Source organism: Luteibacter sp. ME-Dv--P-043b (genome assembly GCF_030209605.1).
Taxonomy (GTDB): Bacteria; Pseudomonadota; Gammaproteobacteria; order Xanthomonadales; family Rhodanobacteraceae; genus Luteibacter.
In genome coordinates, this window is the sequence record NZ_JARVRT010000040.1 from 1 (window position 1) to 56,140 (window position 56,140).

General features: G+C 67.0%; 52 protein-coding genes and 1 riboswitch (1 of these 53 cut by a window edge). Of the genes, 33 read left to right on the top strand and 19 right to left on the bottom strand.

All coding sequences use genetic code 11. The annotated features are described in order from the left end of the window. Nucleotides 1-155: 155 nt before the first annotated feature. The 3 genes from QRN34_RS17280 to murD are packed head-to-tail and all read left to right on the top strand — an operon-like array spanning nt 156 to nt 5,453. Nucleotides 156-2,768 (top strand): bifunctional aspartate kinase/diaminopimelate decarboxylase, encoded by a 2,613-nt coding sequence (locus QRN34_RS17280; protein WP_285406419.1) that lies wholly within the window; start codon nt 156-158, stop codon nt 2,766-2,768. Beyond that, a complete protein-coding gene (murL, locus tag QRN34_RS17285; protein ID WP_285406421.1) occupies nt 2,765-4,114 on the top strand; it encodes a UDP-N-acetyl-alpha-D-muramoyl-L-alanyl-L-glutamate epimerase in 1,350 nt (449 codons plus the stop codon). The genes QRN34_RS17280 and murL overlap by 4 nt, the downstream gene beginning before the upstream one ends. Beyond that, nucleotides 4,101-5,453 (top strand): UDP-N-acetylmuramoyl-L-alanine--D-glutamate ligase, encoded by a 1,353-nt coding sequence (gene murD / locus QRN34_RS17290; RefSeq protein ID WP_285406423.1) that lies wholly within the window; start codon nt 4,101-4,103, stop codon nt 5,451-5,453. The genes murL and murD overlap by 14 nt, the downstream gene beginning before the upstream one ends. A 4-nt stretch (nt 5,454-5,457) precedes the next feature. On the opposite strand, the gene QRN34_RS17295 is transcribed toward murD, so the two are convergent. Together QRN34_RS17295 and QRN34_RS17300 are read right to left on the bottom strand one after the other, a co-directional pair. Beyond that, a complete protein-coding gene (locus QRN34_RS17295) occupies nt 5,458-5,721 on the bottom strand; it encodes a flagellar biosynthesis protein (RefSeq protein ID WP_285406425.1) in 264 nt (87 codons plus the stop codon). Continuing rightward, entirely contained in the window at nt 5,718-6,929 is a 1,212-nt protein-coding gene (locus tag QRN34_RS17300; RefSeq protein WP_285406427.1) for a flagellar hook-length control protein FliK, read from the bottom strand. The genes QRN34_RS17295 and QRN34_RS17300 overlap by 4 nt, the downstream gene beginning before the upstream one ends. Nucleotides 6,930-7,075: 146 nt before the next feature. Between QRN34_RS17300 and tgt the strand changes: the two genes are divergently transcribed. The 4 genes from tgt to secF all read left to right on the top strand — a co-directional run bounded on the left by tgt (nt 7,076) and on the right by secF (nt 11,609). Then, the gene (tgt, locus tag QRN34_RS17305) at nt 7,076-8,206 is read left to right on the top strand and encodes a tRNA guanosine(34) transglycosylase Tgt (RefSeq protein ID WP_285406430.1); all 1,131 of its coding nucleotides are present in this window, start codon (nt 7,076-7,078) and stop codon (nt 8,204-8,206) included. A gap of 143 nt (nt 8,207-8,349) precedes the next feature. After that, on the top strand, nt 8,350-8,694 hold the full coding sequence (yajC, locus tag QRN34_RS17310; protein WP_285406433.1) for a preprotein translocase subunit YajC: 345 nt from the start codon (nt 8,350-8,352) through the stop codon (nt 8,692-8,694). A 59-nt stretch (nt 8,695-8,753) separates the two neighbouring features. After that, on the top strand, nt 8,754-10,634 hold the full coding sequence (secD, locus tag QRN34_RS17315; RefSeq protein WP_285406436.1) for a protein translocase subunit SecD: 1,881 nt from the start codon (nt 8,754-8,756) through the stop codon (nt 10,632-10,634). A gap of 12 nt (nt 10,635-10,646) precedes the next feature. After that, nucleotides 10,647-11,609, top strand: a complete 963-nt coding sequence (gene secF, locus QRN34_RS17320) for a protein translocase subunit SecF (RefSeq protein WP_285406439.1) — start codon at nt 10,647-10,649, stop codon at nt 11,607-11,609. 76 nt (nt 11,610-11,685) lie between these two features. On the opposite strand, the gene QRN34_RS17325 is transcribed toward secF, so the two are convergent. Next, entirely contained in the window at nt 11,686-11,925 is a 240-nt protein-coding gene (locus QRN34_RS17325) for a hypothetical protein (RefSeq protein WP_036137310.1), read from the bottom strand. 204 nt (nt 11,926-12,129) lie between these two features. Here QRN34_RS17325 and QRN34_RS17330 point away from each other — a divergent pair, with 204 nt between their 5' ends. The 5 genes from QRN34_RS17330 to QRN34_RS17350 all read left to right on the top strand — a co-directional run bounded on the left by QRN34_RS17330 (nt 12,130) and on the right by QRN34_RS17350 (nt 16,131). Beyond that, nucleotides 12,130-12,408 (top strand): hypothetical protein, encoded by a 279-nt coding sequence (locus QRN34_RS17330; protein WP_036137309.1) that lies wholly within the window; start codon nt 12,130-12,132, stop codon nt 12,406-12,408. Between the two features lie 114 nt (nt 12,409-12,522). After that, nucleotides 12,523-13,836: a PAS domain-containing sensor histidine kinase gene (locus QRN34_RS17335; RefSeq protein WP_285406443.1), complete on the top strand. Its 1,314-nt coding sequence runs from the start codon at nt 12,523-12,525 to the stop codon at nt 13,834-13,836. A gap of 80 nt (nt 13,837-13,916) precedes the next feature. Then, nucleotides 13,917-14,771 (top strand): flagellar motor stator protein MotA, encoded by an 855-nt coding sequence (motA, locus tag QRN34_RS17340; protein ID WP_285406444.1) that lies wholly within the window; start codon nt 13,917-13,919, stop codon nt 14,769-14,771. A gap of 6 nt (nt 14,772-14,777) precedes the next feature. Continuing rightward, entirely contained in the window at nt 14,778-15,815 is a 1,038-nt protein-coding gene (gene motB, locus QRN34_RS17345; protein ID WP_285406446.1) for a flagellar motor protein MotB, read from the top strand. Nucleotides 15,816-15,903: 88 nt separating this feature from the next. Then, nucleotides 15,904-16,131, top strand: a complete 228-nt coding sequence (locus tag QRN34_RS17350) for a hypothetical protein (protein WP_036137300.1) — start codon at nt 15,904-15,906, stop codon at nt 16,129-16,131. Between the two features lie 13 nt (nt 16,132-16,144). Here the strand turns inward: QRN34_RS17350 and murU are convergent, their stop codons facing one another. Then, nucleotides 16,145-16,819 carry an N-acetylmuramate alpha-1-phosphate uridylyltransferase MurU gene (gene murU, locus QRN34_RS17355; RefSeq protein ID WP_285406449.1) on the bottom strand — a complete coding sequence of 225 codons (675 nt, stop codon included), beginning with the start codon at nt 16,817-16,819 and terminating at the stop codon, nt 16,145-16,147. Then, nucleotides 16,816-17,829 carry a phosphotransferase gene (locus QRN34_RS17360; RefSeq protein ID WP_285406453.1) on the bottom strand — a complete coding sequence of 338 codons (1,014 nt, stop codon included), beginning with the start codon at nt 17,827-17,829 and terminating at the stop codon, nt 16,816-16,818. The genes murU and QRN34_RS17360 overlap by 4 nt, the downstream gene beginning before the upstream one ends. A 140-nt stretch (nt 17,830-17,969) precedes the next feature. Here QRN34_RS17360 and QRN34_RS17365 point away from each other — a divergent pair, with 140 nt between their 5' ends. Next, nucleotides 17,970-19,247 carry a nucleotide sugar dehydrogenase gene (locus QRN34_RS17365; RefSeq protein WP_285406457.1) on the top strand — a complete coding sequence of 426 codons (1,278 nt, stop codon included), beginning with the start codon at nt 17,970-17,972 and terminating at the stop codon, nt 19,245-19,247. A 71-nt stretch (nt 19,248-19,318) separates the two neighbouring features. On the opposite strand, the gene QRN34_RS17370 is transcribed toward QRN34_RS17365, so the two are convergent. Continuing rightward, on the bottom strand, nt 19,319-20,737 hold the full coding sequence (locus QRN34_RS17370) for a nicotinate phosphoribosyltransferase (protein ID WP_285406459.1): 1,419 nt from the start codon (nt 20,735-20,737) through the stop codon (nt 19,319-19,321). A 194-nt stretch (nt 20,738-20,931) separates the two neighbouring features. Between QRN34_RS17370 and QRN34_RS17375 the strand changes: the two genes are divergently transcribed. Beyond that, nucleotides 20,932-21,156: a hypothetical protein gene (locus QRN34_RS17375; protein WP_285406461.1), complete on the top strand. Its 225-nt coding sequence runs from the start codon at nt 20,932-20,934 to the stop codon at nt 21,154-21,156. Nucleotides 21,157-21,235: 79 nt separating this feature from the next. On the opposite strand, the gene QRN34_RS17380 is transcribed toward QRN34_RS17375, so the two are convergent. Next, nucleotides 21,236-22,570, bottom strand: coding sequence for an ammonium transporter (locus QRN34_RS17380; protein ID WP_285406463.1), 1,335 nt, complete (start codon nt 22,568-22,570; stop codon nt 21,236-21,238). Beyond that, nucleotides 22,560-22,898: a P-II family nitrogen regulator gene (locus QRN34_RS17385; protein ID WP_036137283.1), complete on the bottom strand. Its 339-nt coding sequence runs from the start codon at nt 22,896-22,898 to the stop codon at nt 22,560-22,562. Before QRN34_RS17385 ends, QRN34_RS17380 begins: the two co-directional genes overlap by 11 nt. 320 nt (nt 22,899-23,218) lie before the next feature. Here QRN34_RS17385 and QRN34_RS17390 point away from each other — a divergent pair, with 320 nt between their 5' ends. The 8 genes from QRN34_RS17390 (at nt 23,219) to QRN34_RS17425 (ending at nt 30,021) form a co-directional block, all read left to right on the top strand. After that, a complete protein-coding gene (locus tag QRN34_RS17390; protein WP_285406465.1) occupies nt 23,219-23,671 on the top strand; it encodes an SUF system Fe-S cluster assembly regulator in 453 nt (150 codons plus the stop codon). 14 nt (nt 23,672-23,685) lie between these two features. Next, nucleotides 23,686-25,146, top strand: coding sequence for a Fe-S cluster assembly protein SufB (gene sufB, locus QRN34_RS17395; protein WP_036137278.1), 1,461 nt, complete (start codon nt 23,686-23,688; stop codon nt 25,144-25,146). Between the two features lie 2 nt (nt 25,147-25,148). Then, nucleotides 25,149-25,559 (top strand): ACT domain-containing protein, encoded by a 411-nt coding sequence (locus QRN34_RS17400; RefSeq protein ID WP_036137276.1) that lies wholly within the window; start codon nt 25,149-25,151, stop codon nt 25,557-25,559. A gap of 20 nt (nt 25,560-25,579) precedes the next feature. Beyond that, on the top strand, nt 25,580-26,365 hold the full coding sequence (gene sufC, locus QRN34_RS17405) for a Fe-S cluster assembly ATPase SufC (protein ID WP_285406503.1): 786 nt from the start codon (nt 25,580-25,582) through the stop codon (nt 26,363-26,365). Then, the gene (sufD, locus tag QRN34_RS17410) at nt 26,362-27,687 is read left to right on the top strand and encodes a Fe-S cluster assembly protein SufD (RefSeq protein WP_285406466.1); all 1,326 of its coding nucleotides are present in this window, start codon (nt 26,362-26,364) and stop codon (nt 27,685-27,687) included. Before sufC ends, sufD begins: the two co-directional genes overlap by 4 nt. Nucleotides 27,688-27,705: 18 nt before the next feature. Beyond that, nucleotides 27,706-28,953: a cysteine desulfurase gene (locus tag QRN34_RS17415; RefSeq protein WP_285406467.1), complete on the top strand. Its 1,248-nt coding sequence runs from the start codon at nt 27,706-27,708 to the stop codon at nt 28,951-28,953. A gap of 223 nt (nt 28,954-29,176) precedes the next feature. Beyond that, a complete protein-coding gene (locus tag QRN34_RS17420) occupies nt 29,177-29,710 on the top strand; it encodes a GNAT family N-acetyltransferase (RefSeq protein ID WP_285406469.1) in 534 nt (177 codons plus the stop codon). Next, nucleotides 29,707-30,021, top strand: coding sequence for a non-heme iron oxygenase ferredoxin subunit (locus QRN34_RS17425; protein ID WP_285406470.1), 315 nt, complete (start codon nt 29,707-29,709; stop codon nt 30,019-30,021). Before QRN34_RS17420 ends, QRN34_RS17425 begins: the two co-directional genes overlap by 4 nt. A 16-nt stretch (nt 30,022-30,037) precedes the next feature. On the opposite strand, the gene QRN34_RS17430 is transcribed toward QRN34_RS17425, so the two are convergent. Beyond that, on the bottom strand, nt 30,038-30,799 hold the full coding sequence (locus QRN34_RS17430) for a MipA/OmpV family protein (RefSeq protein ID WP_285406471.1): 762 nt from the start codon (nt 30,797-30,799) through the stop codon (nt 30,038-30,040). A gap of 136 nt (nt 30,800-30,935) precedes the next feature. Between QRN34_RS17430 and QRN34_RS17435 the strand changes: the two genes are divergently transcribed. Genes QRN34_RS17435 through QRN34_RS17450 form a run of 4 tightly spaced genes read left to right on the top strand, consistent with a single transcriptional unit; the run spans nt 30,936 to nt 35,017 of the window. Next, a complete protein-coding gene (locus tag QRN34_RS17435) occupies nt 30,936-31,649 on the top strand; it encodes an MtnX-like HAD-IB family phosphatase (protein WP_285406504.1) in 714 nt (237 codons plus the stop codon). Then, nucleotides 31,646-33,052 carry an aminotransferase class III-fold pyridoxal phosphate-dependent enzyme gene (locus QRN34_RS17440; RefSeq protein ID WP_285406472.1) on the top strand — a complete coding sequence of 469 codons (1,407 nt, stop codon included), beginning with the start codon at nt 31,646-31,648 and terminating at the stop codon, nt 33,050-33,052. The genes QRN34_RS17435 and QRN34_RS17440 overlap by 4 nt, the downstream gene beginning before the upstream one ends. Nucleotides 33,053-33,066: 14 nt before the next feature. Beyond that, nucleotides 33,067-34,131, top strand: a complete 1,065-nt coding sequence (locus QRN34_RS17445) for a GNAT family N-acetyltransferase (RefSeq protein ID WP_285406473.1) — start codon at nt 33,067-33,069, stop codon at nt 34,129-34,131. Further along, nucleotides 34,109-35,017 carry an arginase family protein gene (locus QRN34_RS17450; RefSeq protein ID WP_285406474.1) on the top strand — a complete coding sequence of 303 codons (909 nt, stop codon included), beginning with the start codon at nt 34,109-34,111 and terminating at the stop codon, nt 35,015-35,017. Before QRN34_RS17445 ends, QRN34_RS17450 begins: the two co-directional genes overlap by 23 nt. Here the strand turns inward: QRN34_RS17450 and QRN34_RS17455 are convergent. After that, on the bottom strand, nt 34,977-35,984 hold the full coding sequence (locus QRN34_RS17455; RefSeq protein ID WP_285406475.1) for a putative sulfate exporter family transporter: 1,008 nt from the start codon (nt 35,982-35,984) through the stop codon (nt 34,977-34,979). The two genes, QRN34_RS17450 and QRN34_RS17455, sit on opposite strands and share 41 nt — an antisense overlap. A gap of 89 nt (nt 35,985-36,073) precedes the next feature. On the opposite strand from QRN34_RS17455, the gene QRN34_RS17460 reads away from it, so the two are divergent. Further along, a complete protein-coding gene (locus QRN34_RS17460) occupies nt 36,074-36,982 on the top strand; it encodes a LysR substrate-binding domain-containing protein (RefSeq protein WP_285406505.1) in 909 nt (302 codons plus the stop codon). Nucleotides 36,983-36,992: 10 nt separating this feature from the next. On the opposite strand, the gene QRN34_RS17465 is transcribed toward QRN34_RS17460, so the two are convergent. The 5 genes from QRN34_RS17465 to QRN34_RS17485 all read right to left on the bottom strand — a co-directional run bounded on the left by QRN34_RS17465 (nt 36,993) and on the right by QRN34_RS17485 (nt 44,052). Beyond that, nucleotides 36,993-37,982, bottom strand: coding sequence for a diguanylate cyclase (locus QRN34_RS17465; protein ID WP_285406477.1), 990 nt, complete (start codon nt 37,980-37,982; stop codon nt 36,993-36,995). Next, nucleotides 37,979-38,548 carry a chemotaxis protein CheB gene (locus tag QRN34_RS17470; RefSeq protein WP_285406478.1) on the bottom strand — a complete coding sequence of 190 codons (570 nt, stop codon included), beginning with the start codon at nt 38,546-38,548 and terminating at the stop codon, nt 37,979-37,981. Before QRN34_RS17470 ends, QRN34_RS17465 begins: the two co-directional genes overlap by 4 nt. Next, nucleotides 38,545-39,384, bottom strand: a complete 840-nt coding sequence (locus tag QRN34_RS17475) for a CheR family methyltransferase (RefSeq protein WP_285406479.1) — start codon at nt 39,382-39,384, stop codon at nt 38,545-38,547. Before QRN34_RS17475 ends, QRN34_RS17470 begins: the two co-directional genes overlap by 4 nt. Before the next feature lies 1 nt (nt 39,385). Then, a complete protein-coding gene (locus QRN34_RS17480; protein WP_285406480.1) occupies nt 39,386-43,039 on the bottom strand; it encodes a response regulator in 3,654 nt (1,217 codons plus the stop codon). Nucleotides 43,040-43,143: 104 nt separating this feature from the next. Next, nucleotides 43,144-44,052, bottom strand: a complete 909-nt coding sequence (locus QRN34_RS17485; protein ID WP_285406482.1) for a CPBP family intramembrane glutamic endopeptidase — start codon at nt 44,050-44,052, stop codon at nt 43,144-43,146. A gap of 87 nt (nt 44,053-44,139) precedes the next feature. Here QRN34_RS17485 and QRN34_RS17490 point away from each other — a divergent pair, with 87 nt between their 5' ends. After that, nucleotides 44,140-45,798 (top strand): FAD-dependent oxidoreductase, encoded by a 1,659-nt coding sequence (locus QRN34_RS17490; protein WP_285406483.1) that lies wholly within the window; start codon nt 44,140-44,142, stop codon nt 45,796-45,798. 3 nt (nt 45,799-45,801) lie between these two features. Here QRN34_RS17490 and QRN34_RS17495 read toward each other — a convergent pair whose 3' ends face one another. After that, complete coding sequence (locus tag QRN34_RS17495; protein WP_285406485.1) at nt 45,802-47,403, bottom strand: peptide chain release factor 3; 1,602 nt, start codon at nt 47,401-47,403, stop codon at nt 45,802-45,804. Nucleotides 47,404-47,758: 355 nt separating this feature from the next. Beyond that, a riboswitch (SAM riboswitch) is annotated at nt 47,759-47,873 on the top strand. Nucleotides 47,874-47,964: 91 nt separating this feature from the next. Here QRN34_RS17495 and QRN34_RS17500 point away from each other — a divergent pair. The 3 genes from QRN34_RS17500 to QRN34_RS17510 are packed head-to-tail and all read left to right on the top strand — an operon-like array spanning nt 47,965 to nt 51,272. Beyond that, nucleotides 47,965-49,008, top strand: coding sequence for a homoserine O-succinyltransferase (locus tag QRN34_RS17500; RefSeq protein ID WP_285406486.1), 1,044 nt, complete (start codon nt 47,965-47,967; stop codon nt 49,006-49,008). Between the two features lie 3 nt (nt 49,009-49,011). Further along, nucleotides 49,012-50,208, top strand: a complete 1,197-nt coding sequence (metB, locus tag QRN34_RS17505; protein WP_285406488.1) for a cystathionine gamma-synthase — start codon at nt 49,012-49,014, stop codon at nt 50,206-50,208. Next, on the top strand, nt 50,205-51,272 hold the full coding sequence (locus QRN34_RS17510; RefSeq protein WP_285406490.1) for a homoserine dehydrogenase: 1,068 nt from the start codon (nt 50,205-50,207) through the stop codon (nt 51,270-51,272). The genes metB and QRN34_RS17510 overlap by 4 nt, the downstream gene beginning before the upstream one ends. A gap of 342 nt (nt 51,273-51,614) precedes the next feature. Here the strand turns inward: QRN34_RS17510 and QRN34_RS17515 are convergent, their stop codons facing one another. After that, nucleotides 51,615-53,285 (bottom strand): APC family permease, encoded by a 1,671-nt coding sequence (locus QRN34_RS17515; protein WP_285406492.1) that lies wholly within the window; start codon nt 53,283-53,285, stop codon nt 51,615-51,617. A gap of 158 nt (nt 53,286-53,443) precedes the next feature. Here QRN34_RS17515 and QRN34_RS17520 point away from each other — a divergent pair, with 158 nt between their 5' ends. After that, nucleotides 53,444-53,824 carry a hypothetical protein gene (locus tag QRN34_RS17520; RefSeq protein ID WP_036137230.1) on the top strand — a complete coding sequence of 127 codons (381 nt, stop codon included), beginning with the start codon at nt 53,444-53,446 and terminating at the stop codon, nt 53,822-53,824. Nucleotides 53,825-53,898: 74 nt separating this feature from the next. Here QRN34_RS17520 and QRN34_RS17525 read toward each other — a convergent pair whose 3' ends face one another. Continuing rightward, nucleotides 53,899-55,281 carry an L-serine ammonia-lyase gene (locus tag QRN34_RS17525; RefSeq protein WP_285406493.1) on the bottom strand — a complete coding sequence of 461 codons (1,383 nt, stop codon included), beginning with the start codon at nt 55,279-55,281 and terminating at the stop codon, nt 53,899-53,901. Nucleotides 55,282-55,353: 72 nt separating this feature from the next. Here QRN34_RS17525 and QRN34_RS17530 point away from each other — a divergent pair, with 72 nt between their 5' ends. Next, entirely contained in the window at nt 55,354-55,578 is a 225-nt protein-coding gene (locus tag QRN34_RS17530; protein WP_036137227.1) for a glutaredoxin family protein, read from the top strand. Nucleotides 55,579-55,581: 3 nt separating this feature from the next. On the opposite strand, the gene QRN34_RS17535 is transcribed toward QRN34_RS17530, so the two are convergent. Further along, nucleotides 55,582-56,140, bottom strand: the 3' portion of a protein-coding gene (locus QRN34_RS17535; protein ID WP_285406506.1) for a GTP-binding protein. 755 nt of this gene lie beyond the right edge of the window; only the last 559 of its 1,314 coding nucleotides appear in the window; its start codon lies beyond the right edge, outside the window; it ends in the stop codon at nt 55,582-55,584.

Here is a 56,140-nt window from a genome sequence, read left to right on the forward strand (position 1 = left end):
GGGTCGCCGCAGGCGTGGCCCCGAGGGTGGCACCCGCCGGCTCTTGCTCCAACGCCCCCCCCCAGCAGATTGCGTTTTTCCCGTTGCAGCGCAACACTTCAAAGGATATGCCGCCCCCTCGGCAGCCCGCTTTTCCCACCAGCCCAAAGAGTCCCGTGAGCGAAAACGCAAACGCGCCGTTGCCTGTCAACGCGCCCTGGATCGTCATGAAGTTCGGCGGCACGTCGGTTGCCACGGCCGCACGCTGGCGCAATATCCTCGAGCTGGCCGCCAGCCGTCGCGCCGAAGGCGCCCGCGTGCTGATCGTGGTCTCGGCCCTGTCCGGTATCACCGACGGCCTGAAACAGCTTTGCACGCATCCGGACCCGAAACGCCGCTCGGACGCGGCCTCCGCACTGGCCGATCGCCATCACGCCCTGCTGGCCGACATGTCGCTGGCCATGCCGGAAACGTTGGGTGCTCGCCTGGCCGACCTGGCCGCGCTGGCCGACGGCGGTGCTGGCGAACTGGGCGAACTGGCCTGGCAGGCGCGAGTGCAGGCGCATGGCGAACTGATGTCGAGCGCGCTGGGTGCGGCCTTCCTCAGCGCCAACGGCCTGCCGACCACCTGGGTGGACGCGCGTGAATGCCTGCATTCGGTGGCCCTGCCCAACCAGAACGAGCGCACACGCGTGCTCTCGGCGATGGTCGAGCCGCACCACGACGCGGCGTTGTCCGAACGGCTGGCGGCGCGCGGCGAGGTGTTCATCACCCAGGGCTTCATCGCCTGCGACGAGCACGGCCGCACCGTGTTGCTCGGCCGCGGGGGCTCGGATACCTCGGCGGCTTACTTCGGCGCGTTGCTGGCGGCGGCCCGCGTGGAAATCTGGACGGACGTGGCCGGCATGTTCACGGCCAATCCCCGGCAGGTCGCCGGTGCGCGCCTGTTGCAGCGCCTGGACTACGAAGAAGCCCAGGAAATCGCTTCCACCGGGGCCAAGGTGTTGCATCCGCGTTGCCTCTCGCCGCTGCGTGAGCCGCGAGTGCCGTTGCTCATCAAGGACACCAACCGGCCGGAACTGGAAGGCACCTTCATCGGTCCCGAGATCCGCGAGCACGCGCCCAGCATCAAGGCGATCAGTGCCCGCAAGGGCATCACGCTGGTGTCGATGGAATCGGTGGGCATGTGGCAGCAGGTCGGCTTCCTGGCCGACGTGTTCGATGCGTTCCGGCGGCATGGCCTGTCGGTGGACCTGATCGGCTCGGCGGAAACGAACGTCACGGTGTCGCTGGACCCGACCGAGAATCTGCTCGATTCCGATGCCATCGCCGCCCTGGCCGCGGATCTGGCACGCGTGTGCCGGGTCAAGGTGATCGCGCCGTGCGCGGCGATCACCCTGGTCGGCCGGGGCATGCGCTCCATGCTGCACAAGCTGTCCGGTGTGCTGGCGGAGTTCGGCCAGCTGCGCGTGCACCTCATCTCGCAGTCGTCCAACAACCTCAACCTGACCTTCGTGGTCGACGAGGACGTGGTGGACGCCATGCTGCCGCGGCTGCACGAACTGCTGATCGGTGCCGGTGCCCTGCGCACGGACGACAGCATGGTGTTCGGTCCGTCGTGGCAGGCCCTCTACGGTGCCGGCGACCAGGCCCTGCCCGCTGCCGCGTGGTGGCAGGCCGAGCGCCTGAAACTCGTGGAGCTGGCCACGCAGCGCACGCCGCGCTACGTCTACCACCTGCCCACGGTGCGTGCGCAGGCGCGTCGGGTGAAGTCGCTGCAGGCCGTGGATCGCGCGCATTACGCGGTCAAGGCCAATACCCATCCCGGTATCCTGGCGGTGCTGGCCGAAGAAGGCTTCGCCTTCGAATGCGTGTCGCCGGGTGAACTGGCCGCCGTCTCCGCAGCGGTACCGGAAAGCACGCCGCTGCTGTTCACGCCCAATTTCGCCTCGCGCCGCGATTTCGAAACTGCCTTGCGCACGCGCGCCACGATCACCATCGACGCGCTGTATCCCATCGAGCACTGGAGCGACCTGTTCGCCGGGCGCGAGATCGTGCTGCGCGTGGACCTGGGTCGCGGGCTGGGCCACCACGACAAGGTGAAGACGGGCGGTACCGGCAGCAAGTTCGGCGTGCCGATCGAGCAGGTGGATCGTTTCCTGCGCCTGGCCGACGCGGCTGGCGCGCGGGTGATCGGCCTGCATGCGCACCTGGGCTCGGGCATCCTCGACGCCGCCCACTGGGGCGAGGTGTACTCGCAACTCGCCGCACTGGCCGAACGTATCGGCACCATCACGGTGCTGAACATCGGCGGTGGCCTGGGCGTGCCCTCGCACCCGGGCGAAACGGCGCTGGACATGGCCGCGCTGGATCGTGTGCTGACCTCCGTGCGCCAGGCCTATCCGCAGTTCCAGTTGTGGATGGAGCCCGGTCGCTACCTCGTCGCCGACGCAGGCGTGCTGCTGGCGCGGGTGACGCAGGAGAAGAAAAAGGGTGCGAACGTTCGCTACCTGGGCCTGGACACGGGCATGAACAGCCTGATCCGCCCCGCGCTGTACGATGCGTGGCACGAGATCGTCAACCTCACGCGCCATGGCGAGCCGGCCACCACCATGTACCAGGTGGTCGGCCCCATCTGCGAATCCGGCGACATCCTCGGCTCGGACCGGCGGCTGCCGGCATCGATGGAAGACGACGTGATCCTGGTGGCGCAGGGCGGTGCCTATGGCGCCGTCATGTCGTCGCGTTACAACCTGCGCGACGAAGCCGACGAGGTACTGCTGCCGTGACCGCCACGCTCAACGATCCACGCGGCAGCGCCAGCTTCCGTTTCGTCCGTCATACCTTCGTCGATGGCGTCGCGGAGCTGGTCTACGCCTTCGACGACGGCGTGGAGCTTACCGAGCGGGTAACCTTCCCCGGTGCGCCGACCGTGCCGGTGGAACGGGAAGCCGCCTTCGCCGCGGCCCTGCGCCTGCTGCACATCGTGGCCGGGGTCAGCTATTACAAAGCGGGCATTCCGCCGTCCATCGTCGTCGAGGGCCAGCCCCTCGACGAAGCCACGGCCAGCCTGGCCGATGCGCTGTACCTGCACGGCCTGGCCGAGTTCGCGTACCGCAACCGGCTCGACCTGCGCGGCCGCATCGCCTTCCCGTTCGAGCGTTCGGTGCACCGTGCCGCGCCGGCGGTCGGCTTGCCGGCGCGATCGCTGCTGCCCATCGGCGGCGGCAAGGATTCGGTGGTGGCCGTCGAGGCGGTGAAGTCGATCGGCGGCGACGCCACGGCGGCGTGGGTGGGCAATTCCCCGCTCATCGCCGAATGCGCGGCACGCACGGGTCTGTCCACGCTCAACGTGTCGCGCGAACTGGCGCCCGGCTTGTTCGAGCTCAATCGCCTGGGTGCGTGGAACGGGCATATCCCGGTCACCGCGATCAATTCGGCCATCCTCACGCTGGCCGCGCTGCTGTACGGCTACGACTCCATCGTGTTCGCCAACGAGCGCTCCGCCTCGGTGGCCACGCTGGAATACGACGGGCAGGAAGTGAACCACCAGTGGAGCAAGGGCTACGGCTTCGAGAAGACCTTCCACGATTACCTGCATTCGCACGTGGCCGCGGATCTGGACTACTGCTCGCTGCTGCGGCCGTGGTCGGAACTGGCCGTGACCAGCGCATTCGCGCGGCTGGGCACGGGCTATTTCGATGTGTTCTCCAGCTGCAACCGTAACTTCCGCATCCTCGGTCCGAAGCCGGCGGATCGCTGGTGCGGGCAATGTCCGAAGTGTCACTTCGTGTTCCTGGCACTGGCACCCTTCCTTGCCAAGCCTCGGCTGGTGTCGATCTTCGGCCGCAACCTGCTCGACGACGACGTGCTGGCCGGCGCGTTCGATGCCCTGCTGGAATACAAGGACCACAAGCCGTTCGAGTGCGTCGGTGAAGGCGCCGAGGCCCGCGCCGCGCTGGCCTCGCTGGCCGAGCGTCCGGAGTGGCGCGAGGATGCGCTGGTCTCGCGCTTCCGTCGTGAGATCCTGCCGCAGCTGGACCCAAGCGAACTGGCGTTGGAACCGTGGCTGCAGCCTGGTGCATCGCACCTGGTGCCGGAACGCCTTCACGGAGCGCTGGATGCATTGGGCTGATCTTGCGGGACGGCGTGTCGCCGTGTGGGGCTTCGGTCGTGAGGGCCGCGCGGCACTGAATGCGCTGGCGCGGCACCTGCCGGGCCAGCCGGTCGACCTCTACTGTGCAGCCGACGAAGCGGAAACGGCGCGAGCCGCGTATCCGGCGTTGCGCGTGCACGAGGCCGCGCCGGATGCGGATGCTCTCGCCGCGTACGAGGTCGTCATCAAGTCGCCGGGCATTTCGGCCTATAAGCCGGAGATGCTCGCCGCGCAGTCGCGTGGCACGCGCTTCACCTCCGGCACCGCCCTGTGGTTCGCCGCCAACGTCTCGGCGAACACCATCGCCGTCACGGGCACCAAGGGCAAGAGCACCACCTCGGCGCTGGTCGCGCATCTCGCCCGTGCGCTAGGCGTGCGCACGGCGCTGGCCGGAAACATCGGCCTACCGATGCTCGAACTGGACGGCCAGACGGCCGACCTGTGGGTGATCGAGCTGTCCAGCTTCCAGACGGGCGAGGCCTTCGGCGTGGGCCTTGGGGTGGTTACCAGCCTCTACGAGGAACACCTCGACTGGCACGGCTCACGCGAGCGCTACGTCGACGACAAGCTGAAACTGCTGGCGTCGTCGGGACGGGTGCTGGTCAATGCCCTGCAGCCTGCCTTGCTGGCGCGTGCCGCGCCGCATCCGGGCCTGCACACCTTCGGCGACGTGGCGCACTGGCACGTGGCCGATGGCTGGATACGGCGTGGCGACGAAAACGTAATCGCTGCCTCGCAGGTGTCCGCGCCCGGCCTGCACAATGCGCTCAATGCCTGTGCCGCGCTGGCCGCCCTCGAGATCATGGGTTTCGATACGCGAGCGGCGGCGCCCGCGCTGTCTTCTTTCGTTCCCTTGCCGCATCGCCTGCAACCGTTGGGTGTGCGCGACGGCCTGCGCTGGATCAACGATTCCATCAGCACCACGCCGCTGGCCAGCCTCGCGGCACTGGAAAGCGTGGGCGACGCGCGTGTCGCGCTGATCGTGGGTGGGCACGACCGTGGGCTGGACTGGACACCCTTCATCGAAGCGATGCGGCAGCATGCCCCGGCGGCGATCGTCTGCCAGGGCAGCAACGGGCCCCGCATCGCCGAGGCGCTGGAGGCGGCGGGCGTGGCGCAGGTGCATCGTGAGGCCGATCTTTCCGCCGCTGTCGCGGCTGCACGCAGGGTGCTCGACGGCGATGGGGTGGTGTTGCTTTCGCCCGGTGCACCCAGCTTCGACCAGTTCCGCGACTACGCGGAACGGGGCAAGCGGTTTGCCGCATGGGCTGGCTTCGACACGGAAGACGCCACTCTCAAGGGGTTGGGCGTGCTTTGACCGGTCAGTCCGTGGTCGCCGCCAGCAAGGTGCCGACCACCGCGGCAAGGGCGGCATAGAGCTCCGGCGGCACGTCGTCGCGCAGGCGCACCGCCGCCAGCAACGTGGCGACCTGCGGGTCGAGGTGCGGGGCGAGGCCCATGGCCTGTGCACGTTCCAGCATTGCTTTAACCCCCTCGGCATCCACGCGCTCGTTCTTGCCGCTGCTGGTCGGGGTGGCGAGCCGCAGCGTGACGCTGCGTCGCGGTGAAGGCAGGGCCTGGCTCATGCGCGCGCTTCGAGAAGGACAGCGCTATAAGCGCTGGTGGGCACGGGCAGGCCGTGTATGCAGGAGAAATGGTCGAGCTGGAGGCCGCTCTTTTCCATCGTGCGACGCAGGGGAACGAATTCGTTTTCGAGGCGTGCGGCCGTCGGCCCGTGGTCTGCCCATAGGCGTACGGACACCCGCGGGGCGCGAAGCTGGATTTCGCCCTGCACCGCGCCGAGGGTCGGTGGGTCGATGGCGAAGCCGATGGTCCACAGACCTTCCGGCTCGCCCGGGCCGGCCTTGCCTTCCTCGATGCGTAGCTGGAGCACGTCATAGCCGCGCACGCCGGCCAGGGGTACCTCCACCATCCACACGCCGGCCTGGGGATGCGACTCGAGCTGGGCGATTTCCACACGCGACAGCGCGGCGCGGGTATCCGTGCGCAGCTGGCTGACCAGGGTGTCGACGTCGTCTTCGGTGATGGCCAGGTCGTCGGCGCGCGCCTGTGCCACCAGCGCGCGCTGTGCGAGCGGCGGAGGCGTGTCGCTGAGCGGACGGGGCAAGGCACCGAGGGGGCCTTTACCGGTACCCGTGGAGAACGTCCCGCCCATGCCGGCGGCAAGGCCGGGCGCACGGGTCGCTGGCAGGTCGGCCAGCACCCGGCGCAGCACCATCAGCGCGGCCTTGAAGTCGTCGGACGCCGGCAGTTCGGCATGCGGTTCGGCCAACTGGGACTCCAGGAAGACGCCGCTACGGGCGATGGCTTCCTTCATGCCCGTCGGCGTGCCGACATCGTCCGGGCGGCTGATCGAGGCTTCCAGCGTGGCGAGGGCCGCCCGTAGCGGTGCGGGAAGCGACCGCGCGACCGGGCTGCGGGCCAGCGCGGCCAGCGCGCCGAGCAGCGGGGCATAGCCGTTCTGTTGCGGAAGGCGCTCGCGCAGGCCCTGCAAGGCCACGCGTTCGTCGATCGGCGCGAGCACCACTTCCAGTTGTGGCTGCGTGCCCTGGGTGAGTACCCGCACCTGGAACTGCGAAGGCAGCTGCGTACCGGTCGTATCGGCTTCGACCGTCATGCCACCGATGTCCAGCAGCAGCTTGCCTATGTCGTTCTGGCCGATCACCCGCGCCGTGAGCAACGTGCCCACCCGCCATGCGTCGGCGGCGGCGGTGGTGCCCGCAGCCGCGCCGGCCCAGAGCTGGGCGGCGACACTGGTCGGCTGGATGATCAAGGGCAGTTACTCCCGGGGGCTGTGCGAACCCCGGTCTGGGCTCGCTCCTGTGGTGAGGGGATCGGCGGAAACTCGCGAAACTTTAGGAACATGCCGACACGGCGTGGCGCTTAAACGGCAGTAGCCACTCCCGTTACACTAGGGGAATGACCCAGCTCCCCTTCGACCTTCTCGCCACCGACGGCGCGGCGCGGCGCGGCCGTCTCCGCTTCGGCCGTGGCACCGTGGAAACCCCGGCCTTCATGCCGGTGGGTACCTACGGCTCCGTCAAGGCCATGACCCCGCGCGATGTGCTCGACACCGGCGCGGAAATCATCCTCGGCAACACCTTCCACCTGTTCCTGCGCCCCGGTCTGGAGATCGTCGGGGAGTTCGGCGGGCTGCACCGGTTCATCGGCTGGGACAAGCCTATCCTGACCGATTCCGGCGGCTTCCAGGTGTTCTCCCTGGCGCATAAGCGGAAGATCACGGAGGAAGGGGTGACCTTCGCCTCGCCCGTGGACGGCTCCAAGGTGTTCCTCTCGCCCGAGGAATCGATGCGTATCCAGAAGGTGCTGGATTCGGACATCGCGATGATCTTCGACGAGTGCACGCCCTACCCGGCCACGGAAAAGGTCGCCTCGGACTCCATGGAGCTCAGCTTGCGCTGGGCGGAGCGCTCGCGGCAGGCCTTCGACGACCTGCGTAACCCCAACGCGCTGTTCGGCATCGTCCAGGGCAGCACCTACGAAAACCTGCGGCAGCGCTCGGCGTCCCGCCTGATCGAGATCGGCTTCGACGGTTACGCTATCGGTGGCCTGGCCGTCGGCGAGCCCGAGGCTGAGCGCAATCACACCCTCGACCTGACCCTGCCGATGCTGCCCAGGGACCGCCCGCGTTACCTGATGGGCGTCGGCCGGCCGGAGGACATCGTCGAGGCCGTCCGCCGGGGCATCGACATGTTCGACTGCGTCATGCCCACCCGCAATGCCCGCAACGGGTTCCTGTTCACCCATGAAGGCACCCTGCGCATCCGCAACGCGAAGTTCGCCGCGGACACGCGCGTGATCGAGGAAGGCTGCGACTGCTACGCCTGCGCCAACGGCTTCTCCCGCGCCTACCTGCGCCACCTGGACCGCTGCAACGAGATCCTGGGCAGCCAGCTGGCCACGATGCACAACCTGCGCCACTACCAGCGTCTGATGGCTGGACTGCGCGGCGCGATCGAGGCGGGCACGCTGGACGACTTCGTGGCGGCGTTCTACGCGGCCCGGCAGAAGGCGGTCGTCGACGGTTGACCCTTCCCGGGCCGCGGCTACAGGCCGCCCCGCGACCCCACGGTCGGCGCGGTACATAAGCGCCGGGGGCGTGGCATAATCCACGATCTTTTTACGTGAGCAGCCGCTTTTCCTTGGCTGTTCCATGACTTGCGAGAATCTGCATGAGCCTTCCGATGTTCGCCGCCGTTGCCCAGGCCACCGCTCCCGCCGCCGGCGCCTCCCAGGGCGCGCTGGGCTTTTCGCCGCTGATCATGATGGCGGTGCTGTTCGGCATCTTCTATTTCATGATGATCCGCCCGCAGATGAAGCGGCAGAAAGAGCACCGCGCGCTGCTCGAAGCCCTGTCCAAGGGCGACGAGGTAGTGATGAGCGGCGGTATGGCCGGTCGCATCGAGGACGTGGGCGAGGCGTTCGTGCGGGTGGAAATCGCCCCGGGCACGGTCGTCCAGGTCCAGAAGAGCGCCATCACCCAGGTGCTGCCCAAGGGCAGCCTCAAGAAGTCCTGAGCTTCTTCGCATCGCGTCAGCTGCGGCCGGCACCCGGCCGCCTCCATGGAATGTAAGGCATGAGTGATTTTCCACGCTGGAAGTACGCACTGGTCGTGATCGTGTTGCTGTTCGGCATCGTCTACGCGCTGCCCAACGTCTTCCCGCCACAGCCGGCCGTGCAGATCTCGGGCAACCGCGGCAACGCCGTCGATGCCGGTCTGAAGACCCGGGTCGAGGGCATCCTGGCCGCCGCGAAGGCACCTGCCGCAAGCGTCGACGTGGCCGGCTCCGACAAGGGCGAGCGCCTGCTGGCGCGCTTCAACGATGCCGATTCGCAGGCGCGGGCTTCCGATGCGTTGCGCGGCGCGCTGGGTGACGACTACACGGTGGCGCTGAACCTGGCCTCCACCGTGCCTGCCTGGCTGCGCTCGATCAACGCGTTCTCGATGCCGCTGGGCCTCGATCTGCAGGGCGGCGTTCACTTCCTCATGGAAGTCGACGAAAACGCCGTGATCGACAACCAGGAAACCCGCTACGCGGACGACATCCGCTCCATGCTGCGCGACAAGAAGATCTCCTACGACGCGGTGTCACGCAATCCGCGCGGCCAGGGTGTCGGCGTGGTGCTGCGTAGCGATGCCGACCGCCAGGCGGCCGCCAGCGCCATCAGTGCCGAGTTCACCGACCTGACGGTCACCGACGGCCCCTCGACGGGCAATCGCTTCACGCTCAATGCGGTGGTCAAGCCCACCCGCCTGCGCGAACTGGCGCAGAGCGCCATCACCCAGAACGTGACGACGCTGCGCCAGCGTGTGAACGAGCTGGGCGTGTCCGAGCCGCTGATCCAGCAGCAGGGTGAGAACAAGATCATCGTGGAACTGGCCGGCGTGCAGGACACCGCGGAAGCCAAGCGCCTGATCGGTGCCACGGCTACCCTGGAATACCGTGCCGGCCTGTATACGCCGCAGCAGGCCATGGATGCCGCGCGCAGCGGCAGCGTGCCGCCGGATGCCAAGCTGTATTACGGTCGCGACCGCCGCCCCTACCTGCTCAGCAAGACGGTGATCGCCACGGGCGACCAGCTGACCTCGGCCGTGTCCGGCCGCGACCAGCAGAACGGCACGCCCAATGTCAGCGTTACGCTGAACAGCGCGGCCGCCCGCAAGATGCAGGATTTCACCAACGGCAATGTCGGCAAGCCGATGGCCGTGCTCTACATCACGCGTACCAACGACATCAAGATGGTTGACGGCAAGGAGATCAAGACGCCCAAGACCACCGAGGAAGTCATCAACTACGCCAACATCAGCTCGCCGTTCGGCAAGCAGTTCTCGACCAACGGCCTGCCCAGCGACGCCGAGGCCTCCGACCTCGCGCTGCTGCTGCGCGGCGGCTCGCTGGCAGCCCCGGTGGATATCGTGGGCGAAAGCGTGATCGGCCCCAGCCTGGGCAAGGACAACATCGACAAGGGCTTCAAGGCGGTGATGCTCGGCCTCGGCTTGGTGCTGATCGCCGCGGCCATCTACTACAAGCTGTTCGGCCTGGTCGCCGACATCGCGCTGTTCTTCAACCTCGTGCTGCTCATCGCGGTCATGTCGCTGATCCACGTGACCCTGACCATGCCCGGCATCGCCGGTATCGTGCTCACCCTGGGCATGGCGATCGACGCCAACGTGCTGATCTGCGAACGCATCCGCGAGGAATTGCGCAACGGCTCGTCGCCGCTGGCGGCCATCCGCACCGGTTACGACAAGGCCTGGGCGACCATCCTCGACGCCAACGTCACCCACCTGCTCGCCGCGCTCGGTCTGATGACCATGGGCTCGGGTCCGATCAAGGGCTTCGGTGTCACCCTCTTCATCGGTATCCTGACCTCGATGTTCACGTCGGTAACGGTAACCCATGCCATCACGGCGCTGATCCACGGCGGCCGCAAGCTCAAGACCCTGTCGGTCTGACGGGAGGACGCCATGGAAATCTTCAACCACAACTCGAACTTCAACTTCCTCGGCCTGCGCAAGTACAGCATCGGCCTGGCCGTGCTGCTCATGCTCGGTTCGATCGGCCTGATCCTGACCAAGGGCTTCAACTACGGCCAGGACTTCCTGGGCGGTGTCTCCGTCGTGGTCGACTACGCGCAGCCGATCGAAGTCAACGAGGTGCGCAACACCCTGGAAAAGGCTGGCATCGAGAACCCGCTGGTGCAATCGGTCGGCGGTACACGTGAGTTCAACGTGCGTCTGCTGCCCAAGGACGACAAGGGATCGGCCACGCTCGCGGGCGAAGAGGCCGCAACGAGGGTTTCCAGCGACATCATCGCCGTGCTGAAGACCACGCGTCCCGACGTCACGATGAAGAGCAAATCCTTCGTCGGCCCGCAGGTCGGTGAGGAGCTGCGCAGCGACGGTATCGTCGCCGTGGCCTTCGTCATCATCGGCATCATGGGTTACCTGTGGATCCGCTTCGAGAAGCGTTTCGCCATTGCGGCGCTGGCTACGGAAGTGCACGACGTGCTGGTCACCCTTGGCATCTTCGCGCTCACCCAGCGTGAGTTCGACCTGACGGTGCTGGCCTCCGTCCTGGCCGTGGTCGGCTACTCGATCAACGACAAGGTGGTGGTGTTCGATCGTGTCCGCGAGCTGTTCCGTTCCAGCCGCAATGCCACACCGGAAGAAGTGCTCAACCGGTCGATCAACAGCACGCTGTCGAGAACGATCATCACCTCGCTGTTTACCGGCATCACCATGGCGGCCCTGTTCTTCATCGGCGGCCCGGTGGTGCACGGGTTTGCGATCACCATGCTGATCGGCATCCTGGTGGGTACTTTGTCGTCCATCTTCGTCGCCAGCCCGATCCTCCTGTGGCTGGGTGTGTCCAAGCAGGATCTGATGCCTGTGACCAAGGAAGACCCGGAACTGGCTCGCCGCCCGTAAGGCCAGCCGGTTGCCGTAAAAGAATAAACCCGGCCGAGGCCGGGTTTATTTTTGACGCATCACCCCATCCCTGAGATCAGAAGTCATCCCTGTCCTCGGTGGCGCCTTCGGCATCGTTCGCGAGCGTAACGACGACATAGGCAGAGCCCACAAGCGATGCGCAGAGCCAGGCGTAGACCATCTGGATCGCCGTGCGCGGGATCGCCATGGCGACCCTGGGCGCGAGGGCCAGGCCGGCGATGCCAGCCACGGCCAGTACGGCGGCAACGGCCCACGCCAGCCGCCGCGACGGCAACGTGGTGGTGATAACGTTCATAGCTGTCTTGCCCCTGTTTCGCTGAATCACGCCCGTCGTGAAGTCTTTGTGAGGGCGCTTGATGTACGAAATACTCTACAAAATCCTGCGAAGCAAGCGGCTTTTTCTGAACGGGTTCCTTGATTTCCGATGACAGTTGTGAAGGATATCGGGCAACCCTTCGGCCGCGCTGGACTTTCCGCTCTTTCTCGAGGTTTTCGATCCATGGCACAACGTGAATTTCCCGGCTTCACCCTGAAGAGCAGCGCGACGCGGGAAGGCTCGCGGTACACGGCGCTTATCGCGTCCTATCCAGCCAACGGCAGTTTTCCCTCGTTCTTTGCCGTCTATGAAAACCGAAGCTTCCGCGACGAAGCGCGTGCCGCCGAGGCTGCCGACAAGGCGCTGGGCCTGGTGCTGGGCGTGGACGACGACGGCGCGCCGGCCTTTGCCGAAGGCGAAACGGGTTTCGACGATGAACCGGCGGCCGAGTCGGAAGACTGAGTCGCTTGCACGAGCCGGGTACATCGGCGTGTCGAAAGTCGTTACGCAGCACACCGCAGGACGGCCGCGCAGGTCATACTGGCCGCCTGGATCGCGAGGGGTTACGGACGGGTCATGAGTAGCGTGGATGGGCTGTACAGGCAATTCGTCGATGCATCCGCCGATTGCATGAAGGAGCTCGACAGCGAGGGCGTCATCCGTTTCGTCGCGGGGCAGGGCGCCCACAGCCTGGTAGCGGACGACCCGGAGCGCCTCCTGGGCATGCACTGGGTCGATCTGTGGCCCGAGGAAGCGCGCAGCATGGTGGCGGGGGTGCTCGACCGCGCCGCCAGCGGCGAACGCGTTGACTTCGTGGCGGCGCGCCCGTCCAACGCCGGCAGCGCCCGTTGGTGGGAGGTGATGATCGCGCCCGTGATCGCCCACGACCGGATCGACCATTTCATCGTCATCAGCCGGGATGTCACCGAGCGGGTCGAGGTGCAGGCCGCCATCGAGGCGATCAACGAGCTGTTGCAGGAGCGCCTCAACGAGACCGTGGCTCGCTCGGCCAGCGCATCCACCCGGTACGGCACCCTGATGGAACGCTTCGAGTCCGAGCATGGCGCGCGCCGGGATGCGGAGAATCGCCTCGCCGGGGTCGCCGAGCAGCTGGCCATGGCTCATCACGGCCGCGACCTGGCCGAGGCCAGCGCGCTGCAGGCCCAGAAACAGCAGGCCATCGGCCAACTGGTCAGCGGCATCGCGCACGACTTCAACAACATGCTGCAAACCGTGATCGTGAGCTTGTCGGGTCTGGAGGAAGACGCCGCCGAGCTGAACCCCCGTCATCGCCGCATGCTGGCCTACGCGACGGAGGGCGCCCGGCATGCCACGGCGCTGACCCGGCGGCTGCTGGCGTTTGCGCGGAACCAGCCCTTGCGGCCGGAACCCGTGGATGTAGGCAGCCTGGTCAAGGGCTTTGCGGACTTCGCCCGTCACGGTATGGGCGGCGGCGTCGGTGTGGACGTGGTGTGCCCTCCGGGCCCCCTGCCGGTATGGCTCGATCGCCAGGGTCTGGAGCAGGCGCTGATGAATGTTTGCCTGAACGCCCGTGACGCCATGAACGGTCACGGCACCATCGTGATCGAGGTGGGCGAGCGCATGGGCGACACACGTTTCGCCGCCGCTGTCGGCGAGCGCGCCACCCTGCGCCAGGTGTTCGTGAGCGTGGCCGATACCGGCGGCGGTATGTCCGAAGAGGTGCGCCAGCGCCTGTTCGAGCCGTATTTCACCACCAAGGCCGGCGGCTCGGGCCTCGGCCTGGCCCAGGTCTACGGCACTGTGGCGCAGGCGAGTGGCGGTGTGGAGATCGAAAGCGATGCCGGTGTCGGTACCCGTATCCGCCTGGTCTTCCCGCATTACCCCGGTCCGCTGGAATCCGGCGAGTGACATCCTGACCGGGCGCTGACGAAGCGGCTCAACTCGCGGCCCGATCTGCCGATAAGCGAAGGGTTAGGAGGAAGCAAGTCATGCTGGTCATCATCGGGTCCATTGTCGTCCTCGTCTCCGTACTGGGCGGCTACGTTCTTTCACACGGGTCCATCGGTGCCCTCTGGCAGCCTTACGAGTTGCTCATCATCTTCGGTGGCGCCATCGGGGCGTTCATCAGTGCCAATTCGCTGGACATCGTCAAGGCATCGGCGAGTGACGCCATGGCGTTGCTCAAGGGTCCGAAATACCGCAAGCAGGATTACGTCGACCTGCTGTCGCTGCTCTACGACATCTTCATCAAGATGCGCAAGGAGGGGCAGCTCGGCATGGAGTCGCACATCGAGGACCCGGCGAACAGCTCGCTGTTCTCGGCCTATCCGCGCCTGGTCGCCGAGCACCACCTGATCGACTTCATCACCGACTGCCTGCGCCTCATCGTCGGCGGCAGCATGGACCCGCACGAACTCGAGCAACTGCTCGACGTCGAGCTGGAAACCCATCACCACGAAGCCGCCGCGCCGGCGCACGCCGTACAGAAGATGGCCGATGCCCTGCCGGGTTTCGGCATCGTCGCCGCCGTGCTGGGTATCGTCATCACGATGAAATCCATCGACGGCGAAGCCGCGGTCATCGGCGAGCACATTGCCGGGGCGCTGGTGGGCACCTTCCTCGGCATCCTGCTCTGCTACGGCTTCATCGGTCCGCTGGCTGCCGCGATGGAAGCGCGTGTGAGCACAGACGGCAAGGCTTTCGAGTGCGTCAAGGTGGCGCTGCTGGCCAACCTGCGCGGCTACAACCCCATGGTGTCGGTGGAGTTCGCGCGCAAGTCCCTGCAGTCCGGCACGCGTCCCAGCTTCCAGGATCTCGAAGCCCACCTGAAGGCTGCGCGGTAACCGTCGATGAGCGAGTTGAAGCAGGTCATCATCGTCCGCAAGAAAAAGGCGGCCGGCCACGGCCACCATGGCGGCGCGTGGAAAGTCGCGTATGCGGACTTCGTGACCGCGATGATGGCCTTCTTCCTCGTGATGTGGCTGGTGGGCGCGGGCACGAAGCAGCAGCGCGCCGCCGTCTCCGAGTACTTCAAGAACCCCAGCCTCACCCCAGGCCAGTCGACCATGGCGCCGTCGGGCAAGATGGGCCCGGGTGGCGCCAGCACCAGCATGATCAAGCTGGGCGGCGCGATGGACCTGCCCAAGGGTCCGGGCGATCAACAGGCCTTCGCCAAGCCGTCGCCGGCGGCGGCGGAACAGGACAAACTGGCCAAGGCGCAGGAAAAGCGCCGGCTCGAGCAGCTGATGAAGGACCTGCAGGAGGCCATCGCCAAGAGCCAGGCCATGGCGCCCTACAAGGATCAGTTGCTGCTGGACATCACTTCCGAAGGCCTGCGCATCCAGATCGTCGACAAGCAAAACCGCCCGATGTTCGACACGGGCAGTGGCGCGCTCAAGTCCTACACCGTGCAGATCCTGCACGAACTGGCCGGCTTCGTGAACCAGGTGCCGAACCAGATCAGCATTTCCGGCCACACCGACAACGCGCCCTATATCCGCGCCGACAGTGCGTACGGCAATTGGGAGCTGTCCGCGGATCGCGCCAACGCCGCGCGCCGCACGCTAACCGAGGGTGGCATGCAGCCGGACAAGGTGGCGCGCGTGGTGGGCCTGGCAGCGTCCGTGCCGTTCGACAAGAACGATCCCTCCGCGCCGATCAATCGCCGCATCAGCATCGTGGTGATGACCCACGAGGCCGCCAAGGCCGCGCTGTCGTCGGATGTTGCCACCACCGAACCGGAGGCGCTGCCACAGGTACCGGCGCTGCATCCGGCCGAGGCCCAGCATGTGACGCACGACGTGGGCATCGTCCCGGCCTCGCAAGCGCCCGCCGCCGTTGCCGGCAACACCACGAACGTTGCCGTGGAAGGTTCCCCGCGCAGTTGACACGGCGCCATCGTGGCGTCGCCGAAGTCACTTGCAACGGTCATCTTCCCCGGTCAGTATCGGTCATGCACCAGGGGGAGGAGTGGCAATGGAAAACCAGAACAAGTTCAGAGTGGTCGCCAAGGCGGTAAAGCACAGCGGTGTCGATGGCGAGCAGGTGTATCGCGCAAGTTACCGGATACTGGATCACGTCGGCGAAGAGATCGAAGCCAATACCGGTACGCACGATTTCAACGACATCACCAGCGCGTTCAACCAGGCCTTCGCCATGGGACACGAGCGTCTGCGTGAACTGAGCACGGTGACCGTGCAGTAAGCGACGCCCGCGTCTATCGCGCTGCGCGAAGTTCATCCAGTTGCGCGGGCGTGCCCACGTTGCGCCAGAAGCCTTCGAACTTCTCGCCGTGCAGGCGCCCCTGCGCCATGGCCCGCTGGTACATCGGTAGCAGCTTGAAAGCGCCCGGCCTTTCGCCGGCCACGAGCTCGCGCCGGTACACACCCACATTGCCGAAGGTGAGGCGTTCGGCGCCCGCCGGTGCATGGCCGTCGTCGTGTAGCATCCCGTCCGCCAGGGCGAAATCGCCCGCCGGATGGAAGCCGGGGTTGGGCACCATCACCAGATGCGCCAGTCCTTGCGGTTCGCGGGGCAGGGTGGCGTAGTCGATATCGCTCCAGATATCCGCACTGACCACGATGAACGGCTCCGGCCCCAGCAGCGGCAGCGCCTTGAGCATGCCGCCGCCGGTTTCGAGCGGAGTCGGCCCCTCGTAGGAATAGCGGATACGCACGCCCCAGCGTGAACCGTCGCCCAGCGTTTCGGGGAACCGATCCGCCAGGTGCGACGTGTTGATGACGACGTAGCGTACGTCGGCGGCGGCCAGCTTCTCCAGGTGGTGCACGATCAGCGGCTTGCCGTGGACATCCAGCAGAGGCTTGGGTGTGCGGTCGGTCAGCGGGCGCATGCGTTCGCCGCGGCCGGCGGCAAGGATCAGCGCGTGCCTCACGGCTGGCGTGCCCGTGTCAGGTCGCGGGCGTCGATGCGTGCCTCGATCAGGTCGGCCAGGGGTGCCATGTCCGCATGGCGCCGTGCCGTCTCCAGCACGTAGCGCCATACGCGGGGCAGGTCGTGCAGGTAACCGGGCTTGCCGTCGCGGTAGCAAAGGCGGCAGAACAGCCCCAGGATCTTGATATGCCGTTGCAGGCCGGCCAGGTCGAACCAGCGGCGGAAGCGATCGGTATCCACGGTTTCATCGAGCAGGCGCGCATCCAGCAGCCGAAGGCGATACGCCTCTACCCAGCCCTCCACCCGCTCGTTGTCCCAGACGATGTACGCATCGCGCAGCAACGAGGCCAGGTCGTAGGTGATCGGTCCGGACATCGCGCCCTGGAAATCGATGATGCCCGGCGAACGGTCCACCGTGACCAGCAGGTTGCGGCTGTGGTAATCGCGGTGCATGAAGGCACGCGGCTGCTCGGCGAGCGTACGAAGGATCACGGTGAACGCCTGCTCCACGATCTCCCAGTCGGCGCAGTCCAGGGTCACGCCCAGGTGCCGTTCCAGCAGCCAGGTCGGCATGATCTCCATTTCCATGGTCTGCCAGGCGTGATCGAAGGCGGGCAGGCCGGAGGTATCCACGCGCGACTGCATGCGCAGCAGGGCATCCAGCGCGTCGCCGTAGAGGGCATCTACCGTGGTGTCGGACAGCTCCGGCAGGTAAGTGCGTGTGCCCAGGTCCTCGATCAGCAGGAAGCCCTGCGCCAGGTCGGCCACCATCACCGTCGGCACGTGCAGCCCCGCGGCGGCGAGGCGTTGGCCGATGGCCACCCACGGCGCCGGGTCTTCCAGGGCGGGTGGGGAATCCATGACGATCACGGGCTGGCCATCGACATGGCCGCGCCAGTAGCTGCGGAAGCTGGCATCGGCGGACGCAGGCTCCAGGGTGAGCGTGGCTTGCCCGGTGGCATGGCGCGCCCATGCGAGACGGGCGACGGAACGGTCGTCGGTAGCGGTCATGGAAGATCTGTGCAGGCGGTCGTGCAACGAGCTTAGAGGCTTTGCGCGGGCGTGTCATGGCGCGACGGGTTGTCCGGCAAGTGGTATTAAGCCGCCGCTCCGCCGTGTACGCTTCGGTTCTTTGGAAACCCGGGCGCACCATGGCTCTCATCCCTGAACCGCGGATCGGCATTATCGGCCTCGGCTACGTCGGACTGCCGCTGGCGGTGGAGTTCGGCCGCCATTTCGACACTCTCGGCTTCGACATCGCCCCCACCCGGCTCGCCGAATTGCGCGCGGGCCACGATCACACGCGGGAAGTGACCGGCGATGCGCTGACCGCCGCCGCGCAGTTGCGTTACACCGGCGAGGTAGCCGACCTGGCCGACCGTAACGTCTATATCGTGACCGTGCCCACGCCGATCGACGAGGCGCAGCGACCGGACCTGGCGCCGCTGGAGAAGGCGTGTCGCATGCTGGGTGGCCTGTTGTCGCAGGGCGACCTGGTGATCTTCGAGTCCACGGTGTATCCGGGCACCACCGAAGAGATCTGCGTGCCGCTCCTCGAAGCCGGCTCCGGCCTCGTGTTCAACGTGGATTTCCATTGCGGCTACAGTCCGGAACGGATCAATCCAGGCGACCACACGCGCCGCGTCGTGGACATCCGCAAGCTCACTTCCGGCTCCACGCCGGAGGCGGCCGACCGCGTCGACGCGCTTTACCGCACCATCATCCGTGCCGGCACGCACAAGACCTCGTCGGTGCGCATCGCCGAGGCCGCCAAGGTGATCGAGAACGTGCAGCGCGACGTCAACATCGCGCTGGTCAACGAGCTGGCACTGATCTTCAACCGACTGGGCATCGACACGGGCGAGGTGCTCGACGCCGCCGGCACGAAGTGGAACTTCCTGCCGTTCCGTCCCGGCCTGGTCGGCGGTCATTGCATCGGCGTGGATCCGTACTACCTCACGCACAAGGCCGAAGTGACCGGCTACCACCCGGAGCTGATCCTGGCCGCCCGGCGCATCAACAGCCGCATGGGTACGTACGTGGCCGACCGGGTGATCCGGCTGATGAGCGAACGCCGCCTGCACATCGTCGACGCGCGCGTGCTGGTGCTGGGCTTCGCCTTCAAGGAGAACTGCCCCGACCTGCGCAACACGCGCGTGATCGATATCGTGCGCGAGCTGAAGCAGTCGATGGCGCGCGTCGACGTCTACGATCCCTGGGTGGACGACGAGGAATGCTTGCGCGAATACGATGTACGTACCATCGGCGCGATCGAGGACGGCGTCTACGACGCGATCATCGTCGCCGTCGCGCACGATGAATTCCGTGCGTTCGGTCCCGGGAAGATTCGCGCCTTCGGCAAGCCGGGCGCGGTCGTCTACGACGTGAAGTCGGTACTGCCGCAGGAGAGTGTCGACGGGCGGCTCTGAACAGCGGGCGCCGGTCAGCCGGCGCCCGCGTATCGTGTGTCGCGTTCCTTGAGGATACTGATCGTCGTCGCTCAGGCCCGTTCGCTGCGCGCGCGGATCTCGGCGAAGGTCTGCTCGTCGACCAGCCGGCCGTCTTCCCACACCGTGCGCATGGCGTGCGCCCAGCCGGCGTCCAGCGCCATGTCGTCGATGCGCGTCACCTCCGCGGGCACGGCGACCGTCTTGTAGGTGCCGTATTCACCATGGCGGATGAGCGTAAGGCGACCGCGCTGCGATGTCTTGCCGGCATCGGTCACCGGTTGCTTGTAGACGTCCACCCAGCGGCCGTCGATGCGTGCCGCCGAGCACTTCAGCGCGAACTTCTGCGTGTCGCGGTCCAGTCGCTGCAGCAAGGCGCCGCCCATGCCGAAGGCGATGTTGTCGGCGGCGTAGCCGGCCTGGGTGATGTCGGACAGGATCGCCTGGATACTCTGCGGATTGACCCCGTCGCCCTGCATCAGCCGCACGTGGTTGAGCACCTTGTAACCTTTGCCGTTGCGCGTGCTGCCGAAGGCCTCGTCGAGCAGGTCGAGGCAGCGGTGCACCACCTCGACCGGCTCGCCCGAGTCGGGGCGGATGACCAGCGTCGCGCCCGAGCGGATCACGTCCTCGCGCAGCGTCGTGCCCCAGTGCTCGCGGATTGCGCGGTAAATGTCGTAGCTATCCGAGACGACGGCGACCAGGCTGCCCGGCCGGGCGAACCGGGCCAGCATGTTGCGGTAGGCATCGACCTCGTGCTCGCGCCCCCAGCTGGTGATCGTGCTGTGCTCGGCGGCGGGTATCGAAAAGCCGGCCATCGGTTCGGCGTAGAAATGCTTCGCCGCCAGTACGCCCTGCACGGTGTCGGTCCCGCGGAAATTGACCAGGTGCGCCATGCCGCCGATAGCCGCGGACTCGCTGCTGGACACGCCGCGGGCGCCGAAGTCGTGCAGCTTGAACGGCAGCTGCGCGTCCACGTCGTCGCTGGTCGTCTCGAGGAAACCGCGGATCACCTGCTTGACCTGCCAGCTGATCGTGGCGACCGTCACCGGGTACCACAGCCTCAGCAGCAACGTTTCCATATAGCTCGGCAGCCAGAACGCCTGCGGGTCGGTCGATTCGATCGTGACCAGAACCTGATGGGTCGGCACCACGCTGCCCTCGGCCACGGCACGCACGCGCAGCGGCAGCCGTCCGGCGTGTGCGTCGACGATGTAACGCCAGCCCGTCTCGTTGAACGGTTCGCCGTGGGCGGCGTAGAAGTCGCGCGCTTCGTTCACGTCGGCATGGGTGACCGGCTTTTCCAGGTTCCCCTTGAGGATCGCCTGCAGGCCGAAGAAGACCGTGCGGTCGTAACTGCCGCCGCGCGACTCCACGTAGAAAAAAGTCGCGTCGGTGCCTGGGGGGTACTGCAGCCAGTGGCTGGCCTTGTAGCTGTCGGTATTGAGGATCAGGTTGTCGAGGTAGTGCATGACGGAAGCTCCATTCGCGTCGGGACGGGGTGGAACGTGACACGGTGGCAGAAGCTCGGCCAAGGGGGCGAGAGAAATTACGTTCCTTCGCCCCGGGTGCACCTTGCTGAATCGAGGCCGCGCGAGCCGTTTTTTTCGTATTGACTATGCGCCGCGCAACCGCGAAGTTGAGGCCACCCTCAGGAGAGATCAGCATGACATCCCCCACCGCCGACCGCTCCGTCCGTTCGCGCTCGCGCGTCCTCGGCCTGCTCGTTCTTGGCGCCGCCCTCGTGGCGCCACTGGCCGCCAACGCCCAGGATCACCGCCCGCCGCACCATCCTGTCCATCATCGTCACCAGGTGTGCAAGCAGGTGCGCGCTCGTGACCATCACGGGCACTACCACACCACGAAGCAGTGCCATTGGGTGAATCGCTGATCGCGTAGGCGCGGCACAGCGTCGTAAAGAAAACGGGGCCATGGGGCCCCGTTTTCTTTATCGGATGGCAGCAAGCGGGTCAGGACAGGTTGTAGCCGCGTTCCTCGTGCAACGCGATATCCAGGCCGACCTGCTCCTGTTCCTCGTCGACACGCAGCCCCATCGTCACGTCGATGCCCTTGAAGATGGCGTAGCTCAGTACGGCGCTGTAGACGACCGTGAAGCCGACGCCCTTGCCCTGGATCCACAACTGGCCGAGCAGATCGGTGACGGTGCCGAAGCCACCGAGCGTGGGAGATGCCAGCGGGCCGGTCAGCAGGGCGCCGATGATGCCGGCTACCGCGTGCACGCCGAAGACGTCCAGTGAGTCGTCGTAACCGAAGCGACGCCTCAGCTTCGTCGCGCAGAAGAAGCAGACCACGCCTGCCACCAGGCCGAGTACCAATGCGCCGCCCGGGCCGCATGTGCCGGCGGCCGGCGTGATCGCGACCAGGCCGGCCACGGCGCCGGAGGCGATGCCGAGGACGCTCGGCCGGCGATGGGTCAGCCACTCGATCGCCGTCCAGCCGATGGCCGCCGCCGCGGTGGCGATCTGCGTGACCAGCATGGCCATGCCGGCGCTGCCGTTGGCCGCGACGGCCGAGCCGGCGTTGAATCCGAACCAGCCCAGCCACAGCATGCTCGCGCCCACCAGCGTATAGCCGAGGTTGTGCGGCGGCATGGGTGTCGTGGGGTAACCGCGACGTTTGCCGATCACCAGGCAGCCGACCAGGCCGGCGATACCCGCGTTGATGTGGACCACCGTGCCGCCGGCGAAGTCGAGCACGCCCAGGTCGCCGAGGAACGAGCCCGGTCCGCCCCAGACCATGTGTGCGACAGGCAGGTAGACAAAGGTGAACCAGAGCCCGGTGAACACGAGCAGCGCGGAGAACTTCATGCGCTCCGCGATGGCGCCGATGATGAGCGCAGGTGTGATGATCGCGAAGGTCATCTGGAACATCACGAACACGCCTTCCGGGATCGTGAGGTAGAGACTGTCCGGCTTGAGTCCCGCCAGCATGGCGCGGCCCAGCCCGCCGACGAACGAGTGCAGGTTGGTGGTGCCCGCCACCATGCCCGTGTTGTCGAAGGCGACGGAGTAGCCATAGACCACCCACAGCACCGTGACCACCGCCGTGATGGCGAAGCACTGCATGAGGACGGACAGGAGGTTCTTGGCGCGCACCATGCCGCCGTAGAACAGCGCCAGGCCCGGTATGGTCATCAACAGCACCAGCATCGTGGCGGTGAGCATCCACGCCGTATCGCCGGAATCCAGTCGGGCGGGCGCGGCGGTAGCCTGGGCGAAAGCGAGTCCCGGGGCGAGGGTGGCGGCCAGGGTCGCGACCAGCGTGCGGGTGGGTTTAGAGTGCATCGCCGTCGACCTCCTGCGTGCGGATACGGATGGCCTGCTCAAGGTCGATGACGAAGATCTTGCCGTCGCCGATCTTGCCGGTGCGGGCCGCGGTGGTGATCGCCTCGACGGCCCGCTCGAGCTGCTCGTCGGTCACGGCGATCTCGATCTTCAGCTTGGGTAGGAAGTCCACCACGTACTCGGCGCCACGGTAGAGCTCCGTATGCCCGTGCTGGCGGCCGAAGCCTTTCACCTCGGTGACGGTCATGCCCTGGACGCCGACCTCGGCAAGCGCCTCGCGTACGTCGTCCAGCGTGAACGGCTTGATGATCGCGTTGATCCACTTCATGCGTCGCGGCTTCCCGTGGTTTGTCTGAGGAAGCTGGGTGCACGATGCATGCCATGTGGCGCAAGGGGCGAAAGCGTTGGCGCCCAAAGCGTCCGGAGGGGCGCTAAACGAGATTCATGATGTATCGCACCTATAAGGTGCAATGAAAGCCCGTATATGGTGCTTTCGTGAGTCGTCGGCGCGGATGGAGGCGGACGGGACCGGCGTTGCGGTATCTCGCCGCCGGCACCTGTCGCTGGGGGCTGGCGACCCTCTCGCATTGCACAAGAAGGCTCAATACAGTACCATTTTGGTCCGGTATTGACTGTGTCCCTTTCCCCATGCTTCGTGTCAGCCGATTGACCGACTATGCGACGGTGGTGATGACCTGCATCGCCGTCCACCCCGCCGACGTTCTGAGAACCGCCCAGATCGCCGAGGAAGCGCGCCTGGAATTGCCCACGGTGTCGAAGGTGCTGAAACTGCTGGGCCATGCCGGCCTGGTGGAGTCGTTCCGCGGCGTCAATGGGGGCTACCGGCTGGCGCGTCCGGCCGAGGCCATCAGCCTGGCCGACATCGTCGAGGCCATCGAGGGCGCCATCGGCATGACCGAATGCAGCGTGGCGCAGGGTCAGTGCGAGCGCCAGTCGCAATGCGGGGTCAGCGAAAGCTGGCGCTCGGTATCCGGGGCCATCGGCAGCGTGCTTCGCGCCATGACCCTCGCACAGATGCTGGCCGATCGCCCCGCGGCGTCGGCAAAGGACGCGACCACGGTTGCGCAGGCAAACGCATGAATGAGAGTGAGAACATGACACGCGACGTGGCAGCGCCGGTGCACGACAACGCTGAAGTGGTGGAAGCGCTCAACCGCCGCTACGAGGCGGGTTTCGTCACCGATATCGAATCGGACAGCCTTCCGCCCGGCCTCAGCGAGGACATCGTCCGCCAGCTGTCCGCCATCAAGGGCGAGCCGGAGTGGATGACCCAATGGCGCCTGGAAGCCTATCGCCACTGGCTGACCATGCCCGCGCCGGACTGGGCCAAGCTGGACATCGCACCGATCGACTACCAGTCGGTCAGCTACTACTCGGCGCCCAAGGCCGGCCCGAAGTCGCTCGACGAGGTGGACCCGAAGCTGCTGGAAACCTACGAGAAACTGGGCGTACCGCTGCACGAGCGCGCCCGGCTGGCCGGTGTGGCGGTGGACGCGGTGTTCGACTCGGTGTCCGTCGGCACGACGTTCCGCAAGGAACTGGCCGAGGCAGGCGTCATCTTCTGCTCCATGTCCGAAGCCATCCGCGAGCACGGCGATCTGGTTCGCCAGTACCTGGGCAGCGTGGTGCCCACGGGCGACAACTACTTCGCGGCGCTCAATTCCGCCGTGTTTTCGGACGGCAGCTTCGTGTTCATTCCGCGGGGCGTGCGCTGCCCGATGGAACTGTCGACCTACTTCCGAATCAACGCGATCAACACCGGGCAGTTCGAGCGCACACTGATCGTCGTCGAGGACGACGCCTATGTGTCCTACCTCGAAGGCTGCACCGCGCCCATGCGCGACGAGAACCAGCTGCACGCGGCCGTGGTGGAACTGGTGGCGCTCGAGCGCGCGCAGATCAAGTATTCCACCGTGCAGAACTGGTACCCCGGCGACGAGAACGGCGTAGGCGGCATCTACAACTTCGTGACCAAGCGCGGCGATTGTCGCGGTGCGGATTCCAAGATCTCCTGGACCCAGGTCGAGACCGGTTCGGCGATCACCTGGAAGTATCCCAGCTGCGTGCTGCGTGGCGATCGCTCCGTCGGCGAGTTCTACTCGGTGGCGCTGACGCACCATCGCCAGCAGGCCGATACGGGCACCAAGATGATCCATATCGGCAAGGGCACCAAGTCGAAGATCGTCGCCAAGGGCATCAGTGCCGGCCGCAGTTCCAACAGCTACCGCGGCCTGGTGAAGATCGAGAAGGGTGCCGAGGGCGCGCGCAACTACACGCAGTGCGACTCGCTGCTGATCGGCAAGAAGTGCGGCGCGCACACCTTCCCGTATATGGAAGTGAAGAACCCCTCGGCCATCGTCGAGCACGAGGCCACCACGTCCAAGATTTCGGACGACCAGCTGTTCTACTGCCTCTCTCGCGGTATCGGCGAGGAAGACGCCGTGTCGATGATCGTCGACGGTTTCTGCAAGCAGGTGTTCCGCGAGCTGCCGATGGAGTTCGCGGTCGAGGCAAAAAAGCTGCTCGAGGTCTCCCTCGAAGGCGCGGTGGGCTGACGATGGGTATCGCCGGTTCCGCCCCGGGCCTGACCGACCTGCGCGCGCTTCTCGCGGCGCTGGAGCCTGCCATGGACCCCGTGCCGAAGCGTTTCCTGCACGTCTCCCACGAGAAGGCGCGCGAGCGCATGGCCGATGCGCTGATGATGTTCCGTGAGGCGGAAGGCACCACGCTGATCGTCGATGTGGATCCCAGCGCGGACGCCGCCGGCGAGCGCATGCTCTGGGCGCGCATCACCCTGCGCGTGCAATCCAGCCTCACTGCGGTAGGCATGATGGCCGCCGTTTCCGCTGCGCTCGCGAAGCGCGGCATTCCCTGCAATCCCGTATCCGCGTTCCTGCACGATCACCTGTTCGTGCCCTGGGAACGCCGCGACGACGCCCTCGATGCGCTCTCGCACCTCACGCCCTGATGGACAGCCACGTCATGCACATGCTCACGATCGACAACCTCCATGCCCGTGTCGAAGGCAAGGAGATCCTCAAAGGCCTTTCGCTCGAGGTGAAGCCCGGCGAAGTGCACGCCATCATGGGCCCTAACGGTGCCGGCAAGTCCACGCTCGGCAACGTGCTGGCGGGGCGCGAGGGCTACGAGGTCACCGCCGGCTCCGTGCTGTTCAACGGCGTCGACCTGCTGGCGCTGGAGCCCGAGGAGCGCGCTGCCACCGGCGTGTTCCTGGCGTTCCAGTACCCGGTCGAGATTCCCGGTGTGAACAATACCTACTTCCTGCGCGCGGCCCTCAACGCGCAACGCCGTTTCCGCGGCGAGGACGAGTTGGATTCCATGCGTTTCCTCAAGCTGGTCCGCGAGAAGCTGAAGGTGATGCAGATCTCCGACGAACTGCTGCATCGCGCGGTCAACGAAGGCTTCTCCGGCGGCGAGAAGAAGCGCAACGAGATCTTCCAGATGGCCGTGCTCGAACCGAAGCTGGCCATCCTGGACGAGACCGACTCGGGCCTGGACATCGACGCACTGAAGCAGGTAGCCGGTGGCGTCAACGCGCTGCGCTCGCCGGATCGCTCGTTCGTGGTCGTGACGCACTACCAGCGCCTGCTCGACTATATCGAGCCGGATTTCGTCCATGTGCTGGCCGGTGGCCGCATCGTGGAGAGTGGCGACAAGAACCTGGCGCTGAAGCTGGAAGAACAGGGTTATGCGTGGCTTGCCGAGACGCATCCGGAGTTGCGCAAGGTCGATCTCGCCGGGGCGCCGGCATGACCAGTGCGCCGTCCCCGTTCGTGCGGGCGGCACTGGATGCCGCGGCCGGTTTGCCCGCCACGGGTATCGCCTGGCTGGATGCCGCACGCCGCGACCACCTGCAGCGGTTCGCCGCGCACGGCCTTCCCGGCGCACGCAGCGAGTCGTGGAAGTACACATCACTGCGCGCGCTGTCACAGCGTGCCTTTGGCCTGTCCGACGCCGACACCGCGACGAACGTCGCGCTCGACCCGGCCTTGTTCGCGTTGCCGGGCGTAGACGGGCCTCGTCTCGTCTTCGTCGACGGCGTTTATCGCGACGACCTGTCCGCCACGAGTGCGCTCGAGGGCGTCTCGCTGATGCCCCTGGGCGCGGCGCTGGCGACCGAAGCCGAGCCGTTGCGCTTCGCGCTGGCGGGGCGCCTCCGCCACGATGCCGACGACGCACTCGTTCAATTGAACGCGGCGCTGGCGACCGACGGGGTGGTGCTTCGCGTCGCGGCGGGTACCCGGGTGGCGTCGCCCGTGCACGTCGTGCACGTGTCCAGCGGCGCGCAGCCCGATACGGCCTGGCATGTCCGCATGCGGGTCGAGGTGGGCGAGGGCGCCCAGGTCGATCTGGTCGAGCATTACGTGTCGGTCGGTGACGGCGTGCAGCTGGGCACGGTGGTCGCCGATCACGTCGTGCACGCCGGCGGTCACCTTGGCCTGGTGCTGCTGCAGCACGCGTCGGCCTCCACCACGTTGTTCCGCCGTGGCCATGTGAGGCTGGAGGCGAACGCCTCGGCCACCGTGCATGCGCTGGAAGTCGGCGGCGCGCTGGTTCGCCACGAACTGACGGCCGAACTGGTCGGCGATCGCGCGCGGTTCGAATCGCGTGGCGTGTTCGCGCTGGACGGCCGGCAGCATACGGATACCCAGCTGGAAGTGCGTCACGAGGCGCGGGACACCACGTCCGACGCGCTCTGGCGCGGCATCGCCAACGGTCGCTCGCGCGGCGTGTTCCGTGGGGCGATCGTGGTCGCCGAGGGTGCCGACGGCAGCGATGCGTCGCTCAGCAACAAGAACCTCCTGCTCTCCGCCTCCGCGGAAATCGACACCAAGCCCGAGCTCGAGATCTACGCCGACGAGGTCAAGGCCGCGCACGGCGCCACCATCGGCCAACTGGACGAACGCTCGCTGTTCTACCTGCGCTCACGCGGCATTCCGCTCGCCCAGGCGCGCAGCCTGCTGACCCTGGCGTTCTGCCGCGCGGCGCTGGAATCGCTGCCGAACGAGGCCTTGCGCGAGCACCTGGGCGACCTGCTGGTCGCGCACCTGCCGACCGGGCCGTCCGCCGACTAACGAAGTACGGAGCCAGCCATGAACGCCAAGCCCGAATCCGTCGTCCTCCCGCTGGACGTCGAGCGCATCCGCGCCGACTTTCCGCTGCTGTCGCGCACCGTGCACGGCAAGCCGCTGATCTATTTCGACAACGCCAACACCGGGCAGAAGCCGCTGTCGGTGATCGAAGCGGTAGATCGCCACTACCGGGAGCGCAACGCCAACGTCTCACGCGCTGTGCATGCGCTGGGCGAAGAAGCCACAGCGGCGTACGAAGGCGCGCGCGACGCGCTGGCCCGCTTCATCAACGCGCCCTCGCGCGACGAGGTGATCCTCACCTCCGGCACCACGCAGGCGATCAACCTGGTCGCCTACAGCTACGCCATGCCGCGTCTGCGGCCCGGCGATGCGATCCTCACTACGGTGATGGAACATCACGCCAATATCGTGCCCTGGCAGCTGGTGGCCGAGCGCACCGGTGCCACCGTCAAGGCGGCGCCGATCGATGCCGACGGCGAGCTGATCATCGAGGCGTTCGTGCGTATGCTCACCCCCGAGGTGAAGCTGGCCTGCGTCACCCATGTCTCCAACGTGCTGGGTACGGTCAACCCGATCCGTGAGATTGCCCGCGAGTGCCGCAAGCGCGGCATCCCGTTGCTGGTCGACGGCTCACAGGCGGCGCCGCATCGGCCGATCGATGTCCAGGCGCTGGGCTGCGATTTCTACGCAGTGACCGGGCACAAGATGCTCGCCCCGACGGGCACCGGCGCATTGTGGGCGAAGCGGGAGCACCTCATGACCATGCCGCCGTTGTTCGGCGGTGGCGAGATGATCCGCGAAGTACGTTTCGACGGCACCGTGTTCGCCGATCCGCCGCACCGTTTCGAAGCCGGCACCCCGAACATCGCCGGTTTTGCCGGTGTCAGCGCCGCCATCGATTACATCCAGGGCCTCGGCTTCGATCGCGTGAGGGCTTACGAGCAGGACCTGTTGGCCTATGCCACGCACGCGCTGGAAAGCGTGCCCGGCATGCGTATCTTCGGCCGTGCGAAAGACAAGGAGCCGGTCGTTTCGTTCCTGATCGAAGGCGCGCATGCCAACGACATGGCGACGTTGCTCGACCTGCAGGGCGTGGCGGTACGCTCGGGCCACCATTGCGCCCACCCGCTGATGCAGTTCTTCGGCGTCCCGGCCACGCTGCGGGCGTCGTTCGCGTTCTACAACACGAAAGCCGAGGTGGATGCGTTCATCGAGGCGATCGGTCGGGTGCGCAAGCTGCTGCTCTGACCCGCCGTCGCTTGTACGGCGCGGCGAGGAGGCGCTGGGTGGTCACACTCTGCGCGAGTTCGGCCGCTTGCGGCCGCTGCCCGAGCGCAGAGGGTGACCACCCGACGCCTCCTCCCCGGTAAATCGAGAAGAACCGAATAAATAGTAGTTCTCGGCCAGCTAGCGCGTTGTAGGAATGACATCGCATTGTTCCGCGGCGCGGTCGCGGCGTTAAACTTGGCCCATGACTTCATCCCCGATCTTTCGTACCGCCTCAGCCGCCGACGCCTCGGCGATCGCTTCGCTGGTCGAGTCCGCCTACCGCGGCGATGCCAGCCGGGCCGGCTGGACCACGGAGGCCGATTTCCTCCATGGCCGACGTACGGACGTGACCGAGATCGAGGCGCTCCTGGCCGGTGCCGACGGTCGTTTCGTCCTGCTCGAGCGGGGCGAACAGCTCCTCGCCTCCTGTTACATCGAGCGTCAGGGCCCGGTTTGCTACTTCGGCATGTTCTCGGTGCATCCACCGGCGCAGGGCACGGGGATCGGTCGCCTGATGATCGACGAAGTGGAGCGCATCGCCCGTGACGAGTGGGCGAGCGAGCGCGTCGAGATGACCGTGATCGACATCCGCGCCGAGCTGATCGCCTGGTACGAGCGCCGCGGTTATCGGCGCACCGGCAAGACCAAGCCCTTTCCCTATGGCGATGAACGTTTCGGCCTGCCGCAGCGTGACGACCTGCGTTTCGAATATCTGGTGAAGGACGTAAAGGCATGAACACCTGGGTGCGCGTCGGCACGCGCGGTGAACTACTGCCGGGCGAACACCGGGTCGTCTGGGATGGCGACACCGCTATCGCCGTATACAACATCGAGGGCCAGCTCTACGCCGTCGAGGATGTGTGCACGCACGACGGCGGCGAGCTGGCCGGCGGTCCTGTGCTGGGCTTCGAGGTGGAATGCGTGCGCCATGGCGCGCGCTTCGACCTGCGCACCGGCGCGGTCACCTGTCCCCCCGCCTACGAACCGGTGACGGTGTTCCCGGTGCAGGAAACCGATGGCGCCATCTGGACGCGCGACGACCGCTGAGCCGTTCTAGAAACGATCAGAAGTGATAGACGAAGGCCAGGGTCTCGGTGACCTGACGAGCCGAGCCGAACGATTTCACCAGCGGGCTCGCGGCCGCGTCGCCGTACAGTCGGCCATAGGAGATCGCTACGGCGAAGCCCGTGTGCTGCGATGTGGGCACGAACGCGTCGTACTCCAGGTTGGCGGACTGCCAGCCGGCACCCGGTTGCCATGAACGCGTGCCCAGGTTGCCCGCTTCGGTCGGTGTGACACCGAAGAAACGGCGCATCGCCGGCCCGTTCATGCCGCCGACCTGCAACTCGAGCGAATGCTCGATGTACCACACGTTCGGCAGCTTGTAGTCGGCGTACACGGCGACATAGGCGCCTGCGCCGTCGGTATCGTGCGCGACGTGGCTGCCGACGCTGAAGCGTTTGTCGAACACGTACTCGAGGTAGCCGCCACCCTGGAAACGTGGCGACAGCGAGGCCACCTTGCCGCCCAGTGCGCCCAGATCGTTGTGCGTGCGTCCCCACAGCCAGTTGCCGTAGAAACCTCCGTGCCAGTGCTCGCCGTCCAGCAGGTCGATGGTCAGGCCGTCGGCCGTGGACAGTTCGCCCTTGCCGGGCAGATCGATATCGATGTACGGAATGGGCTGGTTGCGATCGCCTTTCGCGCCCATCCAGGCGGGCATGCGCTGAACGCCCGCGCCGAGGGCGTAGGTGGGGCCGTCCTCCTGAGCATGCACGGAGGCTGCCGCCAGCAGGGCGGCCAGGAAGACGAGGCAGGTTCTACGCATGGGAGGGAAGCCGTTCGGTGGGACGTGCAAATCATGCCGCACGCTACCTTACGACATGCTTCGGTGACGGGAAAGGGCTTCGAAAGGATGTGCGATTAGCCTTTCTTCCAACCTGACCACCGGCGCATCCGACGTGCTGAGCCCCGCCTCCTGGAACATCCTTTGCGACTTCGACGGCACCATCGCCGTCGAGGACGTCATCGACTCATTACTGGACCGTTACGGGCGTCCGGGTTGGGAAATACTCGAACGCGACTGGCGCGCGGGCCTGATCGGCTCCGCCGTGTGCATGGCCGGGCAGGTGGCCCTGCTGGACATGAGCCGGGACGAGTTGGCCCGACACCTGGACAGCCTGCGCATCGACCAGGGCTTCGCCGGTTTCGTGGCCGCCACCATCCAGCATGGCGTGCCCATGGAGATCGTCAGTGACGGCCTCGACCACGCCATCCACGCGATTCTTGCCAACCACGGCATCGACACCCTGCCCACGGTCGCCAACCACCTCGTGCAGAGTGGCCAGCGCGACTGGAGCCTGACCTCGCCGTACAGCGTGTCGGGTTGCCGTGCCGGAACATGCAAGTGCGCCCGCGTGGAAGCGTCCAACGCGCGGGGCGGCAAGACCCTGCTGATCGGCGACGGCGCGTCCGACTTCTGCGCGGCGGACCGCGTGGATTTCGTCTTCGCCAAGAACCGCCTGATCGAACACTGCCGCGCCGCCGGCATTCCCTACGCCCCCATCGCCAGCTTCGACGAGGCCCGCGAACTGCTTCCCGAACTGCTCGCCGGTCGCCTCCCGCCGCACACCGTCATTCCCCTTCACGCGACGATCTCCCAGGAACTCCCCGCATGAACATCCTTTCCCGCAACCCGCAGGTCGTGATCGACGATGCGACGCTGCTCGCCGACGAAGCCAAGTACTGCTCCTTCGGCGACACCGTGCACTACGTGGACCCGCCGAAGATCTTCCGCCACGCGGAAGGCAGCTACATCTACGACAGCGAGAACATCCCGTTCCTCGACCTGCAGATGTGGTACTCGGCCGTCAATTTCGGCTACGGCAACAAGCGCCTCAACGACACCCTGAAGGCGCAGATCGACCTGCTGCCGCAGGTGGCCAGCCAGTACCTGCACCAGGGCAAGATCGAACTCGCCAAGACCATCGCGGTGGACGCGAAGCAGAAGTTCGGCCTGGACGGCCGCTGCCACTTCAACGTGGGCGGCGCGCAGGCGGTGGAAGACTCGCTGAAGCTGGTGCGTAACGCACGCGGCGGCAAGAGCCTGATGTTCGCCTTCGAGGGCGGTTATCACGGCCGTACGCTCGGCGCTTCGTCGATCACCTCCAGCTACCGCTACCGTCGCCGCTTCGGCCACTTCGGCGAGCGCGCGCAGTTCATTCCGTTCCCGTATCCGTTCCGCCGCCCGAAGGGCATGACGCCGGAAGAATACTCCGACGAGTGCGTGCGCCAGTTCGCGCGCCTGTTCGAGACCGAATACAACGGCGTGTGGGATCCCAAGGTCGGCGAGGCCGAATACGCTGCGTTCTACGTCGAGCCGATCCAGGGCACCGGCGGCTACGTCATCCCGCCGAAGAACTTCTTCATCGACCTGAAGAAGGTGCTGGACAAGTACGGCATCCTGATGGTCGTAGACGAAATCCAGATGGGTTTCTGGCGGACCGGCAAGCTCTGGTCCATCGAGCATTTCGGCGTCAACCCCGACGTGCTGGTGTTCGGCAAGGCGCTGACCAACGGCCTCAATCCGCTGTCCGGCATCTGGGCGCGCGAGGAACTGATCAATCCGGAGATCTTCCCGCCGGGCTCTACCCACTCCACGTTCAATTCCAACCCGCTCGGTACCGCGCTGGGCCTGGAAGTGATCAAGATGGGCTACGAGCTGGATTACGGCACGCGCGTGGCCGAGAAGGGCAAGCACTTCCTCGACGGCCTGCGCGACCTGCAGAAGCGCCACAAGGAAATCGGCGACGTCGACGGCCTGGGCCTGGCGCTGCGTGCCGAGATCTGCACGGACGACGGGTTCACGCCGAACAAGGCGCTGCTCGACCGCATGGTCGACATCGGCCTGGCTGGCGGCCTGACCCACCAGGGCAAGAAGATCGGTCTCGTGCTCGACGTCGGCGGCTGGTACAAGAACGTGATCACGTTCGCGCCGTCGCTCGACATCAGCCACGACGAGATCGACCTGGCCATCGCACTGCTCGACCAGCTGCTGACGCTGGCCAAGCGCGGCGGATAACCGGTCGCCCGGCGATGGCCTTCGTGAACCAGCTCGAGCCGGATGCCCTGCTCGGGCACTTCGAACGCCATCCGCCGCACGGGTTCGTCCCGCTCCGCGCCGCCGACGGGTCGCCACTGTTCGTGGCACCGTTCGACCTCCTGACCACGGCCGACGATGCACTGCGTCGGCGCGTGGCAGGCATGCCTTTCCAGTCCCTGCTCAAACGCCTGCTCACGCCGCGCACCTGCTTCGCGGGCAGCACCGTGTCCGAGTATTCGCTGTTCGACGCGCACAGCGATCCCGCCGTCGTGGCGGCCGGCTGGGCGGGCTCGTTCGGCGCCGACCACCCGCTGCTGATCGTCAAGGACCTGGCGGTGGATTCGCCGTTGACCTCGGTACGTGATCGCGCATGGACGCGGCGCTTCATCGAGGCCGCGCGTGAGCACGGCTACATCATCGTCGAGGGCCAGGCACTGGCCTATGTGCCCATCGATTTCACCTCCATCGACGATTACCTCGGTCGCCTTTCGGCGTCGCGACGGAAGAACCTCCGACGCAAGCTTCGCTCGCGCGAGAAGCTCCAGGTGGACACGCTCGCCACCGGCGAGGCCTTCGCCGCGGACCATACCGTCGATGCCTTCTACGCGCTGTTCGAGAACGTCTACGCGCAGAGCGACGTGCACTTCGACAAACTGTCGCGTGAGTTCTTCGCCGCCGTGTTACGCGACCCGGGTGGCCACGTGTTTACCTACCGGGTGGATGGCGAGCTGATCGGTTGGAACCTATGCTACGAGCACGACGGCAAGCTGCTCGACAAGTACGTGGGCTTTGCCTATCCGGCGGCGCGCGAGCTGGATCTCTATTTCGTCAGCTGGTTCGTCAACCTGGAATTCGCGCTCCAGCGGGGCCTGCGGTTCTATGTCGCCGGCTGGACGGACCCCGCCGTCAAGGCGTCGCTGGGTGCGCGTTTCCACCTCACCCGCCACGCCGTGTTCGTGCGCCAGCCGCTGCTGCGCGCCGTGCTTCGCCGCTTCGCCCATCGCTTCGAAACCGACAGCCAGTGGGAGGCCGCGGATGCACAAGCCCGTCGTACTTGACCTGGATGGGTCCGTCGGCGCACTACCGGGCCGGCTGGTGCTGCCCCTGCGCGAATGCGAGGAAGCGATCCGCTTCAGCTGTTCGCTGTCCACCCTGCGTCGCTTCGCCGCCGACCTCCGCGAGACGTTGCCGCGAGAGCACGGCACCGTGTTCCTCGGCAGCGGCGATTTCCACCACCTGACCTGGCCGCTCGTGCAGCGCGTGCCGGGCACCTCGGGCTTCCAGGTGGTGGTGCTGGACAATCACCCGGACAACATGCGGTTTCCCTTCGGCGTGCATTGCGGCTCGTGGGTACGCCGGGTCGCCATGCTGCCGCGCGTCAGCCACGTGCATGTCGTCGGCATCACCTCGAGCGACATCGGCCGCAAGCATGCCTGGGAGAACTACCTCGGCCCCTTGCGCGCCGGCAAGCTCACCTACTGGTCCACCGGCGTGGATACGCGCTGGGCGGACACGATCGGGCTGGGTGCGCGCTTCCGCGCGTTCCCGACCAGCCAGGCCATGGTGGATGCCTTCGTCTCCCTGCAGGCGCACAGCACCGAGCCGGTGTACCTGTCGATCGACAAGGACGCCTATGCACCCGAGGTGGCCATGACCAACTGGGACCAGGGCACGCTCAGCGAGTCCGGTGGCGAAGCCATGCTCGCCATGTTGCGTGGCCGCGTCATCGGCAGCGATGTCACGGGTGAGATATCCCGTTACACCTACGCCAGCTGGTGGAAGCGCAAGCTCAGCGCGATGGACGGCCAGGAAAGCATCGACGAGGCACGCCTGGCCACCTGGCAGGCCCAGCAACACGCGTTGAACCTGCGCCTGCTCGCGGCTATCGGCGCCGACGCACCGGTTACCAGCGTCCGATCAGGTGTTGCACCAGCAGGCTGCTGATCGCCACCGCAGCCCATACGCCCAGGCCCAGCAGGATCGGGCGTGGGCCCGTCGCCGCCATACGGCGCAGGTCGGCCGACAGGCCGATGGCGGTCAGCGCGAGCACGATCAGGCATTCGGCCACGAAGTGGATCATCGGTAGCAGCGCCTCGGGCACCAGGCCGGCCGTGCGGATACCCGACGCCACCAGGAACCAGAGGATGAACCACGGAAAGATCCGGGCCAGGCTGAAATCGCTGGCGCCGCTGCGCTTCTGCCGCCACGCCACGATCAGTGCGATGCCCAGGCTGATCGGAATGATCAGGGTGGCGCGGGTCAGCTTGACGATGGTGGCGTAGTCGCCCGCGGCGTGGCTGAAGCTGTAACCGGCCGCGACCACTGACGAAGTGTCGTTGATCGCCGTGCCCGCCCACAGGCCGAAGCCGAGGTCGGACAAGCCCAGCAGGTGGCCCAGCAGCGGAAACAGCAGGACCGCCACCAGGTTGAACAGGAAGATCGTGGAGATCGCGAACGCGGTGTCGTGCTCGTCCGGTTTGATGATCGGCACCACCGCGGCGATGGCGGAGCCGCCGCAGATCGCGGTGCCGACACCGATCAGCACCTGAAGCGTGTCGTGCACGCGCAGCAACCGACCCAGTACCCAGGCGGCCAGGCCGGCGACGGTGACCGTCACCAGGGTGACCGACAGCGACTCGAGGCCGGTATGCGCCACCTGGGTCAGGCTGAGCCCGAAGCCGAGGGCGATGATCGACCACTGCAGCACCTGCTTGGAGGCGAAGCGGATACCGTGTTGGAACGACGCGGGCGGCGGTGCGACATGGCGCACGAGGATGCCCAGCACGATGCCGAACACGGCACCGCCGATGAGCGGCACCAGGCGACCGAGGCCGAAGGCGACCGCGGCCACCGCCACGGCGAGAAGGACGCCGGGCAGGCGCGACGGGGTGGTGGCGGAACGAACCGGCATCGGGATGACTCCTGGACTGGCCCGCATTGTCACGTTGCTGGTTCGATAAGGATATTGAAAATGCCTTATCGAGCGTATAAGTGAAGCTTATGCAAGCGATCAGTCCGCGCCAGCTACAGGTATTCGTCGCCATCGCTCTTTCCGGCAGCGTTCGCGCGGCCGCCGGACGCCTGTTCCTCAGCCAGCCGGCGGCCAGCATGGCGCTGGCCGAGCTGGAGCGGCAGCTCGGCGCCGCGCTGTTCGTGCGCGAGCGCGGCCGCCTGCGGATCAACGATCGTGGCCGCGAGCTGCTGCCCCTGGCCCAGGAACTGGTGGAACGCCACGCGGAGTTCGGCCGGCGCGCCGCCGGCGACGTCGCCGAACTCACCGGCGAGCTGGGTATCGGGGCGAGCAACACCGTGGGCAACTACCTGGTCGGCGAGCTGCTCGGGCCCTTCACGGCGATCCATCCCGGCATCGCCCTGCGCCTGGGCGTCGCCAATACGGCGCGTATCGCGCAGGGCGTACTCGACCACGACTTCGACATCGGCTGCGTCGAAGGCCCGGTGACGCACGCCGCCATCGAGGCGCGGCCCTGGCGCGACGACCGGCTGGTGGTCTGTGCCCGACCGGGGCATCCGCTGGCGGGAAAGAAACGGTTGCGCCGCGAGGATTTCGCCGGCGAGCGCTGGGTGCTGCGCGAGCGCGGCTCGGCCACGCGCGCCCTGAGCGAACGGGCGCTGGCCGAACTGCCCGAAGGGCGTACCGTGCTCGAACTGGACCAGGCCGAGGCGATCAAGCAGGCCGTCATCGCGGGGCTCGGCATCGCCTGCCTGCCCGAGGTGGCGATCGCCGATGCGCGGGCCACAGGGCGCCTGGTGGTGTTGCCCACGCCGTTCCTCGACCTGCGGCGCACACTGACGCTGTTGCTGCACCGGCAGCGCTACCGCGGTGCCGTGCTGGAAGCCTTCCTGGCCACGCTCGCACCGCGCGGCTGGCGCGATGCGACACCGGCGTGAGGCGCCGGCATCAGGCCATCACGCAGCGGTTCTTGCCGCTGCGCTTGGCCTCGTACATCGCACCGTCGGCGATGGCGACGATCTCGTCGTAGGCCTCGCCGGGGTGGAACAGGGTGACGCCGATGCTGGCGCCGACGCGCGCCGGGATGCGCACGTCGCCGACGGTGAGCGTGTAGGGCTCGGCAATGGCGTCGCACAGCGCCTGGCAGCGCACCAGGGCGCCGGTGGCGTCGCCGGTGTCGTGCAGCAGCACGGCGAATTCGTCGCCGCCCAGCCGTGCGACGGTATCCGTGCCGCGCGTGCGTGCATCGATGCGCAGGGCGATGGCCTTGAGCAGTTCGTCGCCCGCGGCATGGCCATGCCCGTCGTTGACCGCCTTGAAGCCGTCGATGTCGATATAGGCCAGGGCGAATGTCGTGCCGCCACTATTGCCTTCGGCAATGGTGCCTTCCAGCCGTTCGCGGAACAGCAGCCGGTTGGGCAGGCCGGTAAGCGCGTCGTGCGTGGCCTGGTGGCGCACCAGTTGCTCCATGCGGGCACGCTCGGCCACTTCGTCGGTCAACTGCCGGTTGCGCGTGGACAACTCGTCCAGCGCATCCTGGAGCAGGGCGCGTGCGCGATACAGTTCGAGGAAGATCTTCACCTTCGACTGCAGGATCACGTCGTTGATCGGCTTGGCGATGTAGTCCACCGCACCGGCCGAGTATCCCTTGATGCGGTTGATATCGTCTGCGTAGGCGGCGGTGACGAAGATGATCGGCGTCTCGCTGAGGTGATCGTTTTCCGAGATCAGCTCCGCCACCTCGAAACCGTCCATCTCCGGCATGTTCACGTCCAGCAGCACCAGCGCGAAACGGTGATCCAGGCACAGCGCCAGCGCCTCGTTGCCGCTGGCGGCCTCGAACACGTCGGCCTCCGCACGGGCCAGCAGGCGACGCATGGCAACCAGGTTGGCGGGGGTGTCGTCGACGACGAGGATCTTGGGGCGGGTCGGCTTCATGGCAGGCACAGTTGGTTGAGTCGCTCGGCGATGGCGTCGAGATCGAGGCAGGCATCGGCGCCGGCACGTTCGATGCCGGCGAGGGGCATGGCGCGTGCTTCCGCCGTGGCGGGGTCCTGCACGATGGCGTAACCGCCGACGCGGCGCACGGCGGCAAGCCCGTTCGCACCATCGGAATTGGCCCCGGTCATCAGGACCGCCACCAGGGTGTCGTACCAGGCGTCCGCCGCCGTCTCGAACAACACGTCGATCGAAGGGCGCGCATAGGCCACCTTGGCGTCGATGCTGAGGGAAAAGTGCAGGTTGGGCTCGACCAGCAGGTGATATCCCGCCGGGGCGACATGCACCACGCCCGGGTCCACCGGCGCGCGCTCCTGCGCCTCGACCACGGGCAGCGCGCTGACCCGTGACAGCAGCTCGACCAGCAGCGAGACATCGGCCGAGCCGGTATGGCAGCACAGCACCACTGGCACGGCCAACCGCTTGTCCAGCCCGGGCAGCACCCGCTGCAGGGCCGACAAGCCACCGGCGCTGCAACCCATGACAATGGCCTGGTAGGTGTTCATCGGGTCAGGGGCCTCGCGCCGTTGCCGCCCACCTGGTAAACCCGCAGGCCGTGGTCGACGTCGGAGAAGCCGGTGGCTGCCGGTGAAAAATCGATGTTCTCCCGCGTGCCCAGGCAGAGGAAACCGCCCCGTACCAGGCTGTCGCGGAACAGGCCCAGCGTGCGGTCCTGGAGGGCGTTGGTGAAGTAGATCAGCACGTTCCGGCAGAGGATGAGGTGCGCCTCGCAGAACACCTCGTCGGTGACCAGGTTGTGGTTGAAGAAGGTGACGTTGCGACGCAACCGGCCGTCGAGCTTGATGAAGTCGTAGCGGGCGCTGTAGTAATCGCTCAGCGAGCGTTGGCCACCGGCTTCCAGGTAGTTGCGCGACCAGTCGCGCGCTTCGCGCGTGGCGTAGATGCCTTCGCCAGCGGTGACCAGCGCCGCGTCGTTGAAGTCCGTCGCGTAGATACGCGAGCGCTCGTAGAGGCCGGCCTCCTCGAGCAGGATGGCCAGCGAGTACACCTCCTGCCCATAGGCGCAGCCGGCCTGCCAGATGTTGATCTCCGGGTAGGAGGCCAGCACCGGGAACACCTTGTCGCGCAGCACGCGGAACACGGCCGGGTCGCGGAACATTTCCGACACGGGCACCGACAACCCCTCGATGGCCTTGGCCAGGAAACCCGGCTCGTGCAGCAGGCGGCGGTTGAGCTCGCTGATGCTGCCGGCATCGTGCGTGCGCACCAGCTGCTGCACGCGACGCTTCAGCGACGCCGGGGCGTACTCGCTGAAGTCGTGCCCGTGGCGCAGCTGCATGGCGCGTACGAACAGCTGGATCTCGATGTCCTCGATGTCCATGTCAGCCACGGGGTGGCAGCCACACGCGGATCATCGAGAGCAGGCGGTCCACGTCGATCGGCTTGGACAGGTAGTCGTTGGCGCCGGCTTCCAGGCATTTCTCGCGGTCGCCGCGCATGGCCTTGGCGGTCAGCGCGATGATCGGCACCTTGGCCACCGCGGGTCTGGCACGGATGGAACGCATGGTCTCGTAGCCGTCCATCACCGGCATCATGATGTCCATCAGCACGAGTTCGAGGCCGGTGTCCTTGTCCAGTGTGTCGAGGGCCTTCTGGCCGTCCTGGGCCATCACCACATCTACGCCCTTGGCCCGCAGCACCTTGGACAGCGCGAACAGGTTGCGCATGTCGTCGTCCACCAGCAGCAGGCGGCGGCCGCGCAGGTCGGCCTCGTCGACGCCGCCCGCGGCCGAGGTCGCCTCGCTGCGCGCGCTGCCGCCGTGCCGGATGGAATGCAGGAACAGGCTGACCTCGTCGAGCAGGCGGTCCGGCGAGCGGGCGCCCTTGACCACGATGCTGTCGGTGTACTGGCGGATCTTCATGCTCTCCTCGCGGCTGAGGTCGCGGCCGGAATACACCACCACCGGTGGGGTATGCCCGCTACGCGACAGCCGCTCGAGGAATTCGATGCCGGACATGCCGGGCAGGCCCAGGTCCAGCACGATGCAATCGTAGGGCGTGTCGCCGGTCTTCGAGAGCGCTTCCTCGCCGGAGGCGGCTTCCTCAATGATCACCATGTCGTCCTTGAGCAGCATGCGCACCGCGGCGCGCGCGCTGGCGTCGTCGTCCACGACCAGCAGGTGGCGCGTGCGGCCTTCGGCGAAGTGGAGCAGGCGGTCGAAGGCGTCTCCGATCGACTCACGGCTGACCGGCTTGGTCAGGAAGCCGACCGCGCCCAGTTCGAGGCCGCGCGAGGCATCGTCCGTGGCGGAGATGAAATGCACGGGGATGTGCCGCGTGGCCACATCGCCCTTCAGTCGCTCGATCACCGTCCAGCCGTCCATGCCTGGCAGCATCACGTCGAGCAGGATGCCGGTGGGACGATACTGCTTCGCCAGCGCGAGGCCGGTTTCGCCATCGGCGGCGGCGAGCACACGGTGCCCCTTGCGGTGGATCATGTCGGCGAGGATCCGCGCGAACGCCGGGTCGTCTTCCACCACCAGGATGGTGGTGTCGCCGGGGTTGATCGCACGACGGTCGTCGTCGATGTGTTCGGCGAGCAACCCCGGCGACAGCGGCAGCGTGGCCTCGGCCGCGGCCTGCTGTCGCGGGACGGGCTCCGCCACGACGCCGGTGTCGGGCGCCGTCTCGGGCAGCAGGATGGTGAAGGTGCTGCCCTTGCCCGGCTCGCTGACCAGCGTGATGTCTCCGCCGAGCAGTTCGGCGATGCGGCGCGAGATGGCTAGGCCCAGGCCGGTGCCGCCGTACTGGCGGCTGGTGCTGGCATCCACCTGTTCGAAGGCATGGAACACCCGCTGGAACTTGTCCGCCGGGATGCCGATGCCGGAGTCCGTCACGGCGATGGCGATGGCCTGGGTGGCCTCGAGGCCCGCCGGCAGCGACGCATCGGGCGCCGGCCGCGCGATGCGCAGTGCCACCGTGCCGCTGGAGGTGAACTTGAACGCGTTGCTGAGCAGGTTGTTGGCCACCTGTTCCAGCTTGGCGCCGTCGGTGCGGATGGTTGCCGGCAGGTCGGGTGCCACGTCCACGACGAACGCCAGCTTCTTTTCCTGGGCGACGTGGTTGAAGGTACGGCCGAGCGTCCGCGCGAGGTCCGCGATCGGGAACGTGTCGACCATCAGTTCCATCTTGCCGGCCTCCACCTTGGACAGGTCGAGGATGTCGTTGATGAGTCGCAGCAGGTTGGAGCCGGCATCGTGGATGATCCGCGCCGATTCCACCTGCTCACCGGTGAGGTTGTCCTCGTCGTTGTCGGCCAGGCTGCGTGAGAGGATCAGCAGGCTGTTCAGCGGCGTGCGCAACTCGTGCGACATGTTGGCCAGGAATTCCGACTTGTACTGGCTGGCGCGGGCCAGTTCCTCGGCCTTTTCCTGAGTCTCGTGCTGCAGGGCCTGCAAGGCGTCCTTCTGCTGGTTGAGGGTCACGCCCTTTTCGCGCAGTTCCTCGTTGGACGCGTGCAGTTCCTCCGTCTGCACGCGCAGCTCCTCCTCGGAGGCGACCAGCCGCTGCGACTGTTCCTGCAGCTCGTTGGTCCTGGCTTTCAGCTCGTCGTTGGTCGTGCGCAGGTCTTCCTGCTGCGAGCGCAGGGCTTCCTCCGACGCGCGCAGTTCGTCGGCCTGGGTCTGGGTGTGTTCCAGCAGGGTGCTGGTGCGCAGGGCGCGGGACAGGTTTTCCAGCGACAGCGCGACGATTGGCATCAGCTCGTCCAGCAGGCGCTGCTGGATCGGGGAAAGATGATCGAAGCTGGCGATTTCCAGTACGCCGAGCAGGCTGTCACGGGACAGCACGGGTACCATCACCACGCTGCGCGGCGAAGCCTCGCCCGTGCCCGAATGGATGCGCGTGTAGTCGTCCGGCACGTCCTGCAACACAATGGCTTGACGGCCGAGCGCCGCCTGGCCGACCAGGCCTTCGCCCAGCGCGTACGACGTAGTGACATGACGACGCTGGCGGAAGCCGTAGCTACCCAGCATCTCCAGCGTGGAGGTGTCTTCGCGGAACACGTAGAACACGCCGACCCCCGCCTTCAGCGTGGGGACCAGTTCGGCGAGCAGGGTGTCGGCAAACTGCCGGTACGTGGTGGCCACCTGCAGCCGGTTGGAGATCGCGGTCACCGCCGACTTCAGCCAGTTCTGGCCGGCCGTCTCGATGGACATCTCCTTGAACACCTGCAGCGCCCGGGCGATCTCGCCGATCTCGTCGCGGCGGGTCAGCTGGCGCACCTCGATGTCATGGTCGTGCGCAGCCAGCCGCGTCATCAGTTCGGTCATGCGGACGATGGGGCGCGTAATCAGGCGGAAGGTCATGGCGATGACCGCCATGCCGAACAGCAGGCAGGCCACGAGGGAAATGATGTTGATATAGAGCGTGGCCTGGAGGACGTCGTCCAGTGCTCGGTTGCGTTGCTCAAGCAGCGTGCGCTCGGTCGACGACATCTCGTCGACCAGCTTGCGGATGTCGCTCATCAATACGGTGCGCCGCGCGAAGTACTCGCGGCGGATGCCGTCCCGCGCGAACGCGGCTTCGGGCGTCACCGCCGCACCGATAGCCCGCATGGGCTCGAGGCCGGTCCTGATGATTTCCGTCTTCCAGCGGTCGAGCATCTCCTGCACACGGTCCAGGCGCGACTGCTGCAGGGGGTTGTCCGCCGTCAATTGGCGTACCTTTTCCAGGTCCGCACCCAGTTCCCGGTCGGCCTGTTCGAAGTCGGCCCACTCGCTATCGCCCTGGTTGAGCATGAAGCCGCGCGAGGCGACCTGGCGGGCCTGGGCATCGTCGTCCACCTCGGCCAGCGTGAGCAGCACCACATAGGTGTGCGTCGACCAGGCGCGGGTGTCGTTCTCGCGGTGCAGCGATACCAGGTTGGCGATGCTGGCCGCCACGAACAGGGCCAGCAGTGCGCCGATGGCGAAGACGATCTTGCGCTGGAGGGGCTGGTCGGCCAGCCAGGTGCGCCGCTTTTCGTGGGATGACATGCGAGGACCGGTAGGAGGGCGGAGGGATGACGTGCTGGCCAGTTAAGGTAGTACACCCAACCGTGCCGGGCTTCCATGGCGTCGTGCAGATTATCGGCGATACGTCACACGACTGAAGGCGGGGTCGGGCGGCGCCACGGCGGGGGTGCCAGCGTGCCGCGGCGGACCGCCACGGCAAGACATACGGCCGTGGCGATCGAACAGATGCACAGCGCGACCACGGAGGCTTCCGCACCGAAGCTCCCGCCCGTGAGCCAGTCGGGTCCCTGCATGTGCGAGGCGAGCAGGCCGCGCTGCTGGAAGCCGGACACGGGGATGCCGTAGAACGGCCCCTGGGCGATGTTCCAGGCTGCGTGCACGCCCATGCACAGCCACAGCGAGCGGGTCAGGTTGTAGAGCAGTCCGAACAGCAGCCCGGCTTCCAGCGCGATGGCGATGGCGCTCCACGCGGTGGCGCCCGGGTTCCAGGCGTGCGCGCCACCGAAGAACGTGGCCGACACCAGCAGGGAAGCCCAGGTGCCCAGGCCCTCTTCGACGATGCGGAACAGCACGCCGCGGCTGATGATCTCCTCGCCCACCCCGGCGCCGACGCCAGTTACCAGGATCGGGCCGAGCCAGGCCACGTCGTGGTTCACGCCGTCCACGACGAACGCACCCAGCGCATAGAGCGTGCCGACCACCAGCGAAAAGAGCAGGGCGCCGCCGAGCAGGCCCAGCGCCAGGTGCGGTATGGCCTTGCGTGGCGCCAGTTCGTCGATCCGCCGTCCCTCGATCGTCCGTACCAGCAGCCAGTAGGCCAGGACCACCGGCAGCAGCCGGAACGCCTCGATCAGGGGCGTGACCTGATCGAAGGGCAGCCTGCCGCGTGGCAGGCCGACGCCGGCGTAGATGTGGCCGGCGATGAAGCCGAGCACGGTCAGCGTGACGACGAACGCCACGATGCGACCCAGCGGGGAGCGCAGCAGGCGCAGGGGCAGGGAAGGGCGGGCGGTGAGGTCGGGCGGTACGGACATGGCGGGGCTCGTGACAGGTATTCGACGGCAGTCTACGCAGGCATGATGGCGCTCCGATACCCGATCGTTCCTCATGGAACCCGCCGCATGGCCATCCCGCCCGAACACGATCCGTCCAGCCCTTCGCAGCGTCGCGAGCAGACCTTCCCCCACCTCGATGACGAGATGACCGCACGGCTGGTCGGCTATGGCGCGGAAGAGACCCTGCCCGCGGGCACCGTGTTGTTCGAGCGGGGGCAGCGGCACGTGGATTACTTCTTCGTGCTGGAGGGCTGCATCGAGGTCTATGACGTGCACGAGAACGGCACGCCCGACATCATCGTGGTACACGGCCCCAGGCAGTTCACCGGCGAGGTGGACCTCTTCAGTGAACGCCAGACCATGGTCAATGGCCGCACCGGCGCGAATACTCGTCTGGTCAGGCTCGATCCCGCCCAGTTCCGCAAGCTGGTTTCCGGCGAGCCGGACATCGGCGAGATCATCATGCGTGCCTTCATCCTGCGCCGCGTGGGCCTCATCCAGTCCGGGCAAGGTGGAGTCACCCTGGCCGGTTCGGCGCATGCCGCGGATACGGTGCGGCTGCGCAGCTTCCTCATTCGCAACGGTTATCCCTACCGGTTGCTGGACACCGATGTGGACGACGACGTGCGCCACCTGATCGACGGCTTCGGCCTCGACCCGGGCGAATGCCCGGTGGTCATCATGCCCGACCGGCAGGTGCTGAAGTGCCCGACCACGGCACAGCTGGCCGACCACCTGGGCATCACCATCCCGCTGGACAGCGACCACGTGCATGACGTGGCGGTGATCGGCGCGGGTCCTTCCGGCCTAGCGGCGGCCGTCTACGCGGCGTCCGAGGGCCTGGACACGCTGGTGCTCGAGGCGCTGGCTCCCGGCGGTCAGGCGGGTACCAGTTCGAAGATCGAGAACTACCTGGGTTTTCCCACCGGCATTTCCGGCCAGGCGCTGGCGGGCCGCGCCCAGGTGCAGGCCATGAAGTTCGGCGCCCACATGGCCGTCGCGCGCTCGGTCCAGGCCATGGACTGCTCGACGCATCCGTTCCGGCTCACCCTGGACGACGGCATGGTGGTATCGGCGCGGTCCGTGGTCATCGCCACGGGGGCGCGTTACCGCAAGCTGGATACCGTCGACTACGAGCGGTTCGAAGGGCAGGGCATCCACTATGCCGCCACGGCGATGGAAGCCACGCTGTGCGCGGGTGCCGAGGTCGTGGTGGTCGGTGGCGGCAACAGCGCGGGGCAGGCGGCGGTGTTCCTCGCGCGCACGGTGGCGCACGTGCATGTGCTGGTGCGCGGCAGCGGGCTGGCGGCGACCATGTCGGACTACCTGGTCCAACGTATCGCGCAATCGCCGCGCATCACGCTGCACACGCACTGCAAGGTCGATCACCTCGATGGCGATACGTCCCTGCGCGAGGTGGGCTGGGTCTGCAACGACGGCACGCAGACCCGCCGGAAGGTCGGTGCGCTGTTCGTGATGATCGGTGCCGAGCCCAACACGGCGTGGCTGGCCGGCTGCCTCGACCTCGATCGCAAAGGCTTCGTGCTGACGGGCCGGGATGCCGACGGTTACGCCACGCCGTCGCCCTATGCGACCACCCTGCGCGGCGTGTTCGCCGTAGGGGATGTCCGCTCGGGGTCGGTCAAGCGTGTTGCCTCCGGCGTGGGCGAGGGCTCGGTGGTGGTGCAGGCGGTGCACCGCTTCCTGCACCCCTCGCCGGTCTGAGGATCACATCTCGATCGAGGCGGCGTGCTCGCGCGTGGCCGAGAAACGCACGCCGGGCCAGCGTTCCTGGGCCAGCTGCAGGTTGACCCGGGTGGGAGCGAGATAGACCAGTTCGCCCGCGGCGTCGATGGCCAGGTTGCCGGCATTCTTCTCGCGGAATTCCTCGAGTTTCTTCGCGTCGTCGCAGTGGATCCAGCGCGCCGTGGCCACGCCGACCTGCTCGAAGGACGAGTCGACGTTGTATTCGTCCTTGAGCCGGTAGGCGACCACGTCGAACTGCAGCACGCCCACCGCGCCGAGGATCAGGTCGTTGGACATCAGCGGGCGGAAGAACTGCGTGGCGCCTTCCTCGGACAACTGGGCCAGGCCTTTCTGCAGGGCCTTCATCTTCATCGGGTCGCGCAGGCGCGCACGACGGAACAGCTCCGGCGCGAAGTTGGGGATGCCGGTGAACGACAGCGGCTCGCCTTCAGTGAAGGTGTCGCCGATGGTGATGGTGCCGTGGTTGTGCAGGCCGATCACGTCGCCCGGGTAGGCGCGCTCGACGATCTCGCGGTCCGACGCCATGAAGGTGAGCGCGTTGGCGATCCGCACCTCCTTGCCAGTGCGCGTCTGCTGCATTTTCATGCCGGCGGTGTAGGTGCCAGAGCACACGCGCATGAAGGCCACGCGGTCGCGGTGCGCCGGGTCCATGTTCGCCTGGATCTTGAAGACGAAGCCGGTGAGTTTTTCTTCCTCGGGCTTGACCTCACGGGTGAGCGTGTTGCGGCTACGCGGCGACGGTGCGTGTTCGACGAAGAAATCGAGCAGCAGCTGCACGCCGAAGTTGTTGACCGCGGAGCCGAAGAACACGGGCGTCTGCTTGCCGGCGAGATAGGCATCGATGTCGAACGGGTTGGACGCGCCCATGACCAGTTCCAGTTCCTCGCGCAGTTCGTCGAGCGCGGCCTGGCCGATGGTGGATGCGAGGCCGGGGTCGTCCAGCCCCTTGAAGATGGTGGAATCCTGGCGCGTGAAGTTCTTGCCCGGCTCGAACACGTGCACTTCGTCCAGTACCACGTGGTACACGCCCTTCAGGCGCGAGCCCATGCCGATCGGCCAGGTCACGGGCGCGCAGGCGATGCCGAGCACCGATTCCACTTCGTCGAGAAGATCGATCGGCGAACGACCTTCGCGGTCGAGCTTGTTGATGAAGGTCATGATGGGCGTGTCGCGCAGGCGGCACACTTCCATGAGCTTGATCGTGCGTTCCTCGACGCCCTTCGCGCAGTCGATGACCATCAGCGCGGAATCGACCGCGGTCAGCACGCGGTAGGTGTCCTCGGAGAAGTCCGCGTGTCCCGGCGTGTCGAGCAGGTTGACGATGGCGTCTTCGTACGGGAACTGCATGACCGAGGATGTCACCGAGATGCCGCGCTCCTTTTCCAGGGCCATCCAGTCCGACGTGGCGTGGCGGGCCGCCTTGCGGCTTTTCACCGAGCCGGCCATCTGGATCGCGCCACCGAACAGCAGGATCTTCTCGGTCAGCGTCGTCTTGCCGGCGTCGGGGTGGCTGACGATGGCGAAGCTGCGTCGGCGGCGGGTTTTGGTGAGGTGTGCGGACATGGCTGGGGTCGCTGTGGAGGCTAACCCCTGATTCTAGCAGGGGTACAGGGGGCGGCGGCGCCCGGTCGGGCGCCGCCGGAGCCATTCGCGGCGTGGTCCGCATGGGTCACGGCCCGGCCGCTGGCGATCGTCGCCCGGCATCCCGCCCGGCGCCGCGCGTCCACCCGTCCGGCATGTCCGGGGTGTTCGTGGCGGCGATCCCGTGTGGTCCTTGCTTTCGGGGTGAGTGGCCGGAGGCCATGGGCGGCAACGGATGCGCGGTCCGGTCCGCAAGTTTTCACCGGGATGGATGTCTGGACATCTGGACGTCTAAACGGCTATTGACAGCCTTCGTGTGCAGGCGTATCGTCGGTTTCACTCATCGAGACCGGCTGAGGGACAGGCCCTTTGAAGCCGGGGCAACCTGCGGATTTCCGCGACGGTGCCAACTCCTGCGGGACGTGCCAGTCACGTCAGCCGATAGATGGGATGTCCGTTGCGGGCACGCTTTCGCGTACCCGTCGCTGCCAGTCCGCATATCGTCTTTCCCGCAGGGCTCGATCCCGAACGCAGGAATCCGACATGCCCGCTGAGCCCCTCACCGTGATCTCCCTCCCCGAAACGGCCGCCACCGTCGCCGCTCCGCGTGGCGCCGCGGATCTCACCGAGCAGCGGGGCGTCCGCCGCGTCTCCTTCCGGCCCAAGTACGGCAGCGACACGGTGGATGTCGATGTCCGGTACCTCTGGTGCGGCGCGCCCCATGCGCCCACGGTGATCGTCCAGGGCGGCATCTCGGCCGACCGCGACGTCTGCACCGGGCGTGAGCGGGCAGCGGGCTGGTGGCAGGAACTGGTCGGCCACGGCGCCGCCATCGACCTCGCGGCGTGCCGCGTGCTGTCGATCGACTGGCTGACCCCGGACGACCTGGGCGCCAATGTGGCCTCGGTGTCCAGCGAGGACCAGGCCGCCGCCCTGGCCGCCCTGGTCGATGAACTGGGTATCGGCCGCGTGCATGCCTTTGTCGGCTCGTCCTACGGCGCGATGACCGGCCTGGCCTTCGCGGCGGCCTATCCCGAGAAACTGCGCTCGCTGGTGCTGATCGCCGGCGCCCACCGTCCCCACCCCCTGGCCACGGCGCAGCGTTCCGTCCAGCGCGGTATCGTGCGCCTGGGTCTCGCCTCCGGCCACGTCGACGAGGCCCTGGGCCTGGCCCGCCAGCTGGCCATGACCACCTATCGCGGCAGCGAGGAGTTCTCCCGCCGCTTCACCGCCGGCCCGGAACTGCGCGACGGCCGCTTCCACTTCCCCGTGGAGGATTACCTGGAACACGCCGGGCGCCGCTTCGTCGAGCGCTTCGACCCCGAGCGGTTCCTCGCCCTGTCCGAATCCATCGACCTGCACGACATCTCCCCCGAGCGGGTGTCCACCCCGACCACGCTGGTGGGCTTCCCGTCCGATCGCCTGGTGCCACTGGCCGATCTGTGCGAGCTCCAGCGCCGGCTGGCCGGTACCGCCTCGCTCGAAGTCGTGGATTCCCCCTATGGCCACGACGCCTTCCTCAAAGAAACCGTGCAGCTCGCTCCCGTGCTGCGTCACGCACTCAACGACTGTCGCGGAGACCGCTAAGCCATGACCCACGAATCCCGCCTGTGTACCCGCGCCGTCCGCGCCGGCATCGAATCCGACACCCAGCACGGCGCCGTCGTGCCGCCGCTGCACCTGTCGACCAACTACGCGTTCGAGGGCTTTGGCCGCAAGCGCGCCTACGACTACTCGCGCAGCGGTAACCCCACCCGCGACCTGCTCGGCGAAGCGCTGACCGAACTGGAAGAAGGCGCGGGCGCCGTGGTCACCGGCAGCGGCATGTCGGCGGTCGCGCTGGCCCTGGAGCTTGTTCCGTCGGGAGCGCTGGTGCTGGCGGCGCACGATTGCTACGGCGGCACCTGGCGCCTGCTGGACGCCTGGGCGAAGAAAGGCCGTTTCCGTGTCCGTTTCGTCGACTTCACCGACCCGACCGCGCTGGCCGACGGCCTCGCGGAGAAGCCGGCGCTGGTGTGGGTCGAGACGCCTTCGAATCCCTTGCTGCGCATCACCGACGTGCGCCACGTCGCGCAGGCCGCGCATGCCGTCGGCGCGCTGGTGGTGGTCGACAACACCTTCCTCTCGCCGGCGCTGCAGCAGCCGCTGAAGCTGGGTGCGGACATCGTCGTCCACTCCACCACGAAGTACATCAACGGCCACAGCGACGTCGTCGGTGGCGCGGTGATCGCCGCCGACCAGGCCGTGGCCGACCAACTGAAGTGGTGGGGCAACTGCAACGGCCTGACCGGTTCGCCGTTCGACAGCTTCCTCACCCTGCGTGGCGTGCGCACCCTCGCCGTGCGCCTGCGTGCCCACGAGGAGAACGCGCATCGCATCGCCGCGCGTCTGGATGCGCACGACGCCGTGTCGCGCGTGTTCTACCCGGGCCTCGCGTCGCATCCGGGCCACGCGCTGGCACAGCGCCAGCAGAAGGGTTTCGGCGCGATGCTCAGCTTCGAGATCGCCGGCGGCACCGACGCGATCGAAGCCTTCGTCGACGGGCTCCGTTACTTTTCCCTGGCCGAATCGCTGGGCGGCGTCGAAAGCCTCGTCGCGCATCCGGCGTCGATGACTCACGCATCCATGGCACCGGAAGCGCGCAAGGTCGCCGGCATTTCCGACAGCCTGCTGCGCCTGTCGGTCGGCATCGAGGACGGCGACGATCTGTTGGCCGACCTTGAAGACGCGCTGACGCGTGCCGCCGCCGTCGCTTCGGTCACCTCGAAACGCAAGGTCGGCGCATGAGCGCCGTGATCGCCGCTCCCCTCGTGGCCGAAGCGCCGCGCACGGCGGTCGTGTTGCTCGGTACCGGTGTGGTCGGCCGCGCCTTGCTGACCCTGCTCGCCACGCCGGCAGCCCGCTCGCTGCGCCTGGTCGGCGTGGCCAATTCGAAGCGCCAGCACGCGGCGCCGGACGGCCTCTTGCCGGGCGATGCCGCCGGTTGCCTGGCCAAGGGCCGGGACGGGCGTGAGAATGCACCCTTGCTGGCCGCCCTGGACGCCACAGGCGCCCCGCGCAAGGTGGTGATCGACGCCACCGCATGCGCGATCGAGGCGGGTCGCCACGCCGGCTGGCTGGCCGCCGGCTACCACGTCGTCACCGCGAACAAGGCGCTCGCCGGCGGTCAGCTGTCCGGCTGGCGCGCCTTGCAGGGCGCCACGGCGAACGGCAGCGTCTATGGGGATGCCGCCACGGTGGGCGCAGGGCTGCCCGTGCTGTCCACGCTGCGCCGCCTGCGCAACTGTGGCGACAGCCTGCTTACCCTGGAGGGCGTGTTTTCCGGGTCGCTGTCGTGGCTGTTCAACCAGTACGACGGCAGCCGCCCGTTCTCGTCGCTGCTGGCCGACGCCCGTCGACTGGGGTTCACCGAGCCGGACCCGCGCTCGGACCTGTCGGGTGAAGACGTGGCGCGCAAGCTGCTGATCATCGCCCGCAATGCGGGCTTCGCGCTCGGCAGCGACGAGGTGGAAGTGGAAAGCCTGGTGCCCGAAGCCCTGCGCGGCATCGACACGAAGCACTTCCTCGAGCGCTTGCAGGAACTGGACGAGCCGCTGCGCCTGCGCCACGAGCAGGCCAGGGCCAACGGCAAGGTGTTGCGCTACCTGGCCCGCCTCAACCAGCGTGGCCGCGCGCGTGTCGGTCTGGTCGAGGTGGGTCCGGAGCATCCGGCCTCGCGCCTCTCCGGTACGGACAACCAGTTCGCCCTCACCACGACGCGATACCACGCCACGCCGCTCGTGATCCAGGGGCCGGGCGCGGGGCCGGAGATTACGGCGCAGGCACTGCTGGGCGATGTGCTGGCCCTATAGGTCAGCATGAGAAGAACCCGACACCTCCCTGACGACTGAGGTGCGTTGCGGGGAGAGCAACGCTCGCGTTGTCGCACTGAGCGGCATCTCCAGGGCGGCCCGCCCGAGATCGCCAACGCTTCGCTTTCCACTCCCGCTTGCCTCTGTCGTCGCAGAGGTGCTGGGTGGTTACGCTCTGAGCGAGTTCGGCCGCTTGCGGCCGCTGCCCGAGCGCAGAGTGTGACCACCCAGCGCCTCCTCGCCCGACCATACGAACTGCCGCGGCTCCGGCTCCGACATCGGGCCAAGCCCCAATCATGCGCGAAGAACCAAAAAAAACCGCCCCGAAGGGCGGTTTTTCGTTTACCGGCGGCCGGTGACTCGCCCGGCCTCGTCGGCGCTGGGCGGGAGCACGGGTTCACCGCCGCTGTCTTCGTCATGGTGGAAGCGCGCGGCCTCGACCATCGGCGTACGCCAGCCGGAGGCGACGCCCCAGAAGTAGAAGATCACGCCGATGACCGCGACCACGGCCAGGTCGTAGCCGTAGGGGAGGTAGTCGTGTCCGCCGAACGTTTTGCTGCCAGCCCAGGAGACAAGGGCGAGCACCGGCAGGTAGACGATCAGCCACCAGGCGCCCTTGAGGTGGCGGTGGAAGTCTTCCCAGCCCGACTTGGCGGTGTAGTAGAAATAGATCGGCAGCGCGACGACCATCAGCAGGATGATCTCGCCGGTAAGCGGCCACTTCGCCCAGTACAGCAGTTCGGTGGCGAAGATGAAGGCCAGCGCGGCCAGGATGGGCAGGCCGGCGATGCGCAGGGGGCGCTTCAGTTCCGGCGCGGTGCGGCGCAGGGTCATGACGCTGACCGGGCCGGTCAGGTAGGAAATGATCGTGGACACCGAGATCACCGCCGCCAGCGTGCCCCAGCCGCGGAAGAAGAACAGGAAGATGAAGCTCACCACCAGGTTCAGCCACATCGCCGGGCGGGGGATGCCGAAGCGGGGGTTGATGTGGCCGAAGATCTTCGGCAGCTGGCCGTTGCGCTCCATGGCGTAGATCATGCGCGCCGTGGTGGCGGTGTAGGTGGCGCCGGTGCCGCTGGGGCTGACGAAGGCGTCCGCGTACAGCAGGATCGCCATCCAGTTGATCATCAGCGCGGTGGCCAGCTGCGCAAACGGCGAGGCGTATTCGAGGCCGGCCCAGCCGTTACCCAGCTGCTCGGGCGGCACGGCACCGATGAAGGCGATCTGCAGCAGCACGTAGACCACCGTGGCCAGCAGGATCGAGCCGATGACGGCGAAGGGCACGCTGCGGCCGGGGTTGCGGGCTTCGCCGGCAAGGTTCACCGGGCTCTGGAAGCCGTTGAAGCTGAAGACGATGCCCGAGATGGCCACGGCGGTGAGGATCGACGAGATGTCGATCGCGTGGTTGCCGCCGTGGGCGCCGATGTGGAAGTTGCCTGGGTTGTAGCTGGTGTAGATCAGCGCGATGCCGGTGGCGGCAGGCACGACCAGCTTGAAGACCGTGATCGCCGTGTTGCTTTTGGCGAACAGCTTCACGCTCCAGAAGTTCAGCAGGAAATACACCACGACCAGCACGGCGGCGATGGCCAGGCCCGGCGGGGTGAGTTCGCCATGGCCGGCGGTGACCACGTACAGGCCCTTGGTCCACTGCGCCCATTCCCACGGCCAGGAGGCCATGTACTGGACGGAGGCCTCGGCCTCCACGGGGATCACCGAGACGATGGCGATCCAGTTGGCCCAGCCGGCGATGAAGCCGACCAGTGAGCCGTGGGAGTAATGGCCGTAGCGCACCATGCCGCCGGATTCGGGGAACATCGCACCCAGTTCCGCGTAGGTCAGCGCGATGAACAGGATGATGACGGCGCCGATGATCCAGGCGTAGACGGCACCCGGGCCGGCCAGCTGGGCGGCGTGCCAGGCGCCGAACAGCCAGCCCGAGCCGATGATCGAGCCCAGGCCGGTCAGCATCAGGGCGAAGGCGCCGACGTCGCGGCGGATATGGTGGTTGGACATAAAGACTCCGGTCGGACGGGGTGGACAAACCACCCCAGGGCGGCACAAGGGCCGGATCATGACAGCCCGCGCCGCGCCTGTCAGCCATCGTTCACCCCGGTACACGGGGCGCCGCATCGATATACACTCGCCGACGCGGTAGGGCTAAAGGGGTTCGGATGCGTTCGATGGTGGTCGCCAGCGGCATGTTGTTGCTTGCCTTCACGGCATGCGGCATTGCCGCAGCCGATGAGGTCTGGAGCGACAAGGGCCGGCTGATCGATTCGGAGTCCTACGACCGTACCGCCAAGGGTTTCTACTTCACGCTATACCCTGGCGAAGACCCGGTGGCATCCGTGCGGCGCTGCGCCATGACGATGCGCGAGCTGGGCCACCTGGCCTCGGTCTCGTGCTTCGCGTACACCAGCAAGCAGCGCTTCGACACCCGCCGCGGCAAGCTGAGGATCTGCTACACCGCCGTGGCGAACTGGTGGGGTGAGGACGAGCCCGTGCGCGTCGAGACCGTCGAAAGGCTGCCGAGGGTGTGTCCTACGCGTTGATGCATTGCCGCGTTGTGGGCTTTTCGCGCACATCGTGCGCTCCTACGACGGCGTCGCGTGCCTCGGGCGGGGCATCAGCATTCGATGACGTTTACTGCCAGGCCGCCGCGGGACGTTTCCTTGTACTTGTCCTTCATGTCGCGGCCGGTGTCGCGCATGGTGGCGATGACCTTGTCGAGCGAGACGTGGTGCTTCCCGTCGCTTTTCAGGGCCATGCGGCTGGCGTTGATCGCCTTGACCGCGCCCATGGCGTTGCGCTCGATGCAGGGGATCTGGACCAGGCCCCCGATGGGGTCGCAGGTGAGGCCCAGGTTGTGTTCCATGCCGATTTCGGCCGCGTTCTCCACCTGGGTGACGCTGCCGCCCAGGGCCGCGGTCAGGCCGCCGGCCGCCATGGAGCACGCCACGCCCACCTCGCCCTGGCAGCCCACCTCGGCGCCGGAGATCGAGGCGTTTTCCTTGTAGAGGATGCCGATGGCCCCGGCGGTGAGCAGGAATTCGACGATGCCGTCTTCCGAGGCGCTGGGGCAGAAGTGGCGGTAGTAGTGCAGCACGGCCGGGACGATGCCGGCGGCGCCGTTGGTCGGCGCGGTAACCACGCTGCCGCCGGCGGCGTTCTCTTCGTTCACGGCCAGCGCGTAGAGGTTGACCCAGTCCAGGATGGTGAGCGGGTCGCGCAGCGCGGCTTCGGGCTGGGCCCGCAGCTCGGCGGCCATGGCCGGGGCGCGGCGGTTCACCTTCAGGCCGCCCGGCAGCACGCCGGGAGAGCGCAGGCCGCGCGCCACGCAATCCTGCATGGCCTTCCATATGCGCAGCAGGCCAGCCCGGGTCTCCGCCTCGGGGCGCCAGATGCCCTCGTTGCGCACGACCAGTTGGGCGATGGTGAGGTTGTGTTCCTTGCACAGCGACAGCAGCTGGTCGCCCGTGGAATAGGCATAGGGCTGCTCGCTGGTATCGGCGACGATGCGGTCTTCGGCTGCTTCATCGGGATTGACCACGAAACCGCCGCCGACCGAGTAGTAATCGCGCGTGGCCAGCTCGTTGCCCTCAGCGTCGTAGGCCGAGAAACGCATGCCGTTGGTGTGGAACGGGAGCTTCTGTCGCTTGTTGAAGACCAGGTCGACCTTCTCGTCGAAGGCGATCTCGTGGCGGCCGAGCAGGCGGATGCGCCGCGACGAGCGGATACGCTCCAGCGTGGCGGGAATGGTGTCCGGATCGACGCGATCGGGCCATTCGCCTTCGAAACCCAGCAACACGGCCTTGTCCGTACCGTGGCCGCGACCGGTCATCGCCAGCGAGCCGAACAGCTCGCAGCGCACGCGTGCGACGCGATCGAGCACGCCCTTCTCGTCCAGCCAGTGTTCGGCGAAGCGCGCACCCGCGCGCATGGGGCCCACCGTGTGCGAGGACGAGGGGCCGATGCCGATCTTGAAGAGGTCGAAAACGCTGACTGCCATGGCTGGATAGGTTGGCTATGGGGATAGCCGGCTATTCTACGCCCCGACGCCACTGGCCCCATACACCTGCGCATGTCCCTCTTCACACTGTTCCAGCGCGACGATTGCCACCTGTGCGACCAGGCCCTCGAGGTGCTGGCGCAGGCCCGGTTCCCGGACTTCGCTTCCGTGTGGATCGACGACGATGCGACGCTGGAAGCGCGCTACGGGGCGCGCGTGCCGGTGCTGCGGCGCGACGATGGGGCCGAGCTGGGCTGGCCGTTCGATGTGGCGGCAGTGAAGGCTTTCGCGGGCTGACGACTACCCGCGAAGCCGCTTCATGATCTCCTCGCGGGCCTCGCGCAGGATGGAATCGCGATCCAGCCCCGCGACGATGTCGGCAACGGCGCGCTTGGCACCGTGCTCGCCCCAGGACTTGCCGGCCACCAGGTAGTGCTCGGCGGCCCGGCCGATCAGCACGGTGGCGTACCAGCCCAGCGCGCCCTGCGCGGCGGCGGTGACGACGACCGACATGCCGCCGCTGACGCCCTTCAACGCGGAGGCTGCCAGCTGCATGCCCCAGACCGCGCTCATCAGTGCTGCCAGTTGCAGCGAGATGGTCGCCACCAGTCGGCCGGACTCGCTGCGGGTGAGCGGTAGCCCATAGACACGGCCCAGTTGCACCACCATCGCCGCGTCCAGGCCGCCGGCCAGCAGCAGGTCGGCGACGGGTACGGGGTTGAGTGCCACGGCCACGGCCTTGGCGATGCAGTACTGGCGAATGACGCCGGAGGCGACGTCGCGACGCGTGACGGCGATGCGCTCGCTGATCTGGTCGGTCAGCCGCCCGGCGAACAGGCCTGCGTTGATCGCCGACAGG

Coding starts and splice junctions, on each gene's coding strand:
- murD (WP_285406423.1), top strand. CDS start 4,101: ATGCATTGGGCTGATCTTGCGGGACGGCGTGTCGCCGTGTGGGGCTTC.
- QRN34_RS17295 (WP_285406425.1), bottom strand. CDS start 5,721: ATGAGCCAGGCCCTGCCTTCACCGCGACGCAGCGTCACGCTGCGGCTC.
- tgt (WP_285406430.1), top strand. CDS start 7,076: ATGACCCAGCTCCCCTTCGACCTTCTCGCCACCGACGGCGCGGCGCGG.
- yajC (WP_285406433.1), top strand. CDS start 8,350: ATGAGCCTTCCGATGTTCGCCGCCGTTGCCCAGGCCACCGCTCCCGCC.
- secD (WP_285406436.1), top strand. CDS start 8,754: ATGAGTGATTTTCCACGCTGGAAGTACGCACTGGTCGTGATCGTGTTG.
- secF (WP_285406439.1), top strand. CDS start 10,647: ATGGAAATCTTCAACCACAACTCGAACTTCAACTTCCTCGGCCTGCGC.
- QRN34_RS17325 (WP_036137310.1), bottom strand. CDS start 11,925: ATGAACGTTATCACCACCACGTTGCCGTCGCGGCGGCTGGCGTGGGCC.
- QRN34_RS17330 (WP_036137309.1), top strand. CDS start 12,130: ATGGCACAACGTGAATTTCCCGGCTTCACCCTGAAGAGCAGCGCGACG.
- QRN34_RS17335 (WP_285406443.1), top strand. CDS start 12,523: ATGAGTAGCGTGGATGGGCTGTACAGGCAATTCGTCGATGCATCCGCC.
- motA (WP_285406444.1), top strand. CDS start 13,917: ATGCTGGTCATCATCGGGTCCATTGTCGTCCTCGTCTCCGTACTGGGC.
- motB (WP_285406446.1), top strand. CDS start 14,778: ATGAGCGAGTTGAAGCAGGTCATCATCGTCCGCAAGAAAAAGGCGGCC.
- QRN34_RS17350 (WP_036137300.1), top strand. CDS start 15,904: ATGGAAAACCAGAACAAGTTCAGAGTGGTCGCCAAGGCGGTAAAGCAC.
- QRN34_RS17360 (WP_285406453.1), bottom strand. CDS start 17,829: ATGACCGCTACCGACGACCGTTCCGTCGCCCGTCTCGCATGGGCGCGC.
- QRN34_RS17365 (WP_285406457.1), top strand. CDS start 17,970: ATGGCTCTCATCCCTGAACCGCGGATCGGCATTATCGGCCTCGGCTAC.
- QRN34_RS17370 (WP_285406459.1), bottom strand. CDS start 20,737: ATGCACTACCTCGACAACCTGATCCTCAATACCGACAGCTACAAGGCC.
- QRN34_RS17375 (WP_285406461.1), top strand. CDS start 20,932: ATGACATCCCCCACCGCCGACCGCTCCGTCCGTTCGCGCTCGCGCGTC.
- QRN34_RS17380 (WP_285406463.1), bottom strand. CDS start 22,570: ATGCACTCTAAACCCACCCGCACGCTGGTCGCGACCCTGGCCGCCACC.
- QRN34_RS17385 (WP_036137283.1), bottom strand. CDS start 22,898: ATGAAGTGGATCAACGCGATCATCAAGCCGTTCACGCTGGACGACGTA.
- QRN34_RS17390 (WP_285406465.1), top strand. CDS start 23,219: ATGCTTCGTGTCAGCCGATTGACCGACTATGCGACGGTGGTGATGACC.
- sufB (WP_036137278.1), top strand. CDS start 23,686: ATGACACGCGACGTGGCAGCGCCGGTGCACGACAACGCTGAAGTGGTG.
- QRN34_RS17400 (WP_036137276.1), top strand. CDS start 25,149: ATGGGTATCGCCGGTTCCGCCCCGGGCCTGACCGACCTGCGCGCGCTT.
- sufC (WP_285406503.1), top strand. CDS start 25,580: ATGCTCACGATCGACAACCTCCATGCCCGTGTCGAAGGCAAGGAGATC.
- sufD (WP_285406466.1), top strand. CDS start 26,362: ATGACCAGTGCGCCGTCCCCGTTCGTGCGGGCGGCACTGGATGCCGCG.
- QRN34_RS17415 (WP_285406467.1), top strand. CDS start 27,706: ATGAACGCCAAGCCCGAATCCGTCGTCCTCCCGCTGGACGTCGAGCGC.
- QRN34_RS17420 (WP_285406469.1), top strand. CDS start 29,177: ATGACTTCATCCCCGATCTTTCGTACCGCCTCAGCCGCCGACGCCTCG.
- QRN34_RS17425 (WP_285406470.1), top strand. CDS start 29,707: ATGAACACCTGGGTGCGCGTCGGCACGCGCGGTGAACTACTGCCGGGC.
- QRN34_RS17430 (WP_285406471.1), bottom strand. CDS start 30,799: ATGCGTAGAACCTGCCTCGTCTTCCTGGCCGCCCTGCTGGCGGCAGCC.
- QRN34_RS17440 (WP_285406472.1), top strand. CDS start 31,646: ATGAACATCCTTTCCCGCAACCCGCAGGTCGTGATCGACGATGCGACG.
- QRN34_RS17445 (WP_285406473.1), top strand. CDS start 33,067: ATGGCCTTCGTGAACCAGCTCGAGCCGGATGCCCTGCTCGGGCACTTC.
- QRN34_RS17450 (WP_285406474.1), top strand. CDS start 34,109: ATGCACAAGCCCGTCGTACTTGACCTGGATGGGTCCGTCGGCGCACTA.
- QRN34_RS17455 (WP_285406475.1), bottom strand. CDS start 35,984: ATGCCGGTTCGTTCCGCCACCACCCCGTCGCGCCTGCCCGGCGTCCTT.
- QRN34_RS17460 (WP_285406505.1), top strand. CDS start 36,074: ATGCAAGCGATCAGTCCGCGCCAGCTACAGGTATTCGTCGCCATCGCT.
- QRN34_RS17465 (WP_285406477.1), bottom strand. CDS start 37,982: ATGAAGCCGACCCGCCCCAAGATCCTCGTCGTCGACGACACCCCCGCC.
- QRN34_RS17470 (WP_285406478.1), bottom strand. CDS start 38,548: ATGAACACCTACCAGGCCATTGTCATGGGTTGCAGCGCCGGTGGCTTG.
- QRN34_RS17475 (WP_285406479.1), bottom strand. CDS start 39,384: ATGGACATCGAGGACATCGAGATCCAGCTGTTCGTACGCGCCATGCAG.
- QRN34_RS17480 (WP_285406480.1), bottom strand. CDS start 43,039: ATGTCATCCCACGAAAAGCGGCGCACCTGGCTGGCCGACCAGCCCCTC.
- QRN34_RS17485 (WP_285406482.1), bottom strand. CDS start 44,052: ATGTCCGTACCGCCCGACCTCACCGCCCGCCCTTCCCTGCCCCTGCGC.
- QRN34_RS17490 (WP_285406483.1), top strand. CDS start 44,140: ATGGCCATCCCGCCCGAACACGATCCGTCCAGCCCTTCGCAGCGTCGC.
- QRN34_RS17495 (WP_285406485.1), bottom strand. CDS start 47,403: ATGTCCGCACACCTCACCAAAACCCGCCGCCGACGCAGCTTCGCCATC.
- QRN34_RS17500 (WP_285406486.1), top strand. CDS start 47,965: ATGCCCGCTGAGCCCCTCACCGTGATCTCCCTCCCCGAAACGGCCGCC.
- metB (WP_285406488.1), top strand. CDS start 49,012: ATGACCCACGAATCCCGCCTGTGTACCCGCGCCGTCCGCGCCGGCATC.
- QRN34_RS17510 (WP_285406490.1), top strand. CDS start 50,205: ATGAGCGCCGTGATCGCCGCTCCCCTCGTGGCCGAAGCGCCGCGCACG.
- QRN34_RS17515 (WP_285406492.1), bottom strand. CDS start 53,285: ATGTCCAACCACCATATCCGCCGCGACGTCGGCGCCTTCGCCCTGATG.
- QRN34_RS17520 (WP_036137230.1), top strand. CDS start 53,444: ATGCGTTCGATGGTGGTCGCCAGCGGCATGTTGTTGCTTGCCTTCACG.
- QRN34_RS17525 (WP_285406493.1), bottom strand. CDS start 55,281: ATGGCAGTCAGCGTTTTCGACCTCTTCAAGATCGGCATCGGCCCCTCG.
- QRN34_RS17530 (WP_036137227.1), top strand. CDS start 55,354: ATGTCCCTCTTCACACTGTTCCAGCGCGACGATTGCCACCTGTGCGAC.